At 64.8% G+C, this 57,381-nt stretch carries 52 protein-coding genes (2 of these 52 only partly in view); 30 read left to right on the top strand and 22 right to left on the bottom strand.

Annotation, left to right across the window (positions count from 1 at the left end; all coding sequences use genetic code 11):
- Positions 1–50, top strand: partial view of a PilZ domain-containing protein gene (locus LZ518_RS11445; protein WP_249916111.1) — the final stretch only. Its footprint begins 265 nt before the window's first position; the window shows 50 of its 315 coding nt (coding positions 266–315); its start codon lies off the left edge, out of view; the stop codon is at positions 48–50.
- Here LZ518_RS11445 and LZ518_RS11440 read toward each other — a convergent pair.
- Positions 47–691: an arylesterase gene (locus LZ518_RS11440; protein ID WP_348538683.1), complete on the bottom strand. Its 645-nt coding sequence runs from the start codon at positions 689–691 to the stop codon at positions 47–49. The genes LZ518_RS11445 and LZ518_RS11440 overlap by 4 nt on opposite strands.
- Positions 692–747: 56 nt before the next feature.
- Between LZ518_RS11440 and LZ518_RS11435 the strand changes: the two genes are divergently transcribed.
- The 3 genes from LZ518_RS11435 (at position 748) to LZ518_RS11425 (ending at position 4,222) form a co-directional block, all read left to right on the top strand.
- Positions 748–1,419: an ABC transporter ATP-binding protein gene (locus LZ518_RS11435; protein ID WP_249916109.1), complete on the top strand. Its 672-nt coding sequence runs from the start codon at positions 748–750 to the stop codon at positions 1,417–1,419.
- Positions 1,416–3,899, top strand: coding sequence for an ABC transporter permease (locus LZ518_RS11430; protein ID WP_249916108.1), 2,484 nt, complete (start codon positions 1,416–1,418; stop codon positions 3,897–3,899). Before LZ518_RS11435 ends, LZ518_RS11430 begins: the two co-directional genes overlap by 4 nt.
- 62 nt (positions 3,900–3,961) lie before the next feature.
- Complete coding sequence (locus LZ518_RS11425; RefSeq protein ID WP_249916107.1) at positions 3,962–4,222, top strand: hypothetical protein; 261 nt, start codon at positions 3,962–3,964, stop codon at positions 4,220–4,222.
- 6 nt (positions 4,223–4,228) lie between these two features.
- Here LZ518_RS11425 and LZ518_RS11420 read toward each other — a convergent pair whose 3' ends face one another.
- Positions 4,229–5,119: a peptidylprolyl isomerase gene (locus tag LZ518_RS11420; RefSeq protein ID WP_249916106.1), complete on the bottom strand. Its 891-nt coding sequence runs from the start codon at positions 5,117–5,119 to the stop codon at positions 4,229–4,231.
- Between the two features lie 74 nt (positions 5,120–5,193).
- Here LZ518_RS11420 and purT point away from each other — a divergent pair, with 74 nt between their 5' ends.
- From purT to LZ518_RS11390, 6 genes are read left to right on the top strand one after another with little or no spacing between them, the layout of a single operon-like run.
- Positions 5,194–6,366: a formate-dependent phosphoribosylglycinamide formyltransferase gene (gene purT, locus LZ518_RS11415; RefSeq protein ID WP_249916105.1), complete on the top strand. Its 1,173-nt coding sequence runs from the start codon at positions 5,194–5,196 to the stop codon at positions 6,364–6,366.
- Between the two features lie 39 nt (positions 6,367–6,405).
- Positions 6,406–7,413 (top strand): N-acetyl-gamma-glutamyl-phosphate reductase, encoded by a 1,008-nt coding sequence (gene argC / locus LZ518_RS11410; protein WP_249916104.1) that lies wholly within the window; start codon positions 6,406–6,408, stop codon positions 7,411–7,413.
- A complete protein-coding gene (gene argJ, locus LZ518_RS11405; RefSeq protein WP_249916103.1) occupies positions 7,410–8,576 on the top strand; it encodes a bifunctional glutamate N-acetyltransferase/amino-acid acetyltransferase ArgJ in 1,167 nt (388 codons plus the stop codon). The genes argC and argJ overlap by 4 nt, the downstream gene beginning before the upstream one ends.
- Positions 8,573–9,472 carry an acetylglutamate kinase gene (gene argB / locus LZ518_RS11400; RefSeq protein ID WP_249916102.1) on the top strand — a complete coding sequence of 300 codons (900 nt, stop codon included), beginning with the start codon at positions 8,573–8,575 and terminating at the stop codon, positions 9,470–9,472. The genes argJ and argB overlap by 4 nt, the downstream gene beginning before the upstream one ends.
- Positions 9,469–9,927, top strand: coding sequence for an arginine repressor (locus tag LZ518_RS11395; RefSeq protein ID WP_249916101.1), 459 nt, complete (start codon positions 9,469–9,471; stop codon positions 9,925–9,927). The genes argB and LZ518_RS11395 overlap by 4 nt, the downstream gene beginning before the upstream one ends.
- Before the next feature lie 40 nt (positions 9,928–9,967).
- Positions 9,968–10,387, top strand: a complete 420-nt coding sequence (locus tag LZ518_RS11390) for a hypothetical protein (RefSeq protein ID WP_249916100.1) — start codon at positions 9,968–9,970, stop codon at positions 10,385–10,387.
- A 63-nt stretch (positions 10,388–10,450) separates the two neighbouring features.
- On the opposite strand, the gene LZ518_RS11385 is transcribed toward LZ518_RS11390, so the two are convergent.
- From LZ518_RS11385 to LZ518_RS11375, 3 genes are all read right to left on the bottom strand, one after another.
- Positions 10,451–10,726: a hypothetical protein gene (locus LZ518_RS11385; protein ID WP_249916099.1), complete on the bottom strand. Its 276-nt coding sequence runs from the start codon at positions 10,724–10,726 to the stop codon at positions 10,451–10,453.
- Positions 10,727–10,899: 173 nt separating this feature from the next.
- Positions 10,900–11,025 carry a type B 50S ribosomal protein L36 gene (gene ykgO, locus LZ518_RS11380; RefSeq protein ID WP_006833921.1) on the bottom strand — a complete coding sequence of 42 codons (126 nt, stop codon included), beginning with the start codon at positions 11,023–11,025 and terminating at the stop codon, positions 10,900–10,902.
- A gap of 88 nt (positions 11,026–11,113) precedes the next feature.
- Positions 11,114–12,697: a M20/M25/M40 family metallo-hydrolase gene (locus tag LZ518_RS11375; RefSeq protein WP_249916098.1), complete on the bottom strand. Its 1,584-nt coding sequence runs from the start codon at positions 12,695–12,697 to the stop codon at positions 11,114–11,116.
- 237 nt (positions 12,698–12,934) lie between these two features.
- Between LZ518_RS11375 and LZ518_RS11370 the strand changes: the two genes are divergently transcribed.
- Complete coding sequence (locus tag LZ518_RS11370) at positions 12,935–14,104, top strand: M14 family metallopeptidase (RefSeq protein WP_249916097.1); 1,170 nt, start codon at positions 12,935–12,937, stop codon at positions 14,102–14,104.
- Positions 14,104–14,790 (top strand): 2,3-diphosphoglycerate-dependent phosphoglycerate mutase, encoded by a 687-nt coding sequence (gene gpmA, locus LZ518_RS11365; RefSeq protein WP_249916096.1) that lies wholly within the window; start codon positions 14,104–14,106, stop codon positions 14,788–14,790. Before LZ518_RS11370 ends, gpmA begins: the two co-directional genes overlap by 1 nt.
- A 38-nt stretch (positions 14,791–14,828) precedes the next feature.
- Here gpmA and LZ518_RS11360 read toward each other — a convergent pair whose 3' ends face one another.
- Positions 14,829–15,410, bottom strand: a complete 582-nt coding sequence (locus tag LZ518_RS11360) for a GGDEF domain-containing protein (protein WP_249916095.1) — start codon at positions 15,408–15,410, stop codon at positions 14,829–14,831.
- A 134-nt stretch (positions 15,411–15,544) separates the two neighbouring features.
- On the opposite strand from LZ518_RS11360, the gene purE reads away from it, so the two are divergent.
- From purE to LZ518_RS11345, 3 genes are all read left to right on the top strand, one after another.
- Positions 15,545–16,027 carry a 5-(carboxyamino)imidazole ribonucleotide mutase gene (gene purE, locus LZ518_RS11355; RefSeq protein WP_249916094.1) on the top strand — a complete coding sequence of 161 codons (483 nt, stop codon included), beginning with the start codon at positions 15,545–15,547 and terminating at the stop codon, positions 16,025–16,027.
- Entirely contained in the window at positions 16,024–17,082 is a 1,059-nt protein-coding gene (locus LZ518_RS11350; RefSeq protein WP_249916093.1) for a 5-(carboxyamino)imidazole ribonucleotide synthase, read from the top strand. The genes purE and LZ518_RS11350 overlap by 4 nt, the downstream gene beginning before the upstream one ends.
- A gap of 134 nt (positions 17,083–17,216) precedes the next feature.
- The gene (locus tag LZ518_RS11345) at positions 17,217–17,549 is read left to right on the top strand and encodes a hypothetical protein (RefSeq protein WP_249916092.1); all 333 of its coding nucleotides are present in this window, start codon (positions 17,217–17,219) and stop codon (positions 17,547–17,549) included.
- 4 nt (positions 17,550–17,553) lie between these two features.
- Here the strand turns inward: LZ518_RS11345 and LZ518_RS11340 are convergent, their stop codons facing one another.
- The 4 genes from LZ518_RS11340 to LZ518_RS11325 form a co-directional block, all read right to left on the bottom strand.
- Positions 17,554–18,396, bottom strand: a complete 843-nt coding sequence (locus LZ518_RS11340; protein WP_249916091.1) for a serine hydrolase — start codon at positions 18,394–18,396, stop codon at positions 17,554–17,556.
- A gap of 142 nt (positions 18,397–18,538) precedes the next feature.
- On the bottom strand, positions 18,539–18,802 hold the full coding sequence (locus LZ518_RS11335; protein ID WP_249916090.1) for a hypothetical protein: 264 nt from the start codon (positions 18,800–18,802) through the stop codon (positions 18,539–18,541).
- Positions 18,803–18,835: 33 nt separating this feature from the next.
- Entirely contained in the window at positions 18,836–21,709 is a 2,874-nt protein-coding gene (locus tag LZ518_RS11330) for a M16 family metallopeptidase (protein WP_249916089.1), read from the bottom strand.
- Positions 21,710–21,861: 152 nt separating this feature from the next.
- Positions 21,862–22,650, bottom strand: coding sequence for a CsgG/HfaB family protein (locus LZ518_RS11325; protein ID WP_249916088.1), 789 nt, complete (start codon positions 22,648–22,650; stop codon positions 21,862–21,864).
- 144 nt (positions 22,651–22,794) lie between these two features.
- Here LZ518_RS11325 and lepA point away from each other — a divergent pair, with 144 nt between their 5' ends.
- The 4 genes from lepA to LZ518_RS11305 all read left to right on the top strand — a co-directional run bounded on the left by lepA (position 22,795) and on the right by LZ518_RS11305 (position 26,765).
- The gene (lepA, locus tag LZ518_RS11320) at positions 22,795–24,633 is read left to right on the top strand and encodes a translation elongation factor 4 (protein ID WP_249916087.1); all 1,839 of its coding nucleotides are present in this window, start codon (positions 22,795–22,797) and stop codon (positions 24,631–24,633) included.
- Between the two features lie 133 nt (positions 24,634–24,766).
- Complete coding sequence (locus LZ518_RS11315) at positions 24,767–25,669, top strand: HNH endonuclease (RefSeq protein WP_249916086.1); 903 nt, start codon at positions 24,767–24,769, stop codon at positions 25,667–25,669.
- A 290-nt stretch (positions 25,670–25,959) separates the two neighbouring features.
- Positions 25,960–26,166 carry a helix-turn-helix domain-containing protein gene (locus LZ518_RS11310; RefSeq protein ID WP_249916085.1) on the top strand — a complete coding sequence of 69 codons (207 nt, stop codon included), beginning with the start codon at positions 25,960–25,962 and terminating at the stop codon, positions 26,164–26,166.
- Positions 26,167–26,342: 176 nt separating this feature from the next.
- Positions 26,343–26,765: a hypothetical protein gene (locus LZ518_RS11305; protein WP_249916084.1), complete on the top strand. Its 423-nt coding sequence runs from the start codon at positions 26,343–26,345 to the stop codon at positions 26,763–26,765.
- Between the two features lie 100 nt (positions 26,766–26,865).
- Here LZ518_RS11305 and LZ518_RS13570 read toward each other — a convergent pair whose 3' ends face one another.
- The 7 genes from LZ518_RS13570 to LZ518_RS11265 form a co-directional block, all read right to left on the bottom strand.
- A complete protein-coding gene (locus LZ518_RS13570; RefSeq protein ID WP_249916083.1) occupies positions 26,866–27,612 on the bottom strand; it encodes an alpha/beta hydrolase family protein in 747 nt (248 codons plus the stop codon).
- 200 nt (positions 27,613–27,812) lie between these two features.
- Positions 27,813–28,517: an alpha/beta fold hydrolase gene (locus tag LZ518_RS11295; protein WP_249916082.1), complete on the bottom strand. Its 705-nt coding sequence runs from the start codon at positions 28,515–28,517 to the stop codon at positions 27,813–27,815.
- On the bottom strand, positions 28,504–29,757 hold the full coding sequence (gene serS / locus LZ518_RS11290; protein WP_249916081.1) for a serine--tRNA ligase: 1,254 nt from the start codon (positions 29,755–29,757) through the stop codon (positions 28,504–28,506). The genes LZ518_RS11295 and serS overlap by 14 nt, the downstream gene beginning before the upstream one ends.
- 96 nt (positions 29,758–29,853) lie before the next feature.
- Complete coding sequence (locus tag LZ518_RS11285; protein WP_249916080.1) at positions 29,854–30,012, bottom strand: ribosome modulation factor; 159 nt, start codon at positions 30,010–30,012, stop codon at positions 29,854–29,856.
- 94 nt (positions 30,013–30,106) lie between these two features.
- Positions 30,107–31,795: a DEAD/DEAH box helicase gene (locus LZ518_RS11280; RefSeq protein ID WP_249916079.1), complete on the bottom strand. Its 1,689-nt coding sequence runs from the start codon at positions 31,793–31,795 to the stop codon at positions 30,107–30,109.
- Between the two features lie 308 nt (positions 31,796–32,103).
- Positions 32,104–32,364, bottom strand: coding sequence for a hypothetical protein (locus tag LZ518_RS11270; RefSeq protein WP_249916077.1), 261 nt, complete (start codon positions 32,362–32,364; stop codon positions 32,104–32,106).
- Positions 32,365–32,533: 169 nt separating this feature from the next.
- Positions 32,534–32,809 (bottom strand): hypothetical protein, encoded by a 276-nt coding sequence (locus tag LZ518_RS11265; RefSeq protein ID WP_249916076.1) that lies wholly within the window; start codon positions 32,807–32,809, stop codon positions 32,534–32,536.
- A gap of 149 nt (positions 32,810–32,958) precedes the next feature.
- Between LZ518_RS11265 and LZ518_RS11260 the strand changes: the two genes are divergently transcribed.
- From LZ518_RS11260 to yghU, 3 genes are all read left to right on the top strand, one after another.
- Positions 32,959–33,912 (top strand): DUF808 domain-containing protein, encoded by a 954-nt coding sequence (locus LZ518_RS11260; RefSeq protein WP_249916075.1) that lies wholly within the window; start codon positions 32,959–32,961, stop codon positions 33,910–33,912.
- Positions 33,912–34,292 (top strand): fluoride efflux transporter CrcB, encoded by a 381-nt coding sequence (gene crcB / locus LZ518_RS11255; protein WP_249916074.1) that lies wholly within the window; start codon positions 33,912–33,914, stop codon positions 34,290–34,292. The genes LZ518_RS11260 and crcB overlap by 1 nt, the downstream gene beginning before the upstream one ends.
- Positions 34,293–34,367: 75 nt before the next feature.
- On the top strand, positions 34,368–35,240 hold the full coding sequence (yghU, locus tag LZ518_RS11250) for a glutathione-dependent disulfide-bond oxidoreductase (protein WP_249916073.1): 873 nt from the start codon (positions 34,368–34,370) through the stop codon (positions 35,238–35,240).
- Here the strand turns inward: yghU and LZ518_RS11245 are convergent.
- Positions 35,237–36,313: a PepSY-associated TM helix domain-containing protein gene (locus LZ518_RS11245; RefSeq protein WP_249916072.1), complete on the bottom strand. Its 1,077-nt coding sequence runs from the start codon at positions 36,311–36,313 to the stop codon at positions 35,237–35,239. The genes yghU and LZ518_RS11245 overlap by 4 nt on opposite strands.
- Positions 36,314–36,476: 163 nt before the next feature.
- On the opposite strand from LZ518_RS11245, the gene LZ518_RS11240 reads away from it, so the two are divergent.
- Together LZ518_RS11240 and LZ518_RS11235 are read left to right on the top strand one after the other, a co-directional pair.
- Positions 36,477–36,875, top strand: coding sequence for a DUF2147 domain-containing protein (locus tag LZ518_RS11240; protein ID WP_249916071.1), 399 nt, complete (start codon positions 36,477–36,479; stop codon positions 36,873–36,875).
- Between the two features lie 148 nt (positions 36,876–37,023).
- On the top strand, positions 37,024–37,434 hold the full coding sequence (locus tag LZ518_RS11235) for a hypothetical protein (RefSeq protein WP_249916070.1): 411 nt from the start codon (positions 37,024–37,026) through the stop codon (positions 37,432–37,434).
- Between the two features lie 6 nt (positions 37,435–37,440).
- Here the strand turns inward: LZ518_RS11235 and hutH are convergent, their stop codons facing one another.
- The 3 genes from hutH to hutU all read right to left on the bottom strand — a co-directional run bounded on the left by hutH (position 37,441) and on the right by hutU (position 41,696).
- Positions 37,441–38,943: a histidine ammonia-lyase gene (hutH, locus tag LZ518_RS11230; protein ID WP_249916069.1), complete on the bottom strand. Its 1,503-nt coding sequence runs from the start codon at positions 38,941–38,943 to the stop codon at positions 37,441–37,443.
- A 135-nt stretch (positions 38,944–39,078) separates the two neighbouring features.
- The gene (locus LZ518_RS11225) at positions 39,079–39,900 is read right to left on the bottom strand and encodes a hypothetical protein (RefSeq protein WP_249916068.1); all 822 of its coding nucleotides are present in this window, start codon (positions 39,898–39,900) and stop codon (positions 39,079–39,081) included.
- Between the two features lie 134 nt (positions 39,901–40,034).
- Positions 40,035–41,696 carry a urocanate hydratase gene (gene hutU, locus LZ518_RS11220; protein WP_249916067.1) on the bottom strand — a complete coding sequence of 554 codons (1,662 nt, stop codon included), beginning with the start codon at positions 41,694–41,696 and terminating at the stop codon, positions 40,035–40,037.
- A 211-nt stretch (positions 41,697–41,907) separates the two neighbouring features.
- Between hutU and LZ518_RS11215 the strand changes: the two genes are divergently transcribed.
- Complete coding sequence (locus LZ518_RS11215) at positions 41,908–42,093, top strand: hypothetical protein (RefSeq protein ID WP_249916066.1); 186 nt, start codon at positions 41,908–41,910, stop codon at positions 42,091–42,093.
- Here LZ518_RS11215 and hutI read toward each other — a convergent pair whose 3' ends face one another.
- Positions 42,094–43,308, bottom strand: a complete 1,215-nt coding sequence (gene hutI, locus LZ518_RS11210; RefSeq protein ID WP_249916065.1) for an imidazolonepropionase — start codon at positions 43,306–43,308, stop codon at positions 42,094–42,096.
- A 41-nt stretch (positions 43,309–43,349) separates the two neighbouring features.
- Here hutI and LZ518_RS11205 point away from each other — a divergent pair, with 41 nt between their 5' ends.
- From LZ518_RS11205 to LZ518_RS11185, 5 genes are all read left to right on the top strand, one after another.
- Complete coding sequence (locus tag LZ518_RS11205; protein WP_249916064.1) at positions 43,350–44,234, top strand: arginase family protein; 885 nt, start codon at positions 43,350–43,352, stop codon at positions 44,232–44,234.
- A gap of 157 nt (positions 44,235–44,391) precedes the next feature.
- Complete coding sequence (locus LZ518_RS11200) at positions 44,392–46,104, top strand: ShlB/FhaC/HecB family hemolysin secretion/activation protein (protein WP_249916063.1); 1,713 nt, start codon at positions 44,392–44,394, stop codon at positions 46,102–46,104.
- A 23-nt stretch (positions 46,105–46,127) separates the two neighbouring features.
- Positions 46,128–53,381, top strand: a complete 7,254-nt coding sequence (locus tag LZ518_RS13460; protein WP_283938192.1) for a hypothetical protein — start codon at positions 46,128–46,130, stop codon at positions 53,379–53,381.
- Positions 53,378–56,449: a CHAT domain-containing protein gene (locus LZ518_RS11190; RefSeq protein ID WP_249916062.1), complete on the top strand. Its 3,072-nt coding sequence runs from the start codon at positions 53,378–53,380 to the stop codon at positions 56,447–56,449. Before LZ518_RS13460 ends, LZ518_RS11190 begins: the two co-directional genes overlap by 4 nt.
- Before the next feature lie 64 nt (positions 56,450–56,513).
- Positions 56,514–57,381 carry the 5' portion of a M48 family metallopeptidase gene (locus LZ518_RS11185; protein ID WP_249916061.1) on the top strand. It continues 290 nt past the right edge of the window, so the window shows 868 of its 1,158 coding nt (coding positions 1–868); its start codon is at positions 56,514–56,516; its stop codon lies beyond the right edge, outside the window.

Below are 57,381 nucleotides of genomic sequence, written 5' to 3'. Positions count from 1 at the left end.
TCGGCGCCGAATTCGCCGAGCCGATCTCGATGGAAGGCTTGAGCGCCTAGCCCAGCTTCAGCGCCTGCTTCACCGCCGGCGCAATTCCCGTGACGATCCGCTTCACGCCGGCGAAGGTCGGGTGCATCCCGTCCGCCTGCTGCATGCCCGGCTGGGCGGCGGCGCCTTCCAGGAAAAATGGATAGAGCTCGGCGCCGTGGCGCTTGGCCAGGGCGGGGAAGATCGCCTCGAACCGGGCGATATAAGCGGGATCCAGGTTGGGCGCGGCGCGCATGCCCGCGACCAGGACCGGTATCTTCCTCCGATCGAGGTCGCTCAAAATGGCGTTTAGATTGGCTTCGGTCAGCTTCGGATCGAGCCCTCTCAGCATATCGTTGGCCCCGAGCTCGACGATCACCAGGTCGGGCTTGCGTTCCATCCCGTCGAGCGTCCAGCCGAGCCGGGCCTTGCCGGCTTCGCTGGTATCGCCCGATACGCCGCCGTCGACGACGGTCGCGGCGATTCCGTGGCGGCGCAGCGTCGCCTGGAGCTGGGGAACGAAGCCAAGGCCCTGGTCGAGGCCGTAGCCGGCGGTAAGGCTGTCGCCGAAGGCGAGCACCAGCGGGCGCGCCGAATCCGGGCTGGTGGCCGGCGGGCTGGCGCCAACCAGCATCATCGACAAAAGGGCGGCGGCAATCGACCGGCGGTTCATGGCTTTCAAGGTGGGGCCATTGTGACGGCCCCGCAAGCTCCCTAGCTGTGACAGCTATGAGCCAGCCGCTGATCGAGCTTGACGATATCCGCCTGACCCTTGGGGAAGGCGACGTCCGCACCGAAATATTGAAGGGCGTCAGCCTGACCCTGCAGCCTGGGGAGAAGGTTGCCGTGCTGGGACCATCGGGATCGGGCAAGAGCTCGCTGATGGCGGTCGTGGCGGGCCTTGAGCGAGCCGATACCGGGCAGGTCCGGCTGGCGGGCGAGGAAATTAGCGGGATGAACGAGGACGCTTTGGCGCGCCTGCGCGGCCGATCTCTCGGTATCATTCTCCAGGCGTTCCACCTGCTGCCGACCATGACCGCGCTTGAAAATGTGTCGGTGCCGCTCGAGCTCGCCGGAGCTGAGGATGCGCGCGACCGCGCGGCGCACGAGCTTGAAGCGGTGGGACTGAGTCACCGCCTGTCCCATTATCCGGCCCAGCTGTCGGGCGGCGAGCAGCAGCGGGTGGCGATTGCGCGCGCGACCGCGCCAAGGCCGCGGCTGCTGCTGGCCGACGAGCCGACCGGAAACCTCGACAGCAAGACCGGCGCGGCAATCATCGACCTGTTGTTCGAGCGGGCCGGAAAGGCGGAGGCCGGGCTGCTGGTCATTACTCATGACGCCGCGGTAGCGGCGCGCGCCGACCGCACCGTACACATGGCCGACGGCTATCTAACCGCGTGAGCCAGGTGCTGCGCCTGGCGCTTCGCGACCTCAGGGGCGGGCTCAAGGGGCTTGGCCTTCTCTGGATCTGCCTAGCCGTGGCGATTGCCGGGCTGGCCTCGGTCACCAGCCTTGCCTCCTCGATCGACCGCGCAATCGCCGATAATGGCCGCGCCATGCTTGGCGGCGACTTGATGCTGTCGACCTCGTCGCGACAAGCGAATGCCGAAGAGCTGGCGGCGATCGAGGCGCTCGGCCGGATGTCAAAGAGCATTACGACCCGGTCCATGCTGGTCGGGCCGGACGGCCGAAGCCAGCTGGTCGAGCTCAGCGGAATCGATCGCGGTTGGCGGCTCGCCGGCGAGGTCGATTGGGGCATGGGCGGCCGGCGTCCCGCTGGCCTCGAAGTCGCGGTCGGCCATGAAGTCGCCGAACGCCTCGACCTTAAGCTTGGCGGCCAGGTCAGGCTTGGGCGCGCAAGCTACCGGATCGTATCGATCATCGAGAAAGTGCCTGGGCAATCCGGCTTCGCTCTCGCCCCGCCGGTGATCGTCGACGAAGCCGGCCTGGCGGCAAGCCGACTCATCCAGCCGGGCAGCATCAGCACCACCAATTACCGCATCCTGTTGCCTGGCGGCGCCAATGCCGACGCCATCGGCAAGGACTTCCAGCGCCTCCATCCGGCCGGTGGATGGCGCTCCACGACCCGTGACGAGGCCGGGTCGGGAACGCGCCGGTTCATCGACCGGCTGGGGCAGATGCTACTGCTGGTGGCACTGTCCGCGCTGGCGATAGGTGGACTCGGCATGTCGAGCGCGGCGGCCGCCTTCGCCGCCTCGCGGCGTCCCTCGATCGCCATATTGAAGCTGGTCGGCGCTACCCGGCGGACGGTCAACGCCATGTTGCTGACCGAAATTGGGCTGATCGCGACGACTGCGATCCTGGCCGGACTGGCAATCGGCGCCATTGCGCCCGCCCTGGTCGGCAAACTGACCGAAGGCCTGCTGCCGATTTCCCCCGATACGGCGCCACAGTGGATGGCCCTGGGGGAAGCGGCGCTGTTCGGAGTCCTGATCTGCTTCGCCGCGAGCTGGCGAATGGTCACCGGTGCCGGGGAAACGAAGCCGGCCCGGCTGCTCCGCGGGGACGTCGGCAATGGCCAGTCCACCAATTGGCGTAGCTTCCTGCTGCCGGCCGCGGCACTCGCCACCGCCGCAGCAATCGCGATTGCCGGCGCCAGCGACCCCTGGTTCGCCGCAATCGGCGTGGCCGCGATTGCCGGCCTCTGCGGCCTGTTCGCGCTGGTCGGCTTCGCGATCCGGCGGATTGCCCGAGGCGCCAAGCATCTGGGCGGACCCATCACCCGCCTCGGAATCGCCGCGCTCGACCGGCCAGGGGCGGCCACCGGCCGGCTGGCGGTATCGCTGGGGCTGGGACTGACCCTGCTGGTCACGTTGGCCGGCACCGCGTCAAGCATCCTGGCCGAGATCGACACGACCATTCCCAAAAAGGCTCCTGCCCTGTTCATGGTCGATATTCCCCGGGCTCAAGAGGCTCGTTTTCGCCAGATTGCGGAGCAGACCGTGGCGCATTCCGAGCTGCGGCTGGTGCCGTCGCTTCGGGGCCCGGTGACCGCGGTAAACGGAGTCCGGGTTGCCGACATGAAAAATGTCCCTGAGGGAGCCTGGATCCTGCGGGGCGACCGCGGGCTGACCTTCGCCGGCGAATTGCCGCCGGCCAACCGCATCGTCGCCGGCCAGTGGTGGCCGAAAGACTATCGGGGTCCGCCGCTGGTCAGCATCGATGCCGACGCGGCCACGGCCCTGAACCTGAAGGTTGGCGACACGCTGACGGTATCGATCCTCGGCCGCCCGATCGAGGCCCGCATCGCATCCTTCCGTGAGATCGACTGGCGCAGCTTCGGTTTCAATTTCGCGATCATCTTCGCGCCCGGCGTACTGGAGGCCGCGCCATATACGCTGATGGCCACGGTTGCGCCCGAACAAGGCGGATCGACGACGAAGCTGGAGCGGCGGCTGACTGACGAAATGCCGATGGTCAGCGCCATCCGGGTCGCCGACATCGTGGCCGAAGTGAAATCCTTGCTCGAATCGATCGATGGCGCGGTTCGGATCGCGACCGGCTTCGCCATCTTGATGGGCATGATCGTGCTCGCCGGCTCGGTCGTCGCAACCCGCCGGCGGCGAGCCCGCGACATCGTCTTGCTGCGACTGGTGGGTGCTACCCGAGGCCAGGTGACTCGCAGCCAGCTGATCGAGTTCGCCCTGCTGGCGGCGGCTGTTTCGCTGGCCGCTTTCGTAGCCGGCTCGATCGCCGCCCGACTAGTGGTAGTCCAGCTATTCGAATTTCCGTTCAGCCCGGATTGGCCGAACCTCGCCCTGATCCCGCTGGGGGCGACCCTGTTGGCGATGCTCGCTGCATTTCTGGCGGCCATTCCAGCGCTTAACGCCCGTCCCGCAGAGGGACTGCGCGCGCTCTAGCAAGCGATTTCGTGCAACCGGCCACGATTTCGCTCGTTCAACGCCTCCGAAAGGAACCCCTCATGGCTTCAGTTCCAACACTGAGCGACCTGCAGATGAAGCATGACCCGGCCGGACGCGGCTATCACGTCGTCTACCGCGAGCATGAAGTGAACCATTGCCCCGGCTGCGGCCGGACCCAGTGGCTGATTGGCCGGATGTCGGCCGAATGCGCCTTCTGCGCGACGGCCCTGCCCCTGGCCGAAGCCAGCATGCGTCATCACAACGGGCCGATCGTGATCCAGCATCGCAACCGGCTTCATGAGACCGCCTACGCGGCCTGACTCCAGTCAGCCGGCCGCCCTCACCGGGACGGTCGCATTGCACAGATCCACTCCGCCGGCGGGATGAATGTAAAAATCGTCCCGCCGGTTTTTCTTGACCTTCAGCCATGCGGCGAAACTACCGCTCTTCTCGTCGAGATATTCGAATTTCGGTCGCTCGCCCTCCGGCATTGCCGAGGCCAGGCGGACGCTGGCGATCGGCACATCCATGGAGCGTTCCTTGTAGAAGCCGAGCGCCTCCGTCCCGCGTGGCAGGCTGGACAAATTCTCAATGCCGCCGACAACCCGCCCGACATTGGCGATCACCCGGTCGAGTGCCCGCGGGCCCTGGCCGATGACCGCATAGAGTTCGCCGCCCATCCCGGTATCAGGTGATAGGTTGCGGCCGACGCCCACACTGCCATAGCAATGGGCGAGATTGATGGTTGAATCGCTGGTGTCCACGGCGACCGCCCACCCCGCCGCATAGCCAACCAGCGGCTCATATGGGTCCGGAGAACCCAGCGGAGTGACGTCCAGCCCGGCAAGCGCCCGGAAATATTCGGCCGGAGGCTGCGCCACGACCCCGGCCGGCAAGGGCTTTTCGGTCTCGTTATTGCCCCATTGCGCGACATAATTGTCATGCACCCGATACAGCGCCGCACCTTGCCAATAGCCTGCCTTGGCCAAGGCCTTGATGTTCGCGACATGGACGGGCGCAAACTCAGGCGCGAGCTGGATCACGACCTTCTTGCCATCCTTGAATTCGACCACCAGCAGGTCATCGGCAGCGATCGGGCGCCAATCGGACTGGGGCGCGGCGGCAAGGATCTCGCCGGGCGTTTGCGGCTTGGCCGGGGTCGGGGCCTCAGCGGCGGCGATCAGCGGAACGAGGGCAAGGGCGGCAAGTCGGCGCATGGCGGAGCCTTTCATTGGTTGGGCGGAACATTGCCGCCTCCCCAAGTTCGCGCAAGCCCGCTAGGTGAGCGGGCATGTACCTTTCTACGATCATGCTGCTCGGCTCCGGCGAACTGGGCCGCGAATTCACCATCGCCGCAAAGCGGCTCGGCTGCCGGGTGATCGCCTGCGATCGTTACGACAACGCCCCGGCAATGCAGTTGGCCGACGCGCGCGAGGTTTTCTCGATGCTCGACGGGGTGGCGCTACGCGCAGCGGTCGAGCAGCACCGGCCCGACCATATCGTCCCTGAGATCGAGGCGATCGACACCGCGACCCTGGCCGAGCTGGAGCGCGAAGGATGGCATGTCGTCCCGTCGGCCAAGGCGGTCCAGCTGACGATGAACCGCGACGGGATCCGCGACTTTGCCGCCAAGGAGCTGGGCCTCACCACTTCGCGCTATTTGTTCGCCGAAACGCGCGAGGAAGCGATCGCCGCTGCGTCGAGCGTCGGCCTGCCGGCGGTGGTCAAGCCGGTGATGTCGTCGAGCGGCAAGGGCCAGAGCGTTGCGCGAACCGGGGAGGAGCTCGGCCAAGCGTTCGACTATGCCGTCGCCAATATGCGCGGCGATCGGCCGCGAGTGATCGTCGAGGAATATATCGCCTTCGATTATGAGATCACCCTGCTGACCGTTTCGACCAGGGATGGAGTGATCTTCTGTCCGCCGATCGGGCACCGCCAGGAATCGGGCGACTATCGCGAAAGCTGGCAGCCGATGCCGATGGACCAGGCGGTCCTGGCCTCGGCGCGGGAGCAAGCGGCCAAGGTGGTGACGGCGCTGGGAGGGTATGGGATTTTCGGGGTCGAATTTTTCATTGCCGGTAGCCGGGCGATCTTTTCCGAACTCAGTCCCCGGCCGCACGACACCGGAATGGTCACCCTGATCGGCCAGAACCCCAACGAGTTCGAGCTTCACCTGCGGGCGATCCTTGAATTGCCGATTCCGGCGATCGAGCTGGCCGGTCCGTCGGCATCGGCGGTAATCCTGGCCGATCGCGAGAGCCATGATTTCGGCTTTTCGGGACTGGCGGACGCACTCGCGACCGGAGAGCCTGGCAAGCCGGTGGACCTCAGGATTTTCGCCAAACCTAATACGCTCAAGAATCGGCGAATGGGCGTCGCGCTGGCACGGGGCGAGAGCGCCCGGCAGGCCGTCGAGCGCGCGGTCGCCGCGGCAGCCAAGGTGAAAATCGAACATCGCGACTAAGTAATTGCATATTCATGCATGAATATGCATATGCCGCGCATGATTCGCGCGGCCATCCTCGGCGCCTCCGGCTATGTCGGCGGCGAATTGATGCGCCTCATCGCCGCTCATCCGGCGATCGAGGTTGGCGTCGCATTCGGCGCGTCCAACGCCGGGCAAGCAGTTGCGGCAGTGCATCCGCACCTGGCGTTGGCCTATCCGGAATTGGCCTTCGCGGCATGGGACGCGGCCCACTTCCAGGGCTGCGACCTGATTCTGGCCGCCCTGCCCCATGGCGAAACCCAACGCCTGGCCGACGAGCTGCTGGCGCCCGGTGTCCCGTTGGTCGATCTGGGCGCCGATTTCCGGCTCGGCAGCGCCGGAGAATATGAGCGCTGGTATGGCGAGCCGCATGCCCGGCCCGACCTGCTCGGCCGCTTCACCTACGGCCTTCCCGAATTCTTCCGCGATGAGATCAAGGGCTCAAGGCTGGTCGCCGCGCCAGGCTGTTACCCGACCGCCGCCAACCTGGCGCTGAAGCCACTGGTCGATGCCGCGGCGATCGACGGCCAAGGCATCATCGTCGATGCGGCCTCGGGCGTTAGCGGCGCAGGGCGGGCAGCCAATGCCGGCACCCATTTTTGCGGCATCGACGGCAGCTATCGCGCATATGGCCTCATCAGGCATCGCCACACCGCTGAAATGGAAATGGTGTCGGGCGCCGAAGTGCTGTTCACGCCGCATCTGATGGCGACCAGCCGGGGCATTCTCGCCACCTGCTATGCCAGGGCGACCGGTCCGTGCGACCCGCTGGCGATCCTGCGGGAAGCTTATGCGAACGAGCCCTTCGTCCATGTCGGCGAAACGCCGCCCGAGACCAAATGGGCGACCGGCAGCAACGCGGCATTCCTGTCGGCCCGCTACGACGAGCGCACCAACATGGTCGTCGCGCTGGCTGCGATCGACAATCTCGGCAAGGGCGCGGCGGGACAGATGGTCCAGTGCGCCAATCTTATGCTCGGCCTCGACGAGACCGCCGGGCTTTCCACCATGGGAGTTTATCCGTGAGCGTTACCGCCGCCGAAGGGTTCGTCGCGTCCGGAGTTGCCGCCGGGATCAAGGCCGGCGGGCGCCGCGACATGGCGCTGCTTGCGACCGATGACGGCAAGCCGGTCCCGACCGCGGCGGTATTCACTCAGAACAAGTTCCGCGCACCGCCGGTCGAGGCAAGCCTGGAACGATTGAACGTGTCGGGCGGCATGGCGAGCGGCGTGATCGTCAACAGCGGCAACGCCAATGCCGGCACCGGAGCCAAGGGCCGCGCCGATGCGGAAGAGATGTGCTCGGCTGCCGCCAGGACGGTCGGCTGCGATCCGCGCGACATGCTGGTCTGTTCGACCGGGCTGATCGGCTTTCGTTTGCCGATGCGGAAGATCCAGACCGGCATTCCCCAGCTGGGCGACGGACTCTGCCGCGATGGCCACCGCAATGCTGCCAAGGGCATCCTCACCACCGATACAAGGCCCAAGGAGGCCAAGGTCTTGCGCGGCGATTATGCGGTCGGCGGCATGGCCAAGGGCTGCGGCATGCTGGCGCCCAACATGGCGACCATGCTCGCCTTCCTGACCACCGACGCAGAGCTGTCACCGGAGGAGCTGAAGCCGATCCTGTTCCGGGCGGCCGACGCGACGTTTAACAGCCTGATTACCGATGGCGCGACCTCGACCAACGACACGGTCATGCTGTTCGCCAGCGGGCGCAAGGGCCGTCCTGCCGACCTTGGCCGGTTCGAGGACGATGTTCGCCAGGTCTGCGAGGAGCTGATGTTGCAGATGGCGCGCGATGCCGAAGGGATGACCAAGCTGGTTGTCGTCAACGTCATTGGCGCTGCCAGCGATATCGAAGCCCGCCATGTCGCTCGTTCGATCAGCAACAATAATCTCATCAAATGCAGCTGGTACGGCGCCGATGCCTATTGGGGCCGGCTGCTGGCCGAAGCGGGGTCATGCGGAGTGGAGTTCGAAACCGAACGTTCCGCCGTCAGCTATGGCGGCACCAAGGTGGCCGAGGCGGGCGTCGAAATTCCGCACGATGCCGACAAGGTTCGAGCCCATATGAAGGGCGATGAGATCGCAATTTTGGTCGATCTGGGCCTTGGCACAGGAAAGGGCCGGGCCGTCTCGGTCGACCTCGGCCCGGGCTATATCAAGGAAAATGCGGCGACGTCATGATCAACACCAACGACACCGCACGCATCCTGATCGAGGCGCTGCCCTATATTCGCCGCTTCACCGGCAAGACCATCGTGGTGAAGGTCGGTGGCTTGCCCATGACCGACCCGGAGCGGATGCGCAGCCTGGCCAAGGATATATTGCTGCTGCACTCGGTCGGCATTCGCCCCGTGCTGGTCCATGGCGGCGGACCCCAGATCGATGTCGAAATGGCCAAGGCCGGGATCGAGGTGAAGCGGGTCGAAGGGCTGCGCGTGACCGATGCCGAAACGCTCGACATCGTCCGCATGGTGCTGGTCGGAAAGACCAACCGCGACCTGGTCGCCGCGATCAACGCGCTGGAGCCGGTGGCGATCGGCGTTGCCGGCGAGGATGGCCGCCTGCTCGAGGTCGAGCCGGTCGACGAGCGGCTTGGTTACGTCGGGCGAGTGACCAAGGTCCGCGGCGCACTGCTCCACGCTTTTCACGACGACGGGCTGATCCCGGTGGTGTCGACGGTCGGCGCGGATGCCTCGGCGCAGCCGTACAACATCAATGCCGATGATGCCGCGCGGGCAATCGCTGTGGCGATGAAGGCGGAAAAGATCATCTATCTGACCTCGACGCCGGGCCTGCTCGAGGACCCGTCCGATCCCACGACCCTGGTCCACCGGCTGACGGCAGCGGAGGCGCGCCGCAGGATTGCCGATGAAGGCGTAACCGGCGGGATGATCCCCAAGCTGGCGGCCTGCGCGGAGGCGGTCGAGGGCGGAGTCGGCAGCGCTCATATGATCGATGGCCGCGCCGAGCATGCCATATTGGTTGAGCTGTTCACCGACGAGGGGATCGGCACGATGGTTACGACTCAGAATGAGATCGCGACGGAGAATGGGGTCACGACGGAGAATGGGCGATGACCAAGACCCAGCGCCAGCGGATGATCGCCGACTGGCTGCGTGAATTCCGCGTCGGCAGCCAGGAAGAGCTGGCCGCGCGCCTGTCGCTGGCCGGGATCGCCGCGACGCAGGCGACGGTCAGTCGTGACCTGCTTGAGCTCGGCGCGGTCAAGCTGAAACGCGACGGCTCGATCCGCTACGTAATGCCGGACCAGGTCGAATCCGGTCACGCTGCCGCCAAGCTGGACCGGCTGCTGGCCGAATGGGTCGATGCGATCATTCCGGCCGGGAATTTGCTGGTCCTCAAGACACCGCCCGGCTCCGCCAACCTTGTTGCAAATGCACTGGACGCGGCAGGTCTGGAGGAGATTGCCGGAACGATCGCCGGTGACGACACAATTTTCCTCGCAGTGGCCGATGGCGCCGATCCAGGCTTGGTCGCGGCGCTGTTGCAGCGACGGCGTTCCGGAGCCTAAGCCGGGCCTGGCGCGTTGCGCCGGACAAGGAGATAGGCCGATGACCCGTCAAGCCGCGCTAATGATATCGGCAATATTTCTCGCTTCGTGCGGCAAGAACGAACCCGCCGCGCAGCCGGTGCAGAACGATATTGTCGTCCGCAGTTCCGCACAGCAGCAACTGTTCGACCTCAACGATCTCGACCGGGCAATCGCGCTGAAGCGGGCCATCGCCGACCAGGGCCTGCGATGCGGGCAAATGGTATCGACCGGCTATGTCACCCGCTTCAAGGACATGGACATGTGGACCGCCACCTGCAGCGACAAGCGGCAGTGGGCATTGTTCATAGCCGCCAATGACAGCGTCCAGGTCCGGCTGTGCGACGATAATGAAAAGATCGGCCTGCCGGCCTGCAAGGTTCAGCCCGGCACCGAGGGCGGTACCGGGCTGGATCAACTCAATCTGGCGAATGCGAACTAGGAGCGGTTGCCCGGATCCTGTGCGGCTAGTCGCACTTCCAGACGCTCAATTCTGCGACCTTGGTTAGTCGCACTTTCGCGTCTCCTTATATTCGCCGGCGGCCGACTTTTCCTTGATCGTCACGCACTTGCCCTGGCGAATCTCCTCGCGCCAGCTGCCGTCTGCGTTCGTCACGCGATTGCCCTTGGGCACGCGCTTGCCGTCCTTGATTTCCCAGTTGAAGCTGTTCGGCGTCGCCTGGTCATTGCCGCCGGTTGCCTGGGCATGGGCCGCCGTGGCCGCGGTCGCGGCCAGCGCAACGACGCCGGCGCCTAGAACAATCTTCCACATGCGAGTCATGTCACTCACTCCTTGGCGGCAAGGGATAGGCGAATCGACCTTAACGCGCGCTGACATTGCCGTTCAGCCGGTAAAACGGACGATTCGCCAGCATTTTCCCTGTTCCCGAGACGCAAAAAAGCCCCCGCCGGCTGGGCGGAGGCCTTTTAAGCCGCGCTGTCGACCGAGCTGGGTTAGCCCTGCCTCGCCTTGAAGCGCCGGTTCGTCTTGTTGATGACGTACGTGCGGCCGCGACGGCGAATCACCCGGCAATCGCGATGACGCGACTTCAGCGACTTCAGGGAATTGCGAATCTTCATGGCCGGAACGCCTGCCTTCGTGTTTCTAAGGTTGTAGGAGGTATGAAACCGGCGGCTCCCCTATGGGGACAAGCGCGCCAAGTCAAGTTCATCGGGCCGGTGCCGCCGGCGCCCGCGGCCCGCTAGGATCGAACAGATCGCCGAAATAGTCACCCTGAAGCCACATCGGCCGCTGGGTGGAGTCGGCCATTTCCCGTGCGATGCGGTAGTTGAGCAGGGCATAGCGTGCCCCGCTGTCCCAATCGATCTTCTGGCTGAGGTCGTCCTGCGGCGAGTGATAGACCTTGCTGAGATAATTGCCCCAGACCGCGGCGCCGCCATTGGCATAGCCGGTCATCAACAAAACCGCCGGGACGCCCTTGCGGACGAATTTATAATGATCGGAGCGGGTGAAGATCGCTTCCTGCGGCATCGGATCGGGGGCGACGGAGATTCCCATGGACCGGCCGGCGTCGGCGACCGTCGCGCCGATCGTGGAGTGGTCCGCGCCGAAAGCGGTAACGTCGGTAAAGGGATAGAGCAGGACCGGCATGTCGAGGTCGACCAGTCCGACGATGCTGGCCGCCGGTACCGTCGGATGGTTGGCGTAATAATCGGCGCCGAGCAGGCCGCGCTCTTCGCCGGTGTTGGCAATGAACATCACCGAGCGCTTCGGCCGCACCGGCTGCGCAGCGAACTGGCGCGCCGCTTCCAGCATGGTTGCGACGCCGGCGGCATTGTCCAGCGCCCCATTATAAATGGCGTCTTCGCCCGGCTTGGCGTCCGGCTTGATCCCCAAGTGATCGAGGTGCCCCATCAGTACGACATGCTGGGCTGCCAGCGTGGGATCCGAGCCCCTGAGCAGGCCGATCACTTCGGGGCTGGTGTAACCCTCCCACTTGCTTTCGGACTCGACCGCGAGGGTCGGCCGCAGGTTGAAGCCGCGCAGCCTGCCTTTGGATTTTGCTTCGGCACGGATGGCCGACAGCGACTTGGGAGCACCCACGAACAGCTGTTCCGCCACATCCTGGGAGAAGCTCAGCTGCAGCTGCATGCCCGCGGGAGTGGCGCCCGCAACGCCGTTGGAATCAATCCAGTCGACCAAGGGGCGACTGCCGCGTTGAACCGGATCGAACCGGCCCGCGGAGCCATTGTTGCGGCTCAATTCGACATAGCCGATCGCGCCTTGTGCGGCGACAACCCGTTCCTTGCTGGAATTGAGATGGGCATCGACGTCACTCGCCAGGCCGCCGGGAGACCCGGCCAGGGCGACCACGATTTTCCCGCGAACGTCGAGGCCGCGGTAATCGTCGAAACCGTAGCGCCGGTCCTGGAGGCCATAGCCGACGAACACGAATCCGGCGCTTAGCTTGCGCGATTTGGCCAGCACGCTCGGGCGGAGGCCGAAATCCTTGCCTGGCTCGAGGACGACGGTCTTGCCGCCGGCGGTGAGGGCGAGTTTCGGCTGCACCTCATAGGAAGCGCGGCGGAAAGGGACCGTCAGGAACCAGCCACCCTTCTCTCCGGCCGGTTCGAGCCCGATGGCACGGAACTGCGACGCGACATAGTCGGCGGCAATGGCATAGCCGCGAGAGCCGGTGTCGCGGCCCTCGAGATTGTCCGACGCCAGAAACTCGACGTCGGCGCGGATCCGGCGAGCCATTGCGGGATCGGCGGCAGGCGATTGCGCCAAGGCCGGGACGGCAACAAGTAGGAAAACGGCGCCAAGCAATCGCATTCGGTCAACTTTCGAAAACCCGGCGTTAACCGCCGCTTAGGGGATCACGGCTAGTCGACCCGCCGGTGTCGCGCCAGTACCGCTGGCCGCCGTTCGTCGAAAGGAAACCGCTACCGGCGGGTTTGCCCATCGGCGCCGGCGGCACTATGAGGCCGCCCTTAGTTCGAATCTGCCAATTGCCAGGGAATATTCATGACCATCACGATTTCGAGCGCCTTCGACGCCGGCAACATTCGCGTCGTCGAGCAGCGCGGCGACACCATCGACCTCGAAATCGTCAAGGACCATATGAGTGACTTCCACCAATGGTTCCACTTCCGCCTAGCCGGGGCCGGGGGACGCGAGGTCACGCTGCGCATTATCAATTGCGCCTCGGCCGCCTATCCTGACGGCTGGCCCGATTACAAGGCCTGCGTCAGCCTCGACCGCGAGGATTGGACGCGGATCCCGACCACCAGCTACGCCGACGGCGTCCTGACCATTCGCTTCGTTCCCGAAACCGACCTGGTTTGGGTCGCATATTTCGCGCCCTACTCGATGGAACGGCACCATGATCTGGTGTCGACCGTGGCGGCGCTTCCCGGCGTCGAATATCGCAGCCTCGGCAAGAGCCTCGACGGCCAGGACATCGACTGCCTCGAGCTGGGCGAGGGAGATATCAGCGTGTGGCTGTACGCCCGGCAGCACCCGGGCGAGACGATGGCCGAATGGTGGATGGAAGGCGCGCTTGAGAAGCTGACCGATCCGGACGATCCGGTCGCCCGCGTGCTGCGCCGGGAGTGCAGCTTCCACATCGTCCCCAACATGAACCCGGACGGGTCGCGCCGCGGGCACCTCAGGACCAATGCGGTCGGAGTGAACCTCAACCGCGAATGGCATTCGCCGTCGGCCGAGAAGAGCCCGGAAGTACTTTGCGTCCGGAACGCTATGGACGAGACACCGCCCGATTTCGCCATGGACGTCCACGGCGACGAGGCGATCCCGGCAAACTTCCTTGCCGGCTTCGAGGGTATTCCATCGATTACCGAGCGGCAGACAGGATTGTTCCGGCTGTTCAGCGAGACGCTGGAGCGCGTGTCACCCGATTTCCAGACCCGCAGGGGCTATGAAGTGGCCAAGCCGGGCGAGGCCAATATGTCGATGTCGACCACCCAGCTGGCCGAGCGCTACGGCTGTGTCTCGATGACCCTGGAAATGCCGTTCAAGGATAATTTCGACCTGCCGGACGAAGTCTATGGCTGGTCGCCGGAGCGGTCGAAATATCTCGCTGCGGCCTGCCTCGACAGCCTCTATGCGATCCTGCCGGAGCTGACGAAGGCGAATGCCGAAAAGGGCGTCAAGGCGGAGCGGGTCGAAGCCTGATGCCCACGCTCGTCCTGCTGCGCCACGGCCAGTCGCAGTGGAACCTTGAGAATCGCTTCACCGGCTGGTGGGATGTCGACCTCAGTGAGAAGGGCATAGTCGAGGCGCGCGCGGCGGGGCGGATGCTGGCCGACAAGGGCTATGAGTTCGACCGCTGCTTCACCTCGGTTCAGACACGCGCGATCCGCACGCTGCATCTGGTGCTGCACGAAATGGGCACGCTGTGGCTGCCGGTCACCAAGGACTGGCATTTGAACGAGCGCCACTATGGTGGCCTCACCGGGCTCAACAAGCAGGAGATGATCGACCGGGTCGGGGCCGAACAGGTCAAGATCTGGCGTCGTTCATTCGACATTCCGCCGCCGCCGCTGGACGCGGACAGCCCGTACCAGCCGTCAGCGGACCGCCGCTACGAAGGGATCGCGATACCCGATACCGAAAGCCTCAAGGACACGATCGCGCGGGTGCTGCCCTATTATGAGGCCGAGATCGTCCCGGCGCTGAAACTCGGCCAGCGGGTGATGGTCTCGGCACATGGCAATTCGCTGAGGGCGCTGGAAAAGCATCTGTCGAAGATCGCCGACGCGGACATTGTCGGGCTGGAAATCCCGACCGGACAGCCGATCGTCTATGAGTTGAATGACGATTTGACGGTTGCGGACCGCTACTATCTCAGCGAACGCTAAGCGGCAGCATCCGCTTGGACGGCTGTCCCCCGGACAGCCTAAGCGGCTGCTTTAACTCGATACATCGCCTTGTCGGCGCGGGCGAGGACGGTCGCGGGCGTGTCGCCCTTCTCGATCAGCGTGACTCCGATCGCCACCGACAGCGGCATCGGCGCACCTTCGAACAGGCATTCCTCGTGGGCGATGATGTCGACCAGCCGCTCGGCGGTCTCGATCGCGCTCTTTTCGTCGGCATGATCGAGCAGGATGCAAAATTCGTCTCCGCCCAGCCGGGCGACGCAGTCGGTCGCACGCGTCCCTTCGACCAGCTTCTCGGCGACCGTGACCAGTGCCGCATCGCCGCCCATATGGCCGAAGCTGTCGTTGAGAAGCTTGAGGTCGTTGAGGTCGACGAACAGGACGGCCGCCGGGTTGCCGTGGCGATCGTGCCGGGCGATCATCGTCTCGAGCTCGCGGAGCATGCCGCGGCGGTTGAACAAGGGCACCAGCGGGTCGCGATGGGCAAGGCGATCCAGCTCCTCGACCCGCGATTCGAGCCGGGCTACTTCGGAACGCAGGCGCGCGATTTCCTCTAGCAATTGCGCCGGATCGCGCTGCTCCAGGGCAACGTCGTGCATCATTCAACCCCCGCTAACCCAAGCGACATAACCGAGATTGGTGACAATGTGGATTCTCATTCCTGCAACTGTCCCGGATTGCGCCAGCCGCGCTGCCCCATTAAGCCCCGATTTCCTGCAGGCATCGGGGATTTCAAATGGCCGATCCGTTGATCGGAATCATCATGGGTAGCACGTCCGACTGGGAAACCATGCGTCATGCGGCTGAAACGCTCGATGCCCTCGGCGTGCTCCATGAAAGCCGGGTGGTGTCGGCGCACCGCACGCCGAAACGGCTTTACGACTATGCCCATTCGGCCAGGGACCGCGGCCTCAAGGCGATCATCGCCGGAGCCGGCGGAGCCGCCCACCTTCCGGGCATGGCGGCGTCGATGACCGAGCTGCCGGTGCTGGGCGTGCCGATCGAGAGTAAGAGCCTGAAAGGCATGGATAGCCTGTTGTCGATCGTGCAGATGCCGGCCGGAATTCCGGTCGGGACATTGGCCATCGGCAAGGCCGGGGCAATCAACGCCGCCCTGTTGGCGGCGGCAATGCTGGCAAATGGCGACGAGGCGCTGGCCGCGCGGCTGGCCGAGTGGCGGGCGAAGCAGACCGACTCGGTTCCCGATCGGCCGGAATGACATTAGCGCCTGGTTCCACGATCGGCATATTGGGTGGCGGCCAGCTTGGCCGGATGATGGCGCTGGCCGCGGCCAGGATCGGATATGAGTGCCATATCTTCGACCCGCACGAGCGCCCCTGCGCCGCCGAGGTCTCAGCCCGGTTCACCCAAGCCGAGTTTGATGATGAGGATGCGCTGAAGCGCTTTGGCGCGCAGTGCGACGTCATCACCTATGAATTTGAGAATTTGCCGGTCGAACCGTTGCGGGCGCTTGGCGACAGGCTGAAGCCCGGCCTCAAGTCGCTGGCCGTCGCCCAGGATCGCGGCGATGAAAAGAGCTTCCTTGAGGCGGCCGGCGCCCGGGTCACTCGGTGGCGGGCCGTCGCGTCGATCGACGATTTACGGATCGCCGTTGCGGAGCTCGGGCTGCCGATCGTGCTCAAGACCCGCCGTTATGGATATGACGGCAAGGGCCAGGCGTGGATCCGCGAGCCGGTCGATGTCGAGGTGGCCTGGGACGCCATCGGTAGAGAGCCCGCCGTGGCGGAGGCCGGCGTCGACTTCGAGGCGGAGTTCAGCGTCGTCATCGCGCGCACCGACGCTGGCGAAACGCGCCCGTTCCCGCTGACCCGCAACCATCATGAAGGCGGCATCCTCAGGACCTCGACGGTTCCAGCCGGACCCGGGATCGAGCAATTGGCGGATAGTGCTATCGGCGCCGCCATGGCGATCGCCAATGCGCTCGGCCATGTCGGCGTCCTGACTGTCGAGTTTTTCGCCACCGCCGACGGGCCATTGGTCAACGAAATCGCCCCGCGCGTCCATAATAGCGGCCACTGGACGATCGAGGGCGCCCACACGTCACAGTTCGAGCAGCATCTGCGCGCCATTCTCGGCCTGCCGCTCGGCAATGCGTCGCTGGTGGCGTCCAGGGCTGAAATGGAAAATCTTATCGGTTCCGAGATTGACCGCTGGGCGGATATTTTGGCCGAACCCGATGCCAACCTCCATCTCTACAACAAGGGAGAGGCGCGACCCGGGCGCAAGATGGGACATGTAACCCGACTGGCCTGAGATGGCGGCATTTGATCGCGCGCCAACGTCATCAAGGGCAACCTACGCTTGTCCCGAACGTTGCTGGCGACGGGGCTTCAAATAACAGGGGTTTTTGGGCTGTGCGCCAAGCGCACGGCCGCATGGAGCTTGCCATGAACAAACTGACCTACCTGTTTGCGGCGGGAGCAATTGCGCTTTCGCCTGGAACTTTGCTTGCCGCGCCGGGCGGCAGCCAGGGACCGACCAACGGCACCGGTTGGGACCATTTCAATGGGCCAGACCATCCAACCGGCCAGCCTGGCGCGGAATGCGAGGATGTCCGCCCGGGTCAGGCTTCAAGCGCGCCGGGTTCCGCCTTCAATCCTGACGGCAATGCCGGAACTCATTATGCCGGCGAGCAACCGCAAAACAGCCGCAACAGCTCATCGGTGTCGCAATATGACGTGGCTTGCCTGAACCAGGAAAACAACCACACCCCTGAATAGGGGTTTAGCGGCCGCCGTAGGCGGTGACCAAAGGGTAGCGGAAGGTGGCGGCAAAGCCGTCGTAGATGGCGCGCGCCGCCTCCGCTATCCCGCGCGGACGATCGCTGCCGTAGCGAGCGAAAATTGCAATCGCGATGCGGCGGCCATCGGGCAAGGTGATGAACCCGACGTCGTCGGTCAGGCCGGTCAGGGTTCCGGTCTTATGTTCGACCCGGGTCCCGGCTGGAAGGAGGGCGCGAATCCGGTTGCTGCCGGTAATGCACCTGGCCATCAGCATTTGCAGATATGTGCGGCTTTGCGGCTTCAGCACATTTCCGGTCTCGATCTTCTTCAATAGCTCGATCATCGCCAGCGGCGTGCTGGAATCGCGCGTATCCCTGAGATCGCGCTGGTCGCTAAGCAACTGGGCGATGGTCCGGTCGATACTGATGCCCGACAGCCCGTGCCAGCTAATCCATTGCTGGACGGTTTTCGGCCCGCCGAGGTTACTGATCAGAAGATCTGTCGCATAATTGTCCGAGCGGATCAGCATCGCTTCGAGCAGCGATGATGCCCTGCGTCCGCCGATCGACTGATCGAGCGTCCGGCGACCAAAATCGACCTGGCTCAAATAAGCCGCGGCGACCGCAAGCTTGACGGTGCTTGCCATGGGGAAAGCAGTGTCGCCGTTAAGGCTGACGGTCTTGCCTGTGTGAAGATCAAGCGCGGCGATGCCATATTCGCCTGATTTGCCGGCAACCAGGCTGGCAAGTTGCTGTTCGAGGGACAGCAGCTCCGGCGATGTGGCAGCCGCGGCGGGCTGCGCCAGAAACGCCAGTAACCATCCCAGAACCGCAAAAAGACGCATCGCTGCTTCCGCTCCCTTTCGCTGAATCCGCAAGCTTATCGCAGAACGATCCTAAACTGTTCCCTAACGATAGTCTCGGTTCCATTGCGGAACAGCGCAAAAATCCAAGGATTCAGCGCATATTCGGGATGCCAAAGGGGGCTTATCGTGGCGTGCCCAGGCCCTGCGACTGGTCGGGGCTGAGGCGGCCATCCCTCAGCTTGCTCATGGTCTGTTCCTTGTCCTGGTCCATCTGCTTCCACTCGGATTGCTTCTTGCAGACCTTCTTCGGGCGAGACAGGTGCGAACCGGTATAGTCGGCTTCAGCGCGCTTGCAGACGATCTTGTCCTCGTTTGGATTTTCTTCCGCGAATGCAGCGGTGGACGCCAAGGCGATCGCGCACGAAATTACCGGAAATGCACGCATCCCATTTCTCCCTTTAAACAAAGTCGCGGGCGATTATCGGGCCTCGATCACTTCGACAGGAATGCCGAGCTTGTCGAGTTGGGGCTTCACCTTGGCCGCGTCACCGACGACCACCCACACGAAACCGTTCGGATCGACCGTTCCGCGGATGGCCTGGTCAAGGCTCCCGGCCGTGTAGCTGCGATATTTGGCCGCCAATGACTCCTGATAGTTCGTCGGCCGGCCAAAGAGATCGTTGGACATCATTGCCGAAAGGACTGCTCCCGACGTCTCATATTGGCCGGGAAGCGCATTGACCCGGTTGGCGATCGTCCGCGTAAACTCGTCGGCAGTCACGCCCTTTAGCTTGAGGAATTCGCCAATATCCTTGTTGAGGGCGACGATCGAATCGCCCGTCCGGTCCGCCTGGACCGGTGCCGAAATTACGTAGGGAACCGCCTTTTCACTCGGCCGTACCGAGCCGGTGACACCATAGGACCAGCCCTTGGCTTCCCTCAAATCCATGTTGATCCGGCTGAGGAAGTTGCCCCCCAATACATCATTGGCGGCGATTACCGCCTCGATATTGTTGCGCGGGTCGGCCGGCGTGATCTGCCCGCCGGATATTACCGATTGCGGCGAATCCGGACGGTTGACGAGTACGATCCTGGGAGCGGTCGGCCGCGCCGGCGGGGCGCCGAAATGCTTGACGCCGGCGGGTACGGCGGGAGCTGCCCACTGGCCGAACTCTGCCTCGATCAGCGGCTGGATTTCCGACAGCGGCCGGTCCGATACGACGAAAATCTTCAGGCGGTCGGGCCGTAGCCAGGCATCCTTGAACCCGACCAGTTCGTCACGGGTGAAGCGGCCGATGGCCGCGGCGTCCCCGCCGGCCAGGGTCGCATAGGGATGGTCGGGTCCGAACAACAGGGTCGGCAGGACCCTTTGTGCGATGCCGTTGGGATCCTTCTGGAGCTGCTTGATTCCGGTCAGCCGCTGGGTGCGAACGCGTTCCAGCTCGACTGGATCGAATGTCGGGTTCTTGACGATGTCGCCCATCAGGGCGAGCGACGGCGCGAGATTGGCAGACAAGGCCGACATCGTCACTGACGACCGGTCGAGCGAACTGCCGGTATCAATGTCGGCGCCGAGCCGTTCCTCGGCCTCCGCCAGCTTCTGCGAGGACATCCCGCCCGCGCCTTCGTCGAGCATCGACATCACCATCGACTGAAGGCCGCGCCCGTTAGGCGCATCCGCCGCTTCGCCCGCGTCGAACGACAATGCGAGCTGGGTGACCGGAACCGCCGTGCGCTGGGCATATTGCAGCTCCACGCCGTTGGAGAGGCGCGTGATGGTGACATCGGGGAAGTCGAGGGCGGCCAGCGTTCCGACCGGCGGCACTTCGCGCTTGGCACCCGGCTTTCCGGCCTTGGCATTCTTGTTGGTCGCCTTGGCACCCTTGGCGTTGACCGACTTGGCTTCCTCATAGGGCGGGCGCGCGCCGGGTTCGAGCCTGAGCGAGAAGGCCGGCTTCGTCAGCCACTGCCCCATTGCCGCCCTGACCGCGGCCGGCGTGATCGAGGCATAGGTGGCCAGGTTGCGGGCATACCAATTGCTGTCGCCCGTGAACGTCTGGCTTTCGGCCAGGGTCACCGCCTTGCCGCCAAAGCCGCCGACCTGTTCCAGCCCACGTATCCGGCCACCGACTTCGCTTACCGTCGCACGCCGCACCTCGTCCTCGGTCGGACCATTGGCGATGAACCCGGAAACCAGCTCGTCGAGCCGCTTCTCCACCACCGCCGGGTCGACCCCCGGCTTGACCGTCGCCGAAACGGTGAAAATTCCGACGCGCTGGAAGGCATAAAGGCCGGCGGAAACCGACGTCGCCAGCTTCTCGTTGCGCACCAACGCTTCGTCGAGCCGCGAGCTGGCAAGCCCGCCCAGCACCGAACCGCCAACATCGAGCGCCACCAGCTGATCGTCGAGCAATCCGGGCACCGGCCAAAAGCGCGACACGCTGGTCGTCGCGACCTGGTCCTTCATCACCGCCGACTGCGGAGAGGCGAGAGGGATGACCGGAGCCTGCGCAGGATTGTTGACCGGGCCGCGCGGGATCGATCCAAAATATTTCTCGACCAGCGGGCGGGCGGTTGCCGCGTCAATGTCGCCGGCCAGCACCAGGACCGCATTGTTGGGGCCATATTTATCGTGGAACCAGCCACCGACGGTCTGCAGGCTGGCCGCGTCGAGATCGGCCATCGAACCGATCGTCTGGTGATGATAAGGGTGGTCCTCGGGAAACAGCGTTTCGAGGACCTTGTAGAAAACCAGGCCGCCGGGCCGGTTGTCGCCCTGCCGCTTCTCGTTCTGGACCACGCCGCGCTGGTTATCGAGCACGTCTTGCCCGATCGCACCCAGCAGATGGCCCATGCGATCGCTTTCCATGAACAGCGCGCGGTCAAGCGCGCCGGTCGGCACCGTCTCGAAATAGTTGGTGCGGTCGAACGAGGTGGTGCCGTTATAGTCGGTTGCCCCGACCTGCTGCAGATATTCGAAATAATCGCCCGGCAAATTCTCGCTGCCGTTGAACATCAGATGCTCGAACAGGTGGGCGAAGCCGGTCTTGCCCTTGGGTTCGTCCTTGGAGCCGACATTGTACCATACGCTGACGCCGACAACCGGCGCCTTGTGATCTTCGTGGACGATGACGGTGAGGCCATTGTCGAGCACGAACTTTTGGTGCGGGATCGTTACCTCACGGGCCAGGGTGGTGACCGGCACCGGATCTACCGCCACAGGTGCCGCGGGGGCGACCGCCGCGACCAGGTCGCGAGTGGCCGCGGACTCGACCGCCGCACTCGGTGCGCAGGCGGCCAGGAGCGAGGCGCCGGCGAGCAGAATGGACAGGCGACGATCGATTAAGCGCATGAAAAAACTCCCCAATTCCCGGTCGGATTTGGCCGGGACCCTAGAGCGGCGTGCGAAGGATGCAAATTTGTTCGACCAGCGGCAGGCACCTGTCGATGAACGGCGCGGCCGGGATGAACCCGAACCGCGCCCCCATTTCAATGGGTTATGGACTATTGGGCGGCCGGATAGGTCTGCGGAATCCCGCCGAGCTGGCCGAGCAACTTGGTGTAGGCATCGAGGTAGGCCAGCACGATGACCTGGCCGATCTCGGTATCCTGATAGCCGTGGGCACCCGCTGCGGCGAAGCCGTTCCACCAGCCGCCGGCGCCGCCGGCGCCCCAGCTAATGTCTTTCTTGCGGGCATAGCCTTCGACGACCATTTCCTCGGTGGTCCGGGCATTGACCACCGACAAGGTGACATTGGCCTCGCCCTTCTTGACGTTGATCCCGCCAGCTAGACCGCCGACGAAGCTGCCGCCACCGCCGAACAAGCCACCAAGCGCACCGAGCGCGGCCCCGGCCCCGCCGCCGCCCGAATTGCGGTTGGCGGTGACGATGTTGGGCTCGAGGAAATAATCGGCCGCCTTGACCTGGCCCTTGCCGAGGTTGGAACCCTGCTGGAGCTCGCCCTGGTCGGCCAGCGCCCGCTCCATCGCCCGGCTCTGCATCGAACGGCCGCGGTTAACGATGGTGAAGCAGTGCGACTGCTGGACGAACACCTTGATCACCGCCTCGGGGCTGCCAAGGTTATATTCGCGCCACCACTGCATTTCCGGTTCGACGATCGCCAGCACTCCGATCGGCTTGGCGCACACCGGGATCTGCTGAGTGGCGTTGGTCTGCATCTTGCGGGACTCGCTGGCCCCGGTGTTGCTGGTGCCCTGCGGCGCGGCCAAGCCGGATGCGGAAGCGAAGGCGGCCGCGGCAAGTGTCGCCGCGGCATAAGTCAGACGACGCATGATTTACCCCCGTAAATTAATCGGTGTTGCTGCCTAACACTAACGGGGAGTTGATGCGAGAGGCCGACTCGGTGCGGAGGCGGTGACAGTATGAGCGCCAACTGCTAACGCGCCGCCAAGCAACATCCTGCAAAGTGGCCCTCTTTGTCCAAACCATTGAATTTGATACGTAACTTCTCGATCATCGCGCATATCGATCACGGGAAGAGCACGCTCGCCGATCGGCTCATCCAGCGCACCGGCGGCCTTACCGAGCGCGAGATGACGCACGGCCAGGTGCTCGACAATATGGAGATCGAGCAGGAGCGGGGCATCACCATCAAGGCGCAGACGGTGCGGCTGAAGTGGAAAGCGGCCGATGGCGAGACCTATGAGCTCAACCTGATGGACACGCCGGGCCACGTCGACTTCGCCTATGAGGTCAGCCGCAGCCTCGCCGCCTGCGAGGGCGCGCTGCTGGTGGTCGACGCAGCGCAAGGGGTCGAGGCGCAGACGCTGGCCAATGTCTATCAGTCGATCGAGCATGACCATGAGATCGTGCCGGTGATCAACAAGATCGACCTGCCCGCGGCCGAGCCGGAAAAGGTCCGCGAGGAAATTGAGGACATCATCGGCCTCGACGCGTCGGAAGCGGTGCTGGCATCGGCCAAGTCGGGCATCGGCATCGACGAGGTGCTGCAGGCGGTGGTCGACAAGATCCCGCCGCCGAAGGGCGACCGCGACGCGCCGCTAAAGGCGATGCTGGTCGATAGCTGGTACGACCCCTATCTCGGCGTCGTCGTGCTGGTCCGCGTGATGGACGGCGTGCTGAAGAAGGGCCAGCAGATCAAGTTCATGGCCGCCGGCACCACGCATTTGGTGGACCGCGTTGGCTGCATGACGCCGAAGATCGAGCAGCTGAACGATCTCAGCGCGGGCGAGATCGGCTTCATTACCGCCCAGATCAAGGAGATCAGCGAGGCGCGGGTCGGCGATACCATCACCGATGCCAAGCGGCCCGCCGCCGAAGCGCTTCCCGGCTTCAAGGAAGTCCAGCCGGTCGTCTTCTGCGGCCTGTTCCCCGCCGACGCGGCCGATTTCGAAAAGCTCCGCGACAGCCTTTACAAGCTTCGCCTCAACGACGCCTCCTTCAGCTTCGAGATGGAGACCAGCGCGGCATTGGGCTTCGGCTTCCGCTGCGGCTTCCTCGGCCTCCTCCACCTGGAGATCATCCAGGAGCGGCTGACCCGCGAATATGACCTCGACCTCATCACCACCGCGCCGTCGGTGGTCTACCGAATCTCGCTCAGCAAATCGAAGAACGACGACGCCCGCGTGATCGAGCTGCACAACCCGGCCGACATGCCCGACCCCAACCGGATCGAGACGATTGAGGAGCCGTGGATCGAGGCGACCATATACGTCCCCGACGAATATCTCGGCGCGGTGCTGAAGCTATGCCAGGACCGGCGCGGCATCCAGAAGAACCTCACCTATGTCGGCCATGGGTCGAGCACCCGGGCGCAGGTCACTTACGAGCTTCCGCTCAACGAAGTGGTGTTTGATTTCTACGACCGGCTGAAGAGCATTTCGAAGGGCTATGCCAGCTTCGACTATCACCAGATCGGGACGAGGCAAGGCGACCTGGTCAAGATGAGCATCCTGGTCAACGAGGAGCCGGTCGATGCGCTCTCCATGATCGTCCACCGCGCCAATGCCGAGACGCGCGGGCGCGGCATGGTCGAGCGCCTCAAGGACCTCATTCCGCGCCACCTGTTCAAGATCCCGATCCAGGCGGCGATCGGCGGCAAGGTCATCGCCCGCGAAACGATCAGCGCGATGCGCAAGGACGTCACCGCGAAATGCTATGGCGGCGACGCGACCCGGAAGCGGAAGCTGCTGGAGAAGCAGAAGAAGGGTAAGGCGAAAATGCGGGAATATGGGAGCGTCAGCATCCCGCAGGAGGCGTTTATTGCCGCGCTGCGGATGGGCGACGACGCCTAAGGTTCCGGCGATGCTTCAGCATCGCTGGAAAGGCGTCGGAGGGGATGAGGGGTAGGATTCTCCCATTTCGTCATCCCGGACTTGATCCGGGATCCGCCTTTCTCCCATTGAACTCCGCTGTTAGCATCAGCACATGGCCAAAGGCGTTTTCCTCTTTCGCGAAGACTCTCGTTACGACGACCGGCCTTGGGAAGTTTATCAGTTTCCTGAGAACTATCTTTCGCGCGCCAGCCAGGTGGTCGGCGACTGGGTGATATTCATGGAGCCGGTGAAAGCTGGTCGAAAAGGCTACCACGCGGTCGGCAAAGTTGAGCAGATCACGCCGGACCCGCGCAAGACGGGCATGTATTTGGCGATAATCGATCCAACCTCCTACATCGAATTTGACCGCAACGTCCCGTTTCAAGTCGCTCGGAGTTACCCGGAGCGGAGCGTACTAAATGAAGCTGGCAAAGTATCGGGGCGCGCTCAATCTGCTGTTCGCACGATCCCGGATGCCGATTTCAACAGGATCGTCGCTTTGGGTCTTGATGCCGGTGACGAGTTACTGCCACGGACGGACGCAGAGTCCGGCGGACAAGCCGTCGCTGAAGAGCAAACCCCTTACCAGTTCGAACAAGATCGAACTCAAATGCTGACTCTTCGCACAGTCCGCGATCGCATCTTCCGGACGGTCGTGCTCAAAGCCTATGATCGCCGCTGTGCTTTCACGGGATTTCAGTTCATCAACGGCGGCGGCCGAGCCGAAGTCGAAGCTGCGCATATCAAATCGGTAAGCGCCAAGGGGCCAGACGTTGTGCAAAACGGGCTAGCCTTGTCCGGCACGCTGCATTGGATGTTCGATCGGGGATTGCTCAGCGTCGCCGATGACCAAAGCATCCTAATGTCGAACCAGATCAATGACGTTGATGGTGTCCGAAAAATCTTAGTTCCTGATGGCCGAGCACGCTTCCCTGACAATCCTAATGAACAGCCCGATCCGGCTTTCCTGCAGTGGCACCGAGAGCATTGCTTCAAGGGCGTAGCACTTAACTGAGGCATTCTCGCTGGAGGGCGGAGAAGGGTTCGACGGCGGGGCTCGGGACCCCGCCGCCACCGTTCGTCCCTTCCCATCTCGAAATCGGGGACGGCGGTTTGCGAAAGCCTGTCATGCTCGGGTGAGCCTCCGCATCGATCGTCTCCAGCCCTTCCGCTTTTCGACACGGTCCGCCGCGGAACAACTGTAGACTGATCGTGACTAATTGAAACGTCTGCATCAGACGCGTCAAGGGAAATGTTCACGATTAGCCTGTAGATGATTGGTCTGCATTTTGGCCTCTCGTCGACATGGCAGACATTCACCAGCGATTGGCGACGAACTTGCGCCGCCTGCGGCGTGAGCGGAAGCTGTCGCAGGAGAAGCTCGGCTTCGAAGTCGACCTGCACCGGACATACATCAGCGAAATCGAGCGGGGAAAACGCAATCCCAGCATCTCGGCGATCGAGAAGATCGCCAAGACGCTCGGCGTCAGCTGCGGGCAGTTGCTGGACTGACCTCCACCTTTGTCATTCCCGCGAAAGCGGGAACCTAGATTCCTTGTTTGGCTGGGTCCCCGCTTGCGCGGGGATGACGAAAAGGGATTGAGGCCAGCGGCCAGTCAACAAGGCGGAACAGTTTCGCGAGATCAGTAGTCTAACCGATTGGTCCGCCATGCTATGAGGCGCAGCATATGTTCGTGAAATATGCACATGTCCTGGCGCTGAGCGCGATCGCATCCGTCGCGCTGATCCTCGCGGCCGCAAAGGCCGATGCGCAGGGCCGCAGCTATGGCCCGCGCAACAATATTCCGAGCCAAGGTGGCGGGATGGACGGCGGCTCTATCAATGGCCTGGGCGGCGTGTGGGTGGTCGAGCGCGACGTGCCGGTGGTGATCGAGCGCGAAGTGGTGAAGGAAGTGCCGGTGCCCGTCCCCATGACCCCGCCGGAGCCACGCAAGCCCTATCTGATCGGCGCCAGCTATGACTCGCTGCCGGGCGGATGCATGAAGCTGATCGAGGAGGGGACGTCCTTCTATTATTGCGATGGCGGCTGGTACCAGGAAGTGCGCGCCGGCCGTGATCCGCTTTACCGGGCGATCCAGAGAAAGCTTTAGGTTCAGCCGTCATTCCGGGCTTGACCCGGAATCCGCCTTGTTCTTGCGACGAAAAGTAAAAGGCGGATCCCGGCTCAGGGGCCGGGATGACGAAAGGGGCTTAGGCCGCCGCGACTTTCCCCATGACGGGCGCGACGCCCTCCTGCTCCGTCAGGAAGGTGCGGATTTCATACACGACGCGGCTGAGCGCCGGGCGGTAGACGGCAAAGCCCATATGGTGGGTGTCGATCTCGACCGCCTTGTCGACTTCGCCGGCGCGACCGCGGGCTGCGGCGGGGGCGACGATGCCGTCCTTGCGCGACCACAATGCGAGGGTCGGGACCGGCGGCTTGCCGCCGATCCGTTCGAACGGCGGCCGGTTGACGTCGTGTCCCGCGACCCGCTCGTAAATCTCGCGAACATTGGTGTTGGTCTTGAGATCGCCGCTGAACGGGCTGCCCAGCGTGACGACGGCGCGGACCTGTTCGGGGACGCGGCAGGCGATTTCCCGGGCAAACATTCCGCCAAGGCTCCAGCCGACGATCAGGATCGGCTGTTTGGCTTCCTTGTAAATCGCGCCGAGACGGGAGGCGAGCAGCTCCATCGTGTCGGCCTTGGCGCCGGTGTTGACCCCCATCAGCCAGGGGTGCGCGCGCCAGCCGGCCCGGGCGAGGGCGCGGCGAAGTTCCATGGTGGTTCGGTCGGTGGCGAGGAAGCCGGGAATGACGAGCGCCGGCGGGCCGTCCTCGGGGCCGCGGGGGCCCAGCGGGCCAAGGCCGGAAAGCAGGCGCGGGATGTGCCACGCGACCTCGCGCCAGCGGCTCCAGTCCGACGGCGCCTGGTCGTCGGGGCTGGACCGGGTGCGCACGGGCGCGAGGGGATATCGGTCCCACTTCATGGGGCCAACATGATATCGAAACGTTGCTGGAACAAGAAACGGCTAAGGTTTGCGAACGAATTCAGAGTGATGTGGGTTTTGAGTCACGGCTCACAAGCTCGTCATTCCCGCGCAAGCGGGAACCTAGCGAACAAGAAAATCTGGGTCCCCGCTTGCGCGGGGATGACGAATTATGAGGAAAGCTCGGCTAGGAATTGCTCGATTTCCTGCACCACGCGCCGGGCGGTGCTGGTCGAAACACCGAACGCCATATGACTGCAATCCAGCTCGACCGCCTTATCGCTTTCCTCCGGAGTGCCGCGCGCCGCCAGGGGTGCGATGAGGCCATCCTTGCGCGACCAAAGGGCCAGGGTCGGGACCGGCGGCTTGGCGGTGATGCGCTCGATCGGCGGCTGGTCGACGGGATGGCCGGCGACCCATTCGTAGAGTCGCCAAACATTGTTCAGATGCGGGTCCTGGCTGAAGGGGCTGCCCAGCGTGACTACCGCGCGAACGCGGTCCGGGGCGGCTCGGGCCAGCTCCCGCGCGAAGACTCCGCCAAGGCTCCAGCCGACGACCAGGACCGGCTTGTCGCGGGAGATCTCATCGAGGCGCTGCTTCAGGCGGGCGATGGTGTCGGCCCGCGCACCGAGGTTCCAGCCGTCGTTCCACGGATAGGTGCGGTAGCCGCCCTCGGCCAGCGCCCGGCGCAGCGCCATGGTGGTGCGGTCGTTGGCGATGAAGCCGGGGATGACCAGCGCAGGCGGGCCTCCGGGCGGGCCGCGCGGATCGAGGTGGCCGATGCCGTGCCAGGCGCGTGACAACAGCCAGCCGGCCTCGGTCAGCCGACGCCAATTGGGCGGGATACGAAGATCCGGGTCGCTAGAGATATTCATCCCCGCCCATTAACTCACGAAGGGCTTCGGGAAGCCTAACGCGGCCGTCGGCCGTCTGGTGGTTCTCGAGCAGGGGCACGAGGATTCGCGGGGAGGCGAGCGCCGTATTGTTGAGCGTGTGGGCGAAGCGGACCTTCCCATCGGCGTCGCGGTAGCGGAGGTTGGCCCGCCGCGCCTGCCAGTCGTGCAGGGTCGAACAGCTGTGGGTCTCGCGATACTTGCCGAGGCTGGGCACCCAGCTTTCGATGTCGTTCATTCGATATTTGCCAAGGCCCATGTCACCGGTCGAAGTCTCGATTACCTGGTAGGGTATTTCGAGCGCGGTGAGCAGCTGCTCGGCCAGGCCGAGGAGCTTCGCATGCCATTCAGCCGACTGCCCCTCGTCCGCTTCGCAGATCACATATTGCTCGACCTTGAAGAATTGGTGGACTCTCAGCAGCCCGCGGACGTCCTTGCCGGCGCTGCCCGCCTCGCGCCGGAAGCAGGGCGAAATGCCGGCGTAGAGGACCGGCAACTGCTTGCCCTCGATGATCTCGCCGGAGTGGAGCGAGGTCAGCGCGACCTCCGCCGTGCCGGCGAGGTAGAGATCGTCATTGGGCAGCGCATAGGTTTCCTCGACGTGGCCGGGAAACTGGCCCTGGTTGAGGAAGGCCTGTTCGCGCGCGATCGCCGGGACGGTGATGGCGGTGAATCCGGCTTCGGCTATCTGTTGCAGCGCCCAGCCCATCAGCTTCAATTCGAGCAGGGCGAGGCGGCCCTTGAGACAATAGGTGCGGCTGCCCGAAACCTGGACGATTCGGCCAAGCTCGGCCCAGTCGTTGCGCTCGAGCAGGGCGACATGATCGAGCGGCTCGAAGGCGAAGGTGGGGACTGTACCTTCCTGCCGGACGACGGTGTTGAAGCTCTCGTCGGGGCCGACAGGAGCTCCTTCCCAGGGGATGCCGGGGAGCTTCAGCATCATCGCTTTCAACGCCGCATCCCGAGAGTCGAGCTCATCCTCAAGCTCGGAGGCGCGGGCACCGGCAGCCTTGGCCTCGGCACCCAGCGCGGCCTTCTCCTCGGGCCTTGCATCCTTGAAGCGGGCGCTGATCGCATTGCGGCTGGCGCGGAGAGTGTCGATCTCGGTCTTGAGGGCGCGCGCGCCGCCTTCAAGCGCCAGCAAGGCGTCAAGGTCGACGTCGACTCCCTTGTCGCGGATCGCACGCTCGACGTCGGCGCGGTTCGACTTGATGAAATCCATGGCAAGCATGGGCTGGGCAGTTGCGCGAAAGGAAAGCGGTGCGCAAGCCCGATCGGCTCAATCGTCGATCCGGATCACCGCCGCTTGCATGCGCCGTCAGCTGCCCTTCGCATCCCTGGCCGCTTGTCCCGCACGCCATCCGACCTGCCAGGATTGCTGCATCATCCCGCTCCCATAGGGGCAGGCGCTGATCGGCTCACCATGCTTCCCGGCCTTATGACCTTCGGACCATGCTCGATCTTGCGGACTAGCCATTCAACCTCCCTGCTTTGGGGCACGCATAGCATGAATGGCGGCTACGCCTCATGTCCGCAATGGGTGGAAAGCGGTCACTCGCGCCTGCTTGCCGTTATCCCCTCTTCCCCGGCTTCTTGCCTTTCCATTGCGGCTTGCCGCGGGGATGGGCCATGGGGTGCCTGCGGGGCGCCGGTTCGCCGCGCGGCTCGGCCTGTTCGATGATGAGGCCCTCGTCCTCCGGCGCGATTGTCGCGCGGCGAAGCGCCTTGATGAAGCCCGGCGCGGCGCGCTGGGTGACCTCGAAATAGCTTTCATTGGCGGCGACCCTGATCGCGCCAATGTCGTTGCGGCCGACATGTCCGTAACGGCAGATCAAAGGCAGCAGCCAGCGAGGGTCGGCGTTGTGACGGCGGCCGGCGTTCATCCGGAACCACACCGATCCTTCGAAGCCGGCACGCGGTCCGCCGTCCTCGCTTCGCCCGCCGTCGCGGCCGCCCGAAGCGAGGATATCCTCCGGCGCCGGCAGGTTGGTGCGCAGCGTCCGGACCAGCGCGGCGGCAATGGCCTGGGGCGACAATGTCGTCATCAGCTGGTCGGCGAGCAGGCGATCCTCCTCGTCCGGCTCAACCTCGACCGACAGCGAGGCGAGCAGCCGCTCGCGGTCCTTGATCCTCACCTGCTCGGGGCTGGGCGGGTCGAGCCACTCGGCGTCGATCCGGGCATTGCGCAACATGATCTCGACATTGCGGCGGCGGCGGAACGGCACGATCAGCACGGCGGTGCCCTTGCGGCCCGCACGGCCGGTGCGGCCCGAGCGGTGCTGCAGCGCCTCCGCATCGCGCGGCAGTTCGACATGGATCACCAGCGAAACCGACGGCAAGTCGATGCCGCGCGCGGCGACATCGGTCGCGACGCACACCCGCGCGCGCTGGTCGCGCAGCGCCTGAAGCGCATGGTTGCGCTCGCTCTGGCTATGCTCGCCCGACAGTGCAACGGCGTCGAAGCCGCGTTCGCTTAAGCTGCCGTGCAGCCGGCGCACCGCCTCACGGGTGGCGCAGAACAGGATTGCGGTCTCGGCCTCATGCAGGCGCAGCAAATTGACCACCGCATGCTCGATATCGGTCGGGGAAACCGCGACCGCCTGATAGGCGATGTCGGCATGGCCTTCGCGGTCGCCGAGCGTTTCGATGCGCAGCGCATCCTTCTGGTAACGCCGGGCCAGCGCGACGATCGGGCGCGGCATGGTAGCGGAGAAGAGCAGGGTGCGGCGCTCGGTCGGAGTGGCGTCGAGTATCTCCTCCAGCTCCTCGCGGAAGCCCATGTCGAGCATCTCGTCGGCCTCGTCGAGCACGGCCACCCGGAGGGCGGAGAGATTAAGCGCGCCCCGTTCGAGGTGGTCGCGCAGGCGCCCGGGCGTGCCGACGACGATATGCGCGCCGCCGTGCAGCGCGCGCCGCTCCTTCATCGGGTCCATGCCGCCGACGCAGGTGACGACGCGGGCGCCGGCCGAGGCATAGAGCCACTCCAGCTCCTTGCTGACCTGGATGGCGAGTTCGCGCGTCGGGGCGATGACCAGACACAGGGGCTCGCGCGTCCAGGGCGCAGAGTCGCCGTCGAGCAGCTGGTCGGCGATGGCCAGGCCGAAGGCGACCGTCTTGCCCGAACCGGTCTTGGCCGAGACGATCAGGTCGTGGCCTTGCGCCTCGTCCTTGAGGACTTCGGACTGGACCGGGGTAAGCGTGTCATAGCCGCGCGCCGCCAGCGCTGCGGCGAGCGCGGGATGTAGATTCGGTTGTCGCATGGGATGAGCGCCTACTCGCAATTGCGTCGAAGCGATAGGCGGGGCTGGGAATTGCCGGGCCTAGTGGCGGGAATGGGAGGAAAACTGCCATTGCCGTCCAGCTGGCCCGACCCGATAACGAGGCATGAAGCGCACCAGGCAGAGCATCTGCGCCAGGAAAGCCTCTTATCGATCGGAGGAGGAGGCGCTCATCGTCGTTCGGCGCTCTGATTGGCAATTGCGCATGTACCGTTGCGATCGCTGCCGGCTCTTCCACCTGACAAGCCGAACCAAGGGCAAGCGCAGGCCTCGACCTCGGGACTGACGGCCTAACCTTCGTCGGAGGCAGCGAGCAGGTCCATCAGGTTGCGCGCCGCTTCGCGGTCGGCTTCCTCCTTGAACGCCACATCGAGGTCGGGCGCCTGCCCGAGCATATAAAGGAGCGACCAGAGCGCGAACCGTCGCGATCGATCGCTTTCAAGGCCGAAATCGACCCGCAGCCGGTCGAGGCCAGCGGCCTGCATCGCCGGCGAAGCATCCGTCACGGCCGATGTGCCGAAATAGTGGTGCAGCAAAGCGTCCAGATCCATCCGCCGCTGCTAGCGCGCCCGCGGCAATCACCGCAATGGGTGGAAAGCGGACATATTCAAATATCGTCATCCCCGCGAAAGCGGGGACCCAGTCTTCCCTTTGCTAGGTTCCCGCTTCCGCGGGAATGACGAGTAAGAGCTAATGTCCGCAATGGGTGGAAAGCGGACATTAGGTCGCGTCGTCCTCGTCGAACGGGGAGACAGTCCATCGTCCCTGGGACCATTCGGCCATTTGTTCCGGGCCTAGCGTCTCGAAGGTCGTAATGTCGGATTGCCGTTCGAAAAGATGATTGACGCCAACCACTTCAAAATCGGAGCAATCCTCGGCGTGGTCGCGCTCGCCGCATGTAGCTTGCCACGTTCCATCGCCATGACGGACTAGCAGCCGAACGGGTCGCTCGTTGGCGAGGACGTGCGGGCAAACGACACATGCTGTCTCGGTCATTGGCCAGAATTGCCGGACATCACTAATGACCGCAATGGGTCGAAAGCGGCCATTAGGATTTGGCATTATTCAGGCAAGCCATCCATTTTCCCTCCTCGCCATGGCGGGTTCAGTCGGCTAACCCACGCGACCAACCTAAGAGGAACCCAATGCCGTCCGGATTGATCGCGCTGCTCGACGATGTCGCGACCATCGCCAAGCTCGCCGCCTCCTCGCTCGACGATGTCGCCGGAGCCGCCGGCAAGGCGAGCACCAAGGCCGCCGGCGTGGTGATCGACGATACCGCGGTGACCCCGCGATACGTCATCGGCCTGGCGCCGGAGCGCGAGCTGCCGATCATCGGCAAGATCGCCTGGGGCAGCATCAAGAATAAATTGCTGTTCCTGCTACCGGCGGCGCTGCTGCTGACCGCCTTCGCGCCGTTCCTCATCACGCCATTGCTGATGATCGGCGGCGCCTATCTTGCCTTCGAAGCGACCGAGAAGATCCTCGAGACGTTGCTGCACGAGCATCAGCACGAGGAGCAGCTGGTCGACGCGATGGTCGACCCGGCCGAGCTCGAACGGCTGCAGGTCAAGGGCGCGATCCGCACCGACCTCATCCTGTCGGCGGAGATCATGGCGATCGCGCTGGCCAACCTTGAGCATCTGACCGTTTTGCAGACCGCCTTCGCGCTGATCGTCGTGGCGGTGGCGATCACGTTCGGCGTTTATGGAGTGGTCGCGCTGATCGTGAAACTGGACGATATCGGCCTGCACCTGGCGGAACGGAGCAATGCCGGCGCCCGGGCCGTCGGCAATATGCTGGTCCATGTCGTCCCGAAGCTGCTGACGGGCCTGTCGGGGATCGGCACCGCGGCGATGCTGTGGGTCGGCGGCGGGATCCTGCTGCACGGGATCGAGGAGCTGGGCTTCGAAACGCTGCCGCATGTGGTGCATGACACCGCCACCGCGATCGCCGAATATTTCGGGCCATTGCACGCCATCGTCCATTGGCTGTCGAGCGCGATCGCATCGGCGATCGTCGGCATCCTCATCGGCGGGATCATCGTGGTGATCGTCCGCCAGCTTACCAAGCATCCCGAAGAGCTGATCGTCGACTGATGCCCAATGCGCTCGGCTATTTGCTGGTATTCATCGGCGGCGGATTGGGCGCGATGGCACGGCATGGAGTGAACCGGGCCGGCTTCGCGCTGATGGGCCCGGGCTTTCCATGGTGGACGATGGTGGTGAACGTCGCCGGAAGTTTCCTGATCGGCCTGCTTGCCGGAATGTTCGGAGCCATGGAGACCGGGCACAATATGCGCCTGTTCCTGACAACTGGCGTGCTTGGCGGGTTCACCACTTTTTCCGCCTTCAGCCTCGATGCGCTGACGCTTTGGGAGCGCGGGGCACTTATGCAGGCCGGCCTCTATGTCGCGGCGTCGGTCATCCTCTCGCTGCTCGCCGCCGCTCTCGGGCTGATGCTGACACGCGCCATTTGATCGCTGGGCCCATACCCTTGCCGGTTGCAGATCGCGTACCCATTTCCCGCCGCGGACCGACGTGAAGGAATAGCAATGGCCGACGCCCCCGAGAAAATCCCATCCCTCCCAGCCGATTATGCCCCGCCCAAGGTTTGGACCTGGGAAAGCCCCAGCGGAGGCCAGTTCGCCAGCACCAATCGGCCGATCGCCGGACCGACCCATGACAAGGCGCTGCCGGTCGGGACGCATCCGCTGCAACTTTATTCGCTTGGCACGCCCAACGGGCAGAAGGTCAGCATCATGCTGGAAGAGCTGCTGGCCGCGGGCCATTCAGGCGCCGAATATGACGCCTGGTACATCGACATCATGGAAGGCGACCAGTTCGGTTCGGGCTTCGTCGAGCTGAACCCCAATTCGAAGATCCCGGCGCTTCTCGACCGGTCCAATCCCGACAAGCCGCAGCGGATATTCGAAAGCGGGGCAATCCTGCTTTACCTTGCAGAAAAGTTCGATGCGTTCCTGCCCAAGGACCCGGCAGCGCGGACCGAGGCGCTGAGCTGGCTGTTCTGGCAGATGGGATCGGCGCCGTTTCTCGGTGGCGGCTTTGGCCATTTCTACGTCTATGCGCCGGTAAAGATCCAATATGCGATCGACCGCTACGCCATGGAGACCAAGCGGCAGTATGATGTGCTCGACCGGCACCTCGCCGATCATCGCTATGTGGCTGGCGAAGATTACAGCATCGCCGACATGGCGATCTTCCCATGGTACGGCGCGGTGGCGCTGGGCCAGGGCTATGCCGGCGCGTCGGAGTTCCTGGGCCTGCCCGATTACAGGAATGTGATGCGCTGGACCGAGGAAGTCGGCTCTCGGCCAGCCGTGCAGCGCGGCCGCCGGGTCAATCGCAAGCCGGAAAACGATCCGGACTTCATCCGCGAGCGGCACAGCTCCGCCGATTTGGACTAGCCCGCGGCGGCGACTTCGAGCCCGGCCTTGGCAATTTCCGGCCGGCGGCGCTTCCTGGCCTTGCGGAACCAGAAGGACAGGCAGGCGAAGGTTCCGAGGATGGTGAGGCCTAGGCCGGAGAGGGTCATCACCAGCTGCCAGGCGAAGCCGCCGACCTTGGCGCTGTGGAGCGGCAGGAATTTCTCGTAAATCGAGGCCGCCTGGCTGCCCGCGGCCGGATTATCGACTTTCACCAGATTGCCGGTACCGTCGAAGGTCAAGCGCGTGCGTCCGTTGGCCGACCATTCGAACGGCTGGCGCATGGTCACCGACCAGGGTTGGCCCGGCTTGCCGGGAAGCGTGACACGGCGAAGGGCGGCGTCGGGGAAGCGGACCCTGGCCTCGGCCAGCATCGCCGCAATCGGTGCGGGGCCATGGGCCGGGGCGACTTCCAGCGGCTTGGGTCGGCCGTCAAGCTTGCCCCATGGACTTAGCACCGCACCGGCCGCTTGCTTGAACACCATGCCCGTTCCGGTGAGGAAGGTCAGCAGCAGCAGAGGCGCGAGAAGGATGCCGATGTCGCGGTGGTGGATGACAATCGGGCCCGGCTGGAACTTCCTGGGAAGCAGGCGAGGACGCCAGCGGCTGCGACTGCGCAGCCAGAGGAAAATGCCGCTGATCACGAACAGCAGGCCGAACACCCCGGCGGCACCGGCGATGGTCTCGCCGGTTTCGCCGTAGAAAAGATGGTGATGGAGGTCGAAAATCCACAGCTCCGGCCGCTGCCACTGACTGGTCCAGGTGGCGACCGTATCGCCGTGCTGGTTGAGGTAGGCACCGGCGCCACCGTCGCGGCCGACCTGGATCAGGCCGAAATCGTCGCTTGGAAAGGTGATCCGGGTCGCGCCTGCCGCCGCCTCGCGCTCGGCGATCTGGCCAAGGGTCTCGACGTTCGCGACCAGCGGGTCGCGCGCGCCGGGGAGCGAAATCCAGCTGTCCTTCCACACCAGGATGATGCCGCTCAAACCGAGGATGGCGAGCAGGAGGCCGACGAAACCGCCGCTCCAGCGGTGCAGGATGGACAGCAATTTCATGGGAACTCGCTAAGGCCGTGATTCGAGCAAGGCCTAGCTTTGCTGCGAATGATTATCAATAGCCTCGATGAGCGATACTTTCGGCGGGACCGGCCGAGCCCGTTCATGTCGAGTCAAGCTGGCGGCACCATTTCCGTCACATTGCGCTGTCATTGGGCGGCCGATGAAACAGATATTGATTCTTGCCGTCTCGATGCTTGTGGCTGCGCCCTCGGCGCTGGCCGCGCAGTCGCTTGAAGGCAAATGGACCAATCCCAAGCGCAGCGTAATCGTTACCGTCGACCGTTGCGGACAGGCCTATTGCGGCACGGTCAGCTGGGCCAGCCAGCACAACCGCGACAAGGTCGCCGACAATGGCCGGCAGCTGCTGGGCACCCGGATCCTGACCGACCTCAAGCCTACCGGCGGCGGCCTTTACAAGGGACAGGCGTTCGAGCCGAAGCGCAACATCCGTGGCTCGGCGACCGTCCGCCAGCTCGGCAGCAACACGATGGTGGTCAAGGGCTGCGCGGTGCTGGGCCTGTTCTGCAAGGAACAACGCTGGACCCGGATCGTCGACTAACCGCTTGCCCGACTTGCGCACTTTATTAAATTTCTGTTAACGCGCAGCGCCGATCCCCCCATCTGTGGCGCGTCCGTGGAGAGAGCTGGCCAGCCCGTCACAAGACTGGCTGCAGTAGCGCGGGGGCGCCGATCAAGGGGCAAAAGGGATGAAATCGAAGCTGATACTTGCGGCAGCGGCCGCATGCGCACTCGCCGTGCCTGCAATTGGCCAGGATGCGCCCGAACATATCGCATCGCTCTATCGAGCCGCGCCCGGCCAGCAGGTCGCGCTGCTCAAATGGATGGCAAAGCAGGACCAGGCAGCCATCGCCGCCGGCGTCGCGCCAGCGCAAATCTATGTCCACACATCGGGCGACAGTTGGGACTATCTGGTGATCAACCCGGTCACGACCAAGGCGCAGGACGATGCGGTGGACGCCGCCGCCAAAAAGATGGGACTGTCGACCGGCCCGCGGGCGAGCATCGAGTTTCGGACGATGATCGCCACCCATACCGATACCACGACGATCGGCCCGCGCACGGCGGCCCAGATCCTGACGGCACTCGGCGAGAAGTAGCGCCGTCTAGATGCTGAAGGGGGAGGCCGCCTCTCCCTTCAGCACGGCCGACTGCAGCGCCGCCATTTCATCGGCCCAGTAGCGGTCGGTTTCGAGCCGCGGGCTGAGGCCTCGGACGTTGGCGTGGAGCAATTGCAGCTTCGGGCTGGTCTTAAGCGGCGCGTGATAGTCGACGCCCTGGGCCGCGGCGATCAGCTCGACGCCGACGATCCCCGCGACATTCTTCGCAATCTGTGCCGCCTTGCGAGCGGCAATCGGCGCCATCGAGACATGGTCCTCCTGCCCGGCGCTGGTCGGCACGGAATCGACGCTGGCCGGGAAGGCCAGGCTGCGGTTCTCAGCGACGAGTGCGGCTTGCGTGACCTGAGGGATCATCAGCCCCGAATTGGCTCCGCCATCATCGACCAGGAAGGCCGGAAGCCCGCTCATCTTGGGGTCGATCAGGACTGCGGTGCGGCGTTCGGAAATCGATCCGACCTCGCACATCGCCATGGCGATGATGTCGGCCGCGAAGGCGACCGGCTGGGCGTGGAAATTACCCCCGCTGATCGCCGTATCCTCATCCTCGAAGACGATCGGATTGTCGGTAACCGCGCCCGCTTCGATGGTCAGGGTGCGCGCGGCATTGACGAGCAGGTCGAGCGCGGCGCCCATCACCTGCGGCTGGCAGCGGAAGCTATATGGGTCCTGCACCTTGCCGCACCGGCCGTGGCTGGCAAGGATCTCGGAGCCGTCGAGAAGCGCGCGAATTTCCGCGGCGACGCGGATCTGGCCTGGCTGGCCTCGCGCGGCCGAGATGCGCGGGTCGAACGGCTTGATGGAGCCCTTCAGCGCATCGATCGACAGGGCGCCGGCGCCGAGCGCCGCGCCGAACACCCGTTCCGCCGTGAACAGCGCATCAAGCGCAATTGCGGTCGAGGCCTGGGTGCCGTTGATGAGGGCAAGGCCTTCCTTGGGGCCAAGTTCCAGCGGCGACATGCCAAGCCTGGCGAGCGCGTCTTTCGCCGGAAGAACATCGCCAGCGACGTCGATCCGGCCCTCGCCAAGCAAAGCGGCGATCAAATGGGCAAGCGGCGCGAGATCTCCGCTGGCGCCCACACTGCCCTGCGCCGGGATCAGCGGCATGGCGTCCTTGTCGAGCAGCGCCTGGAGCGCTTCGATCACCAGCGGGCGAACGCCGGAAAAGCCGCGGCCCAGGCCGAGCAGCTTCAGGACGATCATCAGCCGCACCGTGTGGCGCGGAAGCATGTCGCCGAGCCCGCACGAATGGGACAGGATCAGGTTGCGCTGCAGCTCGGCCAGCCTCTCGGGCGGGATGCGGGTGTTGGCGAGCAGGCCGAAGCCGGTGTTGATTCCGTAAACGGTCTCGCCGCTGGCGACGATCCGCTCGACCGACGCGGCGGCGGCACGGACTCGGTCCATGCTGGCGTTGTCGAGGGAGGCGGCAGCGCCGGCCCAAAGCTGGCGAAGGGCAGCGAGGTCGATGGCTTCGGGATTCAAGGTCAGCATTTTCACCCAATTCGTCACCCCGGCGAAGGCTGGGGTCCATGTTTATGCGATTCTGTCTCGCTCACAGCACTTCTCAGACATGGATGCCAGCCTTCGCTGGCGTGACGGCCGTTGAAATTGGAGATAGCCCTTGCTTCACGCCGCGACTGCTGCCTGCGGCGCGCCGGGACGGGCGCCGGCGACCCATCCGTGCCAGGCGATGCCGAGACTGGCGATACCGGTCAGCAACAGCAGGAACGGCAGGTTCGTTTCGGACACGCTCGCGAACATTGGCGCCCAGGCGGGAATGCGGCCCAACGTTTCGAAGGTGATCTCCTGCGCCGCGGCGAAGCCGGCAACGATGAGGAATGGGCGGCCATGCTTGGGGGCGAGCGAATATAGATAAAGAGCAATGGCAATCGTTCCCGCATTCCCCGCGGCCATGGCATAGGAAAAGCGGTAGGCCGTTTCCGGCGTATCATTGTTGAAGAAAGGGACGAAGTTTTCGAGCAGCCGCCAAATGATCGGCGCGACGACGAACAGCACCGTGCCGAGCATGTAACGGGCGTGCAGATGGACCTTGTGGCGATATTTGAGGCCACCCCAGAACAACGCCGCGAAACCGATGTTGGCTAGCGGATCGAAGAAACCGAACTGGGCGATGACCAAATTGTCCGGATCGGTGACGCCAGCCGCAAGGGTCGTCGCCTCGACATGAATGACCCACATCCCCGCGACCAGGAACAGGGGGAAGAGGAGAAAGATCGCCAGGCCCGTCTTGCGGTGCAGGGCCATTCGGTCGTGATGGATGGTCCAGCTCTGGACGATGGCGAGGATGGTCCACAGCACCGCGCTCGCGGCGTGGAAATGATGGGCCGTCTTTGCCTCCGGGAGCTTGCTCAAATAGCTCGGCCAAAAGGCAACGAACGTCAGCACCAGCAGCGCCAGCACATAAATCCACGCTTTGCGGAAAGGCATGCGTCCCCCTCTCCCGAACTCCCGGGGGATGCGTAACATGCGAGACGCGGTATGGGACCCCAAATTCGTCATTCCCGCGCAGGCGGGGCCCAGAAATTCGATTGGCTAGGTTCCCGCTTTCGCGGGAATGACGATCAAAGCACGGAAGGCAAATCGAGCCCCTGCTCCCGCGCGCATTCCACAGCGATGTCATAGCCCGCGTCGGCATGGCGCATGACGCCGGTGCCGGGGTCGTTCCACAACACGCGCTCGAGGCGGCGGGCGGCATCGTCGGTGCCGTCGGCGACGATCACCACGCCGCTATGCTGCGAATAGCCCATGCCGACTCCGCCGCCATGGTGGAGCGAAACCCAAGTCGCCCCCGAAGCGGTGTTGAGCAGGGCGTTCAACAGCGGCCAATCCGACACCGCGTCGCTGCCGTCCTGCATCGCCTCAGTTTCGCGATTGGGGCTGGCAACAGACCCCGAATCGAGATGATCGCGGCCGATCACAATCGGGGCGGAGACCTCGCCATTCCTGACCATCTCATTGAAGGCGAGGCCGAGGCGGTGACGCTGGCCGAGGCCGACCCAGCAGATGCGCGCCGGAAGCCCCTGGAAGGCGATCCGTTCCTTCGCCATGTCGAGCCAGCGGTGGAGATGCGGATCGTCCGGGATAAGCTCCTTCACCTTGGCGTCGGTCCTGGCGATGTCTTCGGGATCGCCCGACAGCGCCGCCCAGCGGAAGGGACCGATGCCGCGGCAGAAGAGCGGGCGAACATAGGCGGGAACGAAGCCGGGGAAGTCGAACGCGTTCTTGACGCCCTCGTTGAAGGCTTCCTGGCGGATGTTGTTGCCATAGTCGAACGTCGGAATGCCCATCTTCTGGAAATCGAGCATCGCCTGGACATGCACCGCCATCGACCGCCTCGCGGCGGCGGCGACCGCGGCCGGATCGCGCTCGCGCATCTCGATCCATTCCGCCACCGACCAGCCAGCCGGGCAATAGCCGTTGGCCGGGTCGTGCGCCGAAGTCTGGTCGGTGACCGCGTCGGGACGGATACCGCGGCGGACCATTTCGGGGAGGATTTCGGCGCAGTTGCCGAGGAGGCCGACGCTGGTCGGTTCGGTGGCGTTCTTGATGATTTCCAACGCCTCGTCGATGCTGGTCGCGCGACGGTCGAGGTAGCGCGTTTCGAGGCGCTTCTCGATGCGGCTGTCCTGTACCTCGACGGCGATGCAATGGGCACCGGCCATCACCGCGGCCAGCGGCTGGGCGCCGCCCATGCCACCAAGGCCCCCGGTCAATATCCATTTTCCGCGAAGGTCCCCGCCAAAATGCTGGCGGCCCATCTCCACGAAGGTTTCGTAAGTGCCTTGGACGATGCCCTGGGAGCCGATGTAGATCCAGCTCCCGGCCGTCATCTGGCCGTACATCATCAAGCCCTTGCGATCGAGCTCGTTGAACTTCTCCCAGGTCGCCCAGTGCGGCACGAGATTGGAATTGGCGAGGAGCACTCGGGGCGCATCTTTGTGGGTGCGAAACACGCCGACCGGCTTGCCGGATTGGACCAGCAGCGTCTGGTCTTCTTCCAGCCGCTCGAGTGTTTCGACGATCTTGTCATAAGCCGCCCAGTTGCGCGCGGCGCGGCCGATTCCGCCGTAAACCACCAGGCTCTGCGGATCCTCGGCGACCTCGGCGTCGAGGTTGTTCATCAGCATTCGGACCGCGGCCTCGGTGGTCCAATGCTTCGCCTTGATGTCTGAGCCCCGCCGCGCGCGGATATGGCGGCTATTGTCCCTGCGATCGCCGGTCATTTTACCCTCGTCATTGCGAGCGCAGCGAAGCAATCCAGCTTCGCCGACTCTTCCTGGATTGCTTCGCCGCTCCCGCTCCTCGCAATGACAGCAAAGGTCAAGCCTTCCATCCACCGCGTACGCCGGGCTGTCGACCGCATGAACCACTGAAGTGTCAAAACCGCCCCCACATCCTCGCTGTGGGGCACGGCATCAAGAGAGCGGAGCAACCGTGGACCTCAACTATCTATTCTACCGCCAGCAGGTCGAGCACAGTCGCGCCAAGAGCGGGGCCAATGAGCCTGCACGCCGGGCGCATGAGGAGCTGGCTCGGAAATATGAAGAGCGGATCGAAGCTCTGACTCCGGAGGAATATCACTTTCCAATGGGAGAAAGCGCGCCGGAAGCTGTCGGCTGACTATCCCTCACCCGCGAAAATCCGCCGCTCCGGCCCCGGCATTCCGACCCAATAGCCGAGCTCATTGAGCTCATTGACCCGCCAGACGCACAGGTCGGCGGCCTTGCCGGCCTCGATCGTGCCGACCTCATGCGCCAGGCCGAGCGCGCGGGCCGCGTTGACCGTCATCCCGGCGATCGCCTCCTCCGGGGTCAGGCCGAACAGGGTGCACGCCATGTTGATGATGAGCTGCGGGTTCAGCACCGGCGAGGTGCCCGGGTTGCAATCGGACGCGATGGCGATCGGAACGCCCGCGTCACGCAGGAGCTGAACTGGCGGCTTCTTCTTCTCATTGAGCGCATAGAAGGCGCCGGGCAGCAGCACCGCGACCGTCCCAGCCGCTGCCATTGCTTTGGCGCCGGCGGCGTCGAGATGTTCGAGATGGTCGGCTGACAGCGCCTTGTAACGCGCGGCGAGTTCGGCGCCCTTCTGGTTGCTGAGCTGCTCGGCGTGGAGACGGACGGGAAGCCCGTTGGCGCGGGCGGCGGTGAACACCCGCTCGACCTCCGCGGGCGTGAAGGCGATGGATTCGCAAAAGGCGTCGACGCTGGTGGCGATTCCGGCCTTGGCGACCGCCGGAATCATTTCCTCCACGATCATCCTTACATAAGCCTCGCGCGCCAGACCTTCCCTGGCCTCCGGCGGAAGCGCGTGCGCGGCGAGCAAAGTGGTGACGATCCGCACCGGCTCGCCCCGGCCGATGGCGCGGGCGGCGTTCAGGAGCCGCATCTCGGACGCAGTGTCGAGACCGTAGCCCGACTTGATCTCGACGGTAGTAACTCCGCCGGCCATCAGCGCGTGGAGACGGCGGCGCGCCTGCTGCTGCAGCGCGTCGGCGCTGGCGGCCTTCGTCGCCGCGACGGTCGAGGCGATGCCGCCGCCCGCTTTGGCGATTTCCTCATAGGTTGCGCCGGCGCGGCGCATGGCATGTTCGTTTGCACGGGTGCCGCCGAACACCAGATGGGTATGACAGTCCACCAGGCCCGGCGTGATCCAGGCGCCGCCGCAGGGCACCACTTCCTTCGCGCGGAAACCGGCCAGCTCCGTGCGCTTTCCGACCCGTACGATCTTGCCGCCATCGATTCCGATCGCGGCATTGGGAAACAGGCCGAGCGGATTGTCCGGCGCGGCGACCATCGTCGCGACATGGCAGTCGGTGATCAGGCGGTCCCACATGATGCTGGAATTGGGCGTCAGCAGTGCTAGTCGTCAAGCGCATGAGCAGCGGATGGCCTAATCTTTCGGACCTGATTGTCGACAAGACGGCGGATGCGCCGGTCGGGCTGGTCGGAGCGCCGCTCAACATGGGATCGGTGACTCCAGGGCGCTGCGACCTTGCGCCGGCGCTGCTTCGCGCGACGTTCAGGCGGATCGGGCGATATGACATCGAGACTGGACGAGAGCTGCAAACCAGTATCGCCGATCATGGCGATGTGCCGATTGCGGGCCTCAGCATCGAGGAGGCGACTCCGTCGATCGTCGCGGCTTGCAAGGCGAGCGTCGAGCGGCATCGGCTGACGTTATTGGTCGGCGGCAATAATGCGGTTACACGGCCCGGCGTTCATGCGCTGGGCTTGCCGCTGGACAAGGTCGGGCTGATCACGCTCGACGCCCATTTCGACATGCGCGACACATCGCAGGGCCTCGGCAACGGCAATCCCGTGCGGGCGCTGCGCGATGACGGAATGCCGGGCAAGAATATCGCCCAGGTCGGCCTCGCACCCTTCGCCAATAGCCAAGAGATGCACCGAGATGCGGTCGAAGGGGGGCATTTCGTCGCCACGATCGGTGATGTGTGGCGCGAAGGCATTTTGGTTTTGATGAGCCATGCGCTCCATCGTCTCGATCATTGCGAAGCTGTCGTGGTCGACTGCGACATCGACGTGATCGATCGCAGCCAGTTTCCCGGAGCACCGGGCGCCAGGCCGGGCGGCATGATGAGCCACACATTCTTCCAGGCCGTTCGCGCCCTGGCAGCACATCCCAAGGTGCGGATCGTCGACCTTACCGAATGGGATCCGCCGCTCGACCCGACCGACCTCAGCGCCCTTACCGCCGCACGCTGGGTTGCCGAATGTATTGCCGGCTTCGAAGCCCGCTAGGCCTTCGGTTTCTGGCACCAAACGGGACGAGTCATAAAAGTTGAACTGATGTTCAACATTGACTCACATTAAGATTAGTTTCACCAAATTTAACGTGCGTGGGGGCGCGCAGGATTTCCGGCCGAGTCCCCTTGTAGTGCGTTAAAAAGGGGCGCGGATGACGGGACCAGCTTGGACAAGCGGGAAGCTGGCGGGCGGATTGCTCGCGACCGCCGCGCTTTTCTTCCCCTCGACCGCATCCGCGCAAAGGGTTGCGCCGTCCCGCGAAGAACTGAATCGAATCACGCTGGCGCCGTCGCAAGGCCGGCCGACGCTGAACATAGTCGGCGGGGTCGAGCGCTCGCCCTGCCCGCTAGCCGACCCACGCTATGCCGACGTCCGGGTGACGATCAGCGAGGTCCAGTTCAATGGGCTGAAGGGCGCCACTCCCGAGGAAATGCGTCCAGCCTGGACGCCGTTCGCCGGGGGCGAGCAGCCAGTGGCGGTGCTGTGCGAAATCCGCGATGCCGCCGCGACCATTTTGCGCGACAAGGGGTATCTGGCTGCGGTCCAGGTGCCGACCCAGCGGATCGAGAATGGCGTGGTGCGGATGGAAACGCTCTATGCCCGGGTCACTACCATCCGAGCCCGCGGGCAGACCGGCGGGGCCGAGGCCAAGCTCGCCGCCTATCTGGGCAAGCTGACCGAGGACGAATATTTCGACCGCAACCGGGCCGAGCGCTACCTGCTGCTGGCCCGCGACCTGCCAGGATATAATGTCCAGCTGACGCTGAAGCCGGCCGGCACTGGCCCCGGCGAACTGGTCGGCGAAGTAGCGGTGCTGCACGAGCCCTATTCGCTGGACCTGCTCATCCAGAATTTGGGGGCGCAGGAAACCGGCCGGTGGGGCGGGCAGGTCCGCGGCCAGGCGTTCGGCCTGACCGGGCTGGGCGATGTCACCACACTGTCCTTCTATTCGACGTTCGACTTCGAGGAACAGAAGATCCTGCAGGCGGCGCATAGCTTCCGCCCCGGGTCCGAAGGACTGACGATCGACGGGCAGTTCACCTATGCCTGGACCAAGCCGGACATTGGCGCGAGCGACGCCGTGCCCGACCTCAAGGCCAAGACCTTGTACTGGACGGTTGACGCCCGTTACCCGCTGATCCGCAGCCAATCGTCCAATCTGTGGGGCGGCATCGGCTTCGATTTCGTCGACCAGAAGGTCCATTTCTTCGAGCCGCTGACCCGCGACAAGCTGCGCATCCTGTGGCTCAGGGCCGACTGGGACGCGATCGACCTGAGCTCTCGCCGGCCCGGCTGGCGGGTGAGCGCATTTGGGGAGATTCGCCACGGCCTTGGCATTTTCGATGCCAGCGACGGCGGCGACGATGTCCCGCCCAGCCGCCTCGACGGAGATTCCAGCGCGACCGTCATCCGCCTCGGCGGAACCGGCGAGGTGGCGCTGGGCCGCGACTTCGCGCTGTCGGTCAGCCCGCGACTCCAATATGCGTTCGACCCGCTGCTGGCGTTCGAGGAATTCACCGCCGGCAATTATACGGTCGGGCGGGGATATGATCCGGCGACGCTCAGCGGCGACAGCGGAGCGGGCCTCAGCGCCGAGCTGCGCGGCCCGCGCATCCTTCCGGTCAAGCGGTCGAGGCTGGCCGTCCAGCCCTTCATCTTCGGCGACGCCGCCTGGGCGTGGAACAAGAATGACGGCGAGGGCGCCGACCATCTGGCCTCGGCCGGGGGCGGCATCCGCGCCGAGCTGGCCGACCGCTTCCGGTTGGACGGCACGGTCGCTGTGCCGCTGGAAAAAGCAGGATTTGAAAATCGCAAGGGAGACGTCCGCGTGCTGGTCACGCTGACCACGAAAATTCTCCCCTGACGACAGGCCTTAGGAGGCAAGTGATGACGCGTAGACAGTCAGTCCAAGCCAGGGTTTCAAGCCTGGCCCTGGCCATCGCGCTGGCCGCCGGCCCGTCGCCCGCCGCCGCGCAAAGCTTCCAGGGCTCGCACAGCGAAGTCGGAGCGAGTGTCGACCAGTCGACGCCGGGGCAAACCAACGTCACCATTACCCAGGAACAGGCGGTCATCGACTGGATCGCGACCAACGCGCCGTCGGGCGGCACGATCGTCTTCCAGCCCGAAGGAACCAGCGCGACCTTCACTGGATCGAGCGATTTCGCGGTGCTCAACCGGATCACGCCGGGTACCGCCGGCAACGCCATATTCATGGGCGGAAGCATCACTTCGCTGATCGGCGAAACGGTCGGCGGCACCGTCTTTTTCTACAGCCCAAACGGCATCGTCATCGGCCAGAATGCGGTGATCAATGTCGGATCGCTCGGCCTTACTACCCTGCCCATCGGCGATGACGGCGAGGGCAATTGGATGACGGGCTTCGGCACTGCCAATCCGCAGGTCAGCTTCGGCGGCACGGTCGATCCCAACAGCTTCATCCGCACCGATGCGGTGATCGACGGATCGATCAACGCCCATGGCGCGGGCAGCTATGTCGCGCTGGTCGCGCCGCGAATCGAGCATCACGGCGTCATCCGCACCGATACCGCCGCGGCGCTGGTCGCGGCCGAGGCGGCGACCATTACCTTCTCCCCCGATGGGCTGTTCGACGTCCAGGTGACGGTCGGAACCGACGACGCCAATGGCGTCGATGTCGATGGCGGCACGATCGAGCGCCGCGACCCGACCGAGGCATTGAACAACAATCATTATGCCTATCTGGTCGCGGTGGCGAAGAACGACGCGGTCACCATGCTGGTCCGCAATGGCGGTTCGATCGGCTTCGATACGGCGACGTCGGCGGCGCTCGAAGGCAATGTCGTCGTACTGTCGGGCGGCAGGAACATCGAAGATAGCCAGATCGACAATGCGGTCGGCGCGGCACCGGTCAACCTCAACATCGACAGTTCGAATTTCACGACCAGCGTCCTGGCCGATGTCAGCGGCGGGGTCGACGTGCGCACCAGCACCGGCAACAGCAGCTTCGACAGCGGCAGCCTGGTCAATCTGACCAACCTGACGATCCGCGCGGGCGACGACAGCATCGTCACCGCAAGCAACGGCAACACGCTCCATATAGCCGGCGACCTCAACGCCAATCTCGATATGTTCGGCACCGGCCCCACGACCACCGGCAACCTCTTCCGCCTGTCGACGATCAGCAACTCGACACTGACGATCGGCGGCAATGTATTTATTTCGGCCAAGAGCTTCGGCGCCGCGGGCGCCGACATCAATGGCGGCAATGCGACTGGCGGCACGGCGATCGTCCAGACCAGCTCGGGCGGCACAATCGACATCGCCGGCAGCCTCGACATCAATGTCGACGCCGAAGGCGGCAGCGTGACCGGATTCCAACTGGCCGGCGGCAATGCCACCGGCGGCATTGCCCATATCCTCGCCAATGGCGGCAGCGGTGCAAACCTTACGGTCGGAGGCTCGGTGTCGGTTTCGGCGAGGGCTCTCGGCGGAAGCGTCGGCGACGATTGCTCTTCATGCCAAATTACCGGCGGTAACGGGACCGGAGGGATCATCCTTCTCCAGGCAGTGACCGGCACCGGAAACCAGCTGACCCTGCAGAATGTGAGCCTGACTGCCAATGGCGAAGGCGGCGGCGGCGACATGGCCGGCGGCAATGGCCTTGGCGGCAATATCCAGCTGGTCAGCGGCGACGGCGGAACGATCACGGTCAACAGCGACCTGATTGCCGATGCCCAGGGGAATGGCGGCTTCGGAGTCGACAACGACACGATCGGCGGCCAGGGCGGATCGGGCACCGGCGGGTACATCGGACTGAGCTTCAGCGGCGCGGCCAGCACCATCAACCTGAACGGCGAGGTGACCCTGCTCAATGCCGACGGCTTCGGCGGCAGCGGCGTAACCGGCGGCGTGGGCGACGGCGGCTGGGTCAATATCCAGGTCACATCCGCAGGATCGCTCAACACCGGCTTCCTCAGCGGATCGGCTGACGGTTTTGGGGGTGATTCCGGCGGCGACCTGATCGCCGGCGGCATCGCCACCGGTGGCGACGTCTTCGTCGAGGCTTCCGGGGGCGGAACCGCCGACATCTTCGAGCTTGCGCTCCACGCGGACGGCGATGGCGGCGACGCCTTCAACGGCACGGGCGGTGCCGGAACCGGGGGGCATGTCCTGCTCCGCGCGAACGGCGGGACAGTGACGGTCGATGACGATACCGATGCCGAGGCTCAGGGTCGCGGCGGATTCACCAACCAGGGCTCCTCGGCCGGCGGCGTCGGCACCGGCGGGCAGACCGAAATCATTGCCGCCAATGGCGGCACGATGACGCTGACGGGAATCGTGACCGGCCGCGCAGACGGCCAGGGGGGTCATTATTTCAGCGACGGCTCGCAGGGCGGCGCCGGGGTCGGCGGGACGGTCTTGTTCCGGGCCAATGGCGCGACGCTCAATGCCGACAGCGACGTTGGGCTGAGCGCGGACGGGCTGGGCGGCTTCTCCTTTGGCGATTGCAATGACTGCGGCGGCACAGGCGGCAACGGCACCGGCGGCCTGGTGACCATCGAAGCGATCGGCAATGCAAACGCTCTGCTGTCGGTCGACGGAGTATTGACCGGAACCGCGAACGGCACCGGAAGCGACGGCTATGCCGGCGCCGGCGGCAACGGCCAGGGCGGCACCGCCAGGCTGGGGGTCCAGAATGGCGCTGCCGTGGCCTTGCTGAGCGATCTCAGGCTCGACGCGATCGGCAATGGCGGCTGGCAAACCAATGGCGGAGTAGCCGGCAATGGCACTGGCGGCCTGGTCGATGCCTTTACCGCCGCGACCGGCGGTACGCTCACGGTCACCGGCACATCGGAACTCGACGCCAGCGGCTTTGGCGGAAGCTCGTTTGGCAATGGCGGCACCGGCGGCAACGGCCTGGGCGGAGTCGCTCGCTTCACCGCCCTGGCAGGAACGGCGTCCTTCGGCAGCTTGTTCGTCGACGCAAGCGGCACTGGCGGCGACAGCGAAAGCGGTACGGGCGGCAATGGCACCGGCGGGACCGCCCGGATCAACGCCAGCGGTGGCGACATCACCATCAACGGAACCGCGTTGGTCAATGTCTCGGGCTTCGGCGGCAACGGCACCACCGGCGGCAACGGCACCGGCGGCGGCGACTATTTCGGCGGCCAGATAAACGGCGCTCACATTTACGCGCAGAACAGCAATCTCGTCATCAGCGGGTCAGCGAGCTCTTTCGCCGACGGCTTCGGCGGTTCCGGAGCCAACGGTGGCAATGGCGGCGACGGGGCCGGCGGCTGGGCCTCGATCCACGCCGCAAATGGCAACACCGCCCCAAGCTCCGTTACCGTCCAGGGCGTCGAGTCGCTCGGCACGGTCAGCGCCAGCGGCTTTGGCGGCGATGGCGGGGACGGAATTTCCGGAATCGATGGCGTGGGCGGCAATTCCGGCACCAACGGAACGGCCGGCGGCAATGGCGGCAATGGCGGCACCGGGACCGGCGGCGTCGCGGCGATCACCGGCTCGGTCGGCAATGGCACCATCACCCTGGACTTCGGATTTGTCGAGGCCAGCGGCACCGGGGGCTTCGGTGGCGCGGGTGGCAATGGCGGCATTGGTGGCGACGGCAGCTCCGGCGCGGGTGGCAATGGCGGTGCCGGCGGCACCGGCGGCGCGGGCGGCGACGCCTTTGGCGGCTTCGCCACGACTGGCGTCGAATTGGGCAATGGACTCGCCCCCGGCATCAACGACGGCACTGCAAACTTCGTCTTCATGGCAATCACGGCGAGCGCGGTCGGCGGCGATGGCGGCGCGGGAGGGTTCGGCGGGGCGGCGGGATCCGGCACTCCTGCAGGCACGGCCGGCGCCGATGGCAATGGCGGCGCAGGCGGAAGCGTCGAGGGCGGCACCGCGTCGCTCCAAGTACGTGGCGGCACCGTCGTCCTGTCCAGCATCTTGCTGACCGCCGACGCGACCGGCGGCAACGGCGGTTTAGGCGCGGTCGATGGCGCTGGCGGCAACGCCGAAAGCGACGAGGTCGCGGTGGTGGTGGTGAACCGGCCGGGCGACGCCACGCTGCGCGGCACGCTGAACGCCGGCTCGATTATCGGCACCTCAACTTCAACTGGAGGCAGTGGCTCGACCCCTGGCGCCAGCCTGATGGAAGGCGGCAGCGGCTTCTATGTCATCAATGGCGACGCGACGGCCTTGTCGGTGCAGATCGACGTGGTCGCCGATGGTCAGATCGCCGACCTGGCCAACGATACGATCCAGGTGATCAACGGCAGCCTCACCGTTTTGGGCGACTTCGCGTTCAACACCGACGGAGTCATTTCGGTCTACACCAATAACGGCACCGCCAGCGCGACCGGCTTTACGGTTTCGGCAGCCAACTTCATTCACGACCCCAACCGTACTGTACCACCGCCGGCCATTGGCGCGATCACGGCTGATACGTTCAACCTGACTACCGGACAGGATTTGGTGATCGACGCGCATCTGGTCTCGACCGATTCGCTCAATCTCGTCGCGCCCGGCCTGATCGACATCAAGGATGCGACCAGCAGCGCCGGCGACATATTCCTGCAGGCTGGCGGAACGATCGACGGAGGTACGCTGACCGCATCGGGATCGGTAATCGCAAACGGCTTCGGCGACGTTACGCTGGCCGATGTCAACGCCGGCACTTTCATCGAAATATTGTCGAATAACGGCAATGTCGCGCTCGGCGATTTGTCCGCTGGAAGCTCGATCGATCTCGACGCGCCCGGCAACATCAGCTTCGGCGACGTGGCAGCGGACGATTTTGATTTCAGCGCCGGCGGCAATGTGCTGGGCGGCGATCTCGTCATAGGAACGCACGCGAGCGGCGATGCCGGCGGCACGATCGTCCTGGGCGACATCAATGTCGGGATCCTCCAGGCGGGCGGAGCGGCCGAAGACGGCTTCGCCGCCGGGTTCGCATCGGCGACGTCGATCCAGGTCGGCGATGTCGATGCCGACGAAGCAATCGGCTTCGCGACTCTTGGCAACCTCACCACCGGCGCGCTCAATGCCGGTACGGACGTACTGACCATGGTCGGCGGCGACACCAATATCGTGTCGATCACGACGCCGGGGGACGGCAGAGTCTATCATGGCGATGTGCAAATGTTCCTCGACAATGGCGGTGTGGAGAATTTCGATCCCGCCGCGGTGTTCGCGCAATCGCCGGTCCGCAGCGGCGGCGCCTATAATGTGGCCGGTGCGATTTCGACCGGCCAATTGCAGGTCGGCGCGGCGTCGATTTCGACCGGCAACATCAATGCCGGCAACAGCGCCAGCCTCGATTCCACGACGTCGGTTACTGCCGGGACGATCGATACCGGACTGCTGCAGATCACGGCGGGAACCGGCATCGACACCAGCGATATCTTCGCGTTCGACAGCGTCGAGATGGATGCCGGCGGTTCGATCCTCACCGGCGACATCGCGGCCGGATCGATCGACCTGTTGGCCGGCGGCGACATCACAACCGGCGACCTGACGACCCAGATCTTCCAGCTGTTCGGCGGCGGGATCGGCACATTATTGTTCCCGGGCGCCAGTATTACGCTGGAATCCGGCGGCGATATTTTGACCGGCGACATCAGCTCGATCGATGGCGTTTACTTGCAGGCAGCGGGGAGCATCGGGACCGGCTTCATCGACGCGCTGACATTCGTCGAAGGTCACGCCGGGACCAGCCTTACGAGCGAAGACATCGACTCCGGCGATTATATACTGCTGACCGCCGACACCGGCGCGATCGAGATCGGCGATGCCAGTGCGGCCGGGTTCTTCCAGGCTTCCGCCGGCACCAACCTGACGGCGCGCGCGGTCGGCGCCAGCGACATCGATGCGACCGCCGGCGGCACCGCGACCATCGACGGCGCATGGTCGGCCGGCGACGTTCAGGTCACGTCGGACGACATCGATATCACCGCCAACGGTTCGATCAGCGCAGGCGATATCGCCCTGGTGTCGACCAACGCCGTTCGAACCGTGGTCGGGGACGGAGTCGGTGGCGGCGGTTACCAGCTGTCCGACGCGGAATATGACCGGCTGCATGCCAATGACATCACGGTCATCGCCGACGCCGGGCTGGGCGCGGCCCCGCTGATGCTGATTGGCGACCTAAGCGTCGACGGTTCCGATGGGGAAGCCATTCACGATTATGAGTTCATCACCGGGGACAGCGAGACCGAGAGCGCCGCTGGTTCGATCCGGATCCTGGGCGACATGATGTTCACCAACATGGGCACTACCCAGTCGGTCGGTTTCACCACCGGCACGTTCGAGCTCGACGCCGAAACCGGACTGCTCAGCCTGGAAAGCGCGCCCGGTGTCCTGGGCGGCGAGCTGTTCCTCAATGCCGCCCATATCCACGTCGCCAGCGGCGATATCCTCGACCAGCTGGCCGACGACCCGCAATATGACGGCTACCAGGACGACCTCAACGCGCCGGCCGCGGTCCAACGGCCTGACGGCGTCATCCGTGCCGCCAGCATCGACATTGTATTCGGCGATGCCGGCGCAGGTGAGCTGAATACCCTCTATGTCCAGAATACAGGCACCGAGGATATTCCCGCCGGCTTTGTCGTCAGCGACCAGTCCCTGCTTGGCGACGGAGAAGGCCCAACGGCACCCCCCGGCACGATCGACCTCATCATCAACGGCCAGATTGTCACCGAGGGCGGCACGCTGACCGGAATCGACGTCCGCGATACATTGGTCGAGTCCCAGGGCGACATCACCGCATTTACCGACAACAGCACGATAAACGGCTGCCTCCTGGTCGGGCCGTGCGTCGCGCAGCCGCCGGAGCCGCCATTCCCGCCGGACTTCACGCCGACGCCGGGTCTGCCGGAAGAATTTGAACTGATCGACGAAGGGCTGCTGCCGCCGCCCCTGTTCGGGAATGAGGACTTCATCGACGACAATAGCGACTTCACCGAGGATGGCGCGACCAGCCCGATCGAGCCGCCAGTGCCGCTGTTCGATACGAGCGCGTTGGGCGATCAGGGCGACATCGACGATCCGGTCTCGGGCAGCGGCAACCCGGCGCTGATGGAAACGCCCGCCGGCTGCCCGACCGGCGGAGACCAGCCGACGGTTCCGTGTAAAGAGGAGACGCAGCAATGACCCGCGTACTGACAGGGATGTTGCTGGCCGGAGTTGCGCTCGTCCCGGCATTGGCCGAGGCGGCCGACGCGCCGCTATCGATCCGCTCGAGCTTCCGGATCGGCGATGCCGGCGTATTGTGCACGGCCCAGATCAAGCCGACCGATCCGCGCCTCACTAGCATCTTCGACCGTGGCTACCAGCTCACCTGCCGCGACGCCGCCGCACCGATCGGCAGCGTGGTTGCGGTCCGGCGGGCGGTCGACCTGGCCCGGGAGCCAAGCGCGCTCCCAATGGGGCCCTTGACGTGCCGGGCCGAAGAAGCGGCATCGATTGATGGAATCGGTACAGTCCGTGCCATCACTTGCCGCGATGAGGCCGCCGGGCTGGATTACCGGCGCTATTCCGTCCAGCGCGGCAAGACGCAATATCTCGCCGAGGGATTGGCGGGCTATGATCCCGCGCTTCGCCTGGCCCTGGCATCGGTAGTGACCGACAAGGCCCAGCCAGGTGCGGTGCAGGTCGCGACGACCGAAGTCAGCGACCCGGCAGCATTCGCCCGGATCCAGGCCGGTTCGCTCGACGCCGCCGGAGCGCGCGTCGAAGCCTACACCCGCAACAATGCCGGTCGTTTCGCCGAGAGTGCGGAGTTTTTCGAGAACCTGGCCGGCCGCGACGTCAACGAACCGTCGTCACTCGCCGAAGCGCTGGCAAACCAGGGCCTGCAGCAATCCAATCTTGGCAATTCGAGCGCGGCCGAGCGGCTGCTGGCCCGCGCCGAAGCGGCAAGCCCGCGGAGCGATGGCGTGATCCAGCGCCTGATCCGCAACTATCGCGCGATCAACCAGCTCAACCAGCACAAGCCGGCCGCCGCCGAGGCGGCGTTAGCGGTCAATGTTGCGCCGGTGGCCGAGGCCGACCAGGCGGAGCAAATTCGTAACGGGCTGATCACGCCGCCGCTGAGTCTCGCCATCAACCGGGAAAGCGCGACCGGGCAACAGGTCGCCGAACTAAGCTCCAACCTCACCCCCTCCGAGCGGGCGGCAATTCTCGACGCGCAGGCAACCGAGCTCAGCGCCATCGCCCTCCGCCAGGAAAAGCGGCTCGGCGACGCCGAAGCGAAGCTGGTGGATGCCCGCGAGCGAATAATTGGCGTGCGCGAGGGCAAGGTCCTTTCCGCACGCTGGCTGCTCAGCGAAATCGAAGTCGAACGGGCGCTGGTCGCCGAGGCTCGCGGAGATCGAGCAGGGGCCGTGTCGGCATTCGATGCGGCGATTGCCGCATTGGCCGACAGCTTCCCCGACAGCCCGGCCCTCTTGTCCGCCAAGGCACGCAAGGCCGGCTTCCTGCTGCGCTCGGGCGACGAGGCCGGCGGGCGGGCGCTGTTCGGGGAGGTAATCGACCAGGGTACCAGCGTGGCCGACAGCTCGACGGCTCTCCGCAACTTGCTCGCCCCTTATTTCGACCTGCTGGCGAGAGACGGTACCGGCACGGCGGCAGCCGCGATGTTTCGCGCGGCCCAGCTGCTGCAGCGGCCCGGCGTCGCGCAAACCCAGGCGATCCTCGCCCGCCAATATTCGGCCGGCAATGACCAGGGTAGCGCGCTGTTCCGATTGGCGATCGCCCGCACCCGCGAGATTGTCCGGCAGGAAGGCGAAATCGGCCGGCTGGAGGCGCTTGCCGAACGGACCACGGCGCAGGACCAGGCGATCGCGGCGGGGAAGGCCAGCCTCGAGGCGCTCAAGGCCGAGCAGGTCCGGCTGCAGGCGCAGCTCAACGATTATCCGCGCTACAAGGTGCTCAGTCCGCAGACTGTCGAGCTGGCCGAGCTGCAAGGGGCGCTGCGGCCGGGCGAAGGTTATTACAAGATGATGGTGGTCGGCGAGGCAATCTACGCGCTTGCCATCACCAAGGAGGCGGCGCGCCCGCTCAAGCTGGCGACCAGCGGCAGCGCCATGGCGGCCGATGTCACCGCGCTTCGGGGCAGCATCGTTAGGATCGAGAATGGCGAGGCACTGACCGAGCCGTTCGACCTGAAGCGCGCCCGGGCGATGTACCTGACCCTGTTCGGACCGGTCGACGGCGAAGTGCGCGGGCTCAAGCACCTGATCTTCGAGCCCGACGGGCCGATGCTGCAACTGCCGCCCTATTTGCTTCCCGCGACCCAGGCCAGCGTGGACGCCTATGCCGCCCGGATCGCGCGGCCCAATGCCGACGAGTTCGACTTCACGGGAGTCGACTGGCTCGGACGCGGACGTCAGGTTTCGATATCGGTCGGTCCGCGCAGCTTCCTCGACATGCGGGCGATCGCACCGAGCCACGCACGCCAGGCCTATCTCGGACTGGGCGAAAATGCGGTCGCATTCAGCCGGCCGATGGCGGCGGTCGCCGACGAGTGCGACTGGCCGATCGCCATGTGGCAGCAACCGATCTCCGCGGCTGAACTGAAACTGGCCGAGGCACGGTTCGGGCCAGACCGCAGCCGATTGGTGACGGGAGCCGCGTTCAACGACGCCGCCCTGCTCCAGTCCAGCGAAGGGCTCGACAATTATCGCGTGCTGCATTTCGCCACGCACGGACTGGTCACTGCGCCGCGTCCGGATTGCCCGGCCCGGCCGGCACTTCTCACCAGCTTCGCCCCCGACGGCTCGGATGGCTTGCTGAGCTTCCGCGAAATCTTCGACCTGAAGCTCGATGCCGATGTCGTGATCCTGTCGGCTTGCGACACCGCCGGATCGGCGACAGCGGCGGTGAGCCGCGAGGCCGGCATCGCCACCGGCGGCAATTATGCGCTCGACGGGCTGGTGCGCGCTTTCGTCGGCGCGGGCGCGCGGTCGGTCGTCGCCAGCCATTGGCCGGTGCCCGAACAATTTGACGCTACCAAGCGGCTCGTCGGCGGGATGGTCAATGCCCAGCCCGGGCAGCCGCTGGCGCTGGCGCTGGAGCAGGCCCAGGAAAAATTGATGGACGATCCCCGGACGTCGCATCCTTTCTATTGGGCGGCGTTCATCATCCTCGGCGACGGCGCCAAGCCGTTGATCCCGACAACGGCGATTGCCGCCGGGAGCATCGCGCCGACAGGCCAATAAGAAGCGTTGCGGCCCGCGCCAATTTCATTACGGTCCCCTTACTGTCGCAGGGGGAGGAATTGCGATGAACGTCGAAGCAGCGACCGCACGGTATATCGATAGCCTTGGGCCTGCCGCCCTGCAAAAGGCGCACGATTACACCATCGGCAAGGAATGGATGCTGTTGTGGGGCCTGGTAGTCGCCGGCATCGTTACCTGGCTGATCGTCAAATCGGGCGTGCTTGAGCGGATCGACAAGCGGCTCCCCGAACGTCGGCACCATGTGCGGGCATTTTTGGTCAGCCTGATCTATTTTCTGGTGTCGGCCGTGCTTTCGCTGCCGTGGACGATCTATGCCAGCTGGTTTCGCGAAAAGGGCTATGGGCGCACGAGCCAGCCGATCGGCGATTTCCTGGGGCAGCTGTCTCTCTCGACGCTGATCACCTCCTCGATCGGTGCGTTGTTCATGATCGGCGTCTATTGGCTGATCCGCAAAACGGGCAAGCGCTGGTGGCTATGGTCGGGCGGGCTGGTCGCAGGCGGCTTGGCATTCGTCATCCTGCTGTCGCCGGTGCTGATCGAGCCCCTGTTCAACAAATATGAGCCGGTGCCGCCGGGCCAGGTGCGCGACGCGGTGGTCGAGATGGCGGGACGTGCCGGCGTGCCGCCAAGCCAAGTGTTCATGTACGATGGCTCTCGCCAGTCGAATAATTTCACCGCCAATGCCGGCGGCGTCGGCAGCACGGCGCGCGTGGCGATTTCCGACGTGGCATTGAAGAGTGCGTCGCTGGATGAAGTGCGCGCGGTGACCGGCCACGAGATCGGCCATTATGTGCTTGAGCACACCTGGCTCGGGATCCTCTTCTACTCAATCGCGGCAATCGTCCTGTTCTGGCTGGCGGACAGGCTGTTTCCGCGATTTGCCCGGGCGTTCGGCAGCAGCGCCGCTCTCG

Origin of the sequence: Sphingomonas brevis (assembly GCF_023516505.1) — a bacterium.
Lineage (GTDB): Bacteria > Pseudomonadota > Alphaproteobacteria > Sphingomonadales > Sphingomonadaceae > Sphingomicrobium > Sphingomicrobium breve.
This window is presented reverse-complemented; position numbering and strand designations above follow the sequence as displayed.

Coding starts and splice junctions, on each gene's coding strand:
- LZ518_RS11440 (WP_348538683.1), bottom strand. CDS start 691: ATGAACCGCCGGTCGATTGCCGCCGCCCTTTTGTCGATGATGCTGGTT.
- LZ518_RS11435 (WP_249916109.1), top strand. CDS start 748: ATGAGCCAGCCGCTGATCGAGCTTGACGATATCCGCCTGACCCTTGGG.
- LZ518_RS11425 (WP_249916107.1), top strand. CDS start 3,962: ATGGCTTCAGTTCCAACACTGAGCGACCTGCAGATGAAGCATGACCCG.
- LZ518_RS11420 (WP_249916106.1), bottom strand. CDS start 5,119: ATGCGCCGACTTGCCGCCCTTGCCCTCGTTCCGCTGATCGCCGCCGCT.
- purT (WP_249916105.1), top strand. CDS start 5,194: ATGTACCTTTCTACGATCATGCTGCTCGGCTCCGGCGAACTGGGCCGC.
- argC (WP_249916104.1), top strand. CDS start 6,406: ATGATTCGCGCGGCCATCCTCGGCGCCTCCGGCTATGTCGGCGGCGAA.
- argB (WP_249916102.1), top strand. CDS start 8,573: ATGATCAACACCAACGACACCGCACGCATCCTGATCGAGGCGCTGCCC.
- LZ518_RS11395 (WP_249916101.1), top strand. CDS start 9,469: ATGACCAAGACCCAGCGCCAGCGGATGATCGCCGACTGGCTGCGTGAA.
- LZ518_RS11390 (WP_249916100.1), top strand. CDS start 9,968: ATGACCCGTCAAGCCGCGCTAATGATATCGGCAATATTTCTCGCTTCG.
- LZ518_RS11385 (WP_249916099.1), bottom strand. CDS start 10,726: ATGACTCGCATGTGGAAGATTGTTCTAGGCGCCGGCGTCGTTGCGCTG.
- ykgO (WP_006833921.1), bottom strand. CDS start 11,025: ATGAAGATTCGCAATTCCCTGAAGTCGCTGAAGTCGCGTCATCGCGAT.
- LZ518_RS11370 (WP_249916097.1), top strand. CDS start 12,935: ATGACCATCACGATTTCGAGCGCCTTCGACGCCGGCAACATTCGCGTC.
- gpmA (WP_249916096.1), top strand. CDS start 14,104: ATGCCCACGCTCGTCCTGCTGCGCCACGGCCAGTCGCAGTGGAACCTT.
- LZ518_RS11360 (WP_249916095.1), bottom strand. CDS start 15,410: ATGATGCACGACGTTGCCCTGGAGCAGCGCGATCCGGCGCAATTGCTA.
- purE (WP_249916094.1), top strand. CDS start 15,545: ATGGCCGATCCGTTGATCGGAATCATCATGGGTAGCACGTCCGACTGG.
- LZ518_RS11350 (WP_249916093.1), top strand. CDS start 16,024: ATGACATTAGCGCCTGGTTCCACGATCGGCATATTGGGTGGCGGCCAG.
- LZ518_RS11345 (WP_249916092.1), top strand. CDS start 17,217: ATGAACAAACTGACCTACCTGTTTGCGGCGGGAGCAATTGCGCTTTCG.
- LZ518_RS11340 (WP_249916091.1), bottom strand. CDS start 18,396: ATGCGTCTTTTTGCGGTTCTGGGATGGTTACTGGCGTTTCTGGCGCAG.
- LZ518_RS11335 (WP_249916090.1), bottom strand. CDS start 18,802: ATGCGTGCATTTCCGGTAATTTCGTGCGCGATCGCCTTGGCGTCCACC.
- LZ518_RS11330 (WP_249916089.1), bottom strand. CDS start 21,709: ATGCGCTTAATCGATCGTCGCCTGTCCATTCTGCTCGCCGGCGCCTCG.
- LZ518_RS11325 (WP_249916088.1), bottom strand. CDS start 22,650: ATGCGTCGTCTGACTTATGCCGCGGCGACACTTGCCGCGGCCGCCTTC.
- LZ518_RS11315 (WP_249916086.1), top strand. CDS start 24,767: ATGGCCAAAGGCGTTTTCCTCTTTCGCGAAGACTCTCGTTACGACGAC.
- LZ518_RS11310 (WP_249916085.1), top strand. CDS start 25,960: ATGGCAGACATTCACCAGCGATTGGCGACGAACTTGCGCCGCCTGCGG.
- LZ518_RS11305 (WP_249916084.1), top strand. CDS start 26,343: ATGTTCGTGAAATATGCACATGTCCTGGCGCTGAGCGCGATCGCATCC.
- LZ518_RS11295 (WP_249916082.1), bottom strand. CDS start 28,517: ATGAATATCTCTAGCGACCCGGATCTTCGTATCCCGCCCAATTGGCGT.
- serS (WP_249916081.1), bottom strand. CDS start 29,757: ATGGATTTCATCAAGTCGAACCGCGCCGACGTCGAGCGTGCGATCCGC.
- LZ518_RS11285 (WP_249916080.1), bottom strand. CDS start 30,012: ATGGCTAGTCCGCAAGATCGAGCATGGTCCGAAGGTCATAAGGCCGGG.
- LZ518_RS11280 (WP_249916079.1), bottom strand. CDS start 31,795: ATGCGACAACCGAATCTACATCCCGCGCTCGCCGCAGCGCTGGCGGCG.
- LZ518_RS11270 (WP_249916077.1), bottom strand. CDS start 32,364: ATGGATCTGGACGCTTTGCTGCACCACTATTTCGGCACATCGGCCGTG.
- LZ518_RS11265 (WP_249916076.1), bottom strand. CDS start 32,809: ATGACCGAGACAGCATGTGTCGTTTGCCCGCACGTCCTCGCCAACGAG.
- LZ518_RS11260 (WP_249916075.1), top strand. CDS start 32,959: ATGCCGTCCGGATTGATCGCGCTGCTCGACGATGTCGCGACCATCGCC.
- crcB (WP_249916074.1), top strand. CDS start 33,912: ATGCCCAATGCGCTCGGCTATTTGCTGGTATTCATCGGCGGCGGATTG.
- yghU (WP_249916073.1), top strand. CDS start 34,368: ATGGCCGACGCCCCCGAGAAAATCCCATCCCTCCCAGCCGATTATGCC.
- LZ518_RS11245 (WP_249916072.1), bottom strand. CDS start 36,313: ATGAAATTGCTGTCCATCCTGCACCGCTGGAGCGGCGGTTTCGTCGGC.
- LZ518_RS11240 (WP_249916071.1), top strand. CDS start 36,477: ATGAAACAGATATTGATTCTTGCCGTCTCGATGCTTGTGGCTGCGCCC.
- LZ518_RS11235 (WP_249916070.1), top strand. CDS start 37,024: ATGAAATCGAAGCTGATACTTGCGGCAGCGGCCGCATGCGCACTCGCC.
- hutH (WP_249916069.1), bottom strand. CDS start 38,943: ATGCTGACCTTGAATCCCGAAGCCATCGACCTCGCTGCCCTTCGCCAG.
- LZ518_RS11225 (WP_249916068.1), bottom strand. CDS start 39,900: ATGCCTTTCCGCAAAGCGTGGATTTATGTGCTGGCGCTGCTGGTGCTG.
- hutU (WP_249916067.1), bottom strand. CDS start 41,696: ATGACCGGCGATCGCAGGGACAATAGCCGCCATATCCGCGCGCGGCGG.
- hutI (WP_249916065.1), bottom strand. CDS start 43,308: ATGTGGGACCGCCTGATCACCGACTGCCATGTCGCGACGATGGTCGCC.
- LZ518_RS11205 (WP_249916064.1), top strand. CDS start 43,350: ATGAGCAGCGGATGGCCTAATCTTTCGGACCTGATTGTCGACAAGACG.
- LZ518_RS11200 (WP_249916063.1), top strand. CDS start 44,392: ATGACGGGACCAGCTTGGACAAGCGGGAAGCTGGCGGGCGGATTGCTC.
- LZ518_RS13460 (WP_283938192.1), top strand. CDS start 46,128: ATGACGCGTAGACAGTCAGTCCAAGCCAGGGTTTCAAGCCTGGCCCTG.
- LZ518_RS11190 (WP_249916062.1), top strand. CDS start 53,378: ATGACCCGCGTACTGACAGGGATGTTGCTGGCCGGAGTTGCGCTCGTC.